Raw genomic sequence first — 57,671 nt, 5'->3', positions numbered from 1 at the left:
CATTGATGCCGAAGAACGGGATCGCAGCCGTGCTGGCAGCGGGGCGCGGATCGGCAGACTGCACCCAATTGTTGTTCTGCCAGACCCACCAGTTGTTGCCGGTGTTTTGCGCATACATTTTTCCGGCATACCAGAGCAGCAGCTTGACGTTTGCCGTCGACCCAACTGTCTGGCCCGCCCGATAGACCACGCCCTTCTTCACCGACCAGACTGCACCCGATGAATCGTTGAGCGAGGCGGAAGGCGGAATCGCGGCGCCACTGACCGACGCCGGGTTCATGGCGACATTGACCACCGCCACCGGGTCGGAGGCAGCGTTGGCAACACTCGCTGCATCACTTCCGCCGCCGCAGGCAGCAAAAATTGGTAGTACTAAATAGGTTGAATGATTACGTAAGATTTGAAGTTTCATGAGAGCCACAATTGAATGTGTAACGCACCGTCGACGAGTTGGTCACCCGGACCGGACTTTTTGTTACCGGACGCCGCTTTTCACTTCGTCGGCGTCGTCGCTGTTTTCACCGCTTTCCTCATCAATCCATCGCCGCGCCCATTCGAGCGCATATTGCTGTGCTGTCTCGCAGCGTTGGAAGCTCGGACCGATTAGCCCCGAACGGGCGACTCGCCGTTCGTCCCGTACGATCTCGGCCCATCCGCGGAACTGGGCGTTTGCCAGCCGATCGGCGGCAACGTAGATGACATAGCCGTGCGGGTCGGATCCGGTTTGGCCTTTCGACGCGAGGCCCATCAACGGCGAGGCAGTCCGATGAATTTGATGGGGTGTCACCCGGGTGCGGAATTCGACGCACTCAGGTATGGCATGCGCAGAATTTCGGGGTTGCAGCGCGATTTTCCTGGACTGCCATGCGTCACGCGGTGTCTGCCAGGATGCCTGGTCTCTCCAGATCACCTGGCGTAAATCTTCAGACCGAGTCTGACGGTCACTGGTGCGCGAGGGGACATGGCGGTGTTCCAGCAACAGTTGCGGGCCACAACGAAAGTTGCGTCCGGTGTTCGAAAGAAGCCGGCACATCTCCGCAAGGGCGCCGCTGGAACGCCACGTCTCGAAGCGGTGCCGGCACGTCGGCGCCGACGGATAGTGGTTCGGGAGCATAGACCAGGATTCGCCGGTCGTCAGTACCCACAGCACGGCATTGGCCACGACGCGAACCTGCGCGCGCGGCCGGCCACGCTGCCGTTGAGGAATGGGGGTGTCCGCCAGGACGGGCGCGATCAGCAGCCACTCTTCGTCACTGATTTCGTTGAAATGCACGCTGTCCTCCACATACCCATTGCATTGCGCGGGCCCGGGTATCTCCGCTCGCGCTACCAGCCGCTCATCACCCACGTTGACGGGGACGACGGAGCAAGCAGTTCCTCGACACAATCCGATAGCTCGCAGACTTCCTGAAACGAGGCATCGTTGGAATTGTGCACATGTTGCCGTCTGAGGTCGCGTAGTGCGGTTCCAAGACGCCCGAGAGTCTCGGGATCGCTGTTCATCAGCGGCCAAGCTCTTAATAGATACGTCAGCGGCACGACGCTTCTCGTTTTGCACCACAAATTGAAGAGGTGTAAGCACATTGCGTTGATATGCTCGATCGAATTTTCTCTCTCAGACAGATGGGGAACCATGGCAACGCTCAGATAAAGGACGAACGACGTGCATTCATCGTATGCGACCAGTTTTCGTGTTGCTGTCAGGAGATGAAGAAAATAAGCGGGAGCCGTGCTGAATTTCCGGTAAGGGAATCCTTATGGGGGTAGTCGCACTCTTCGTAGTATTGTCGACTTGTTGAAGGGCGCGCAGGCGAAAGCGCTTAACATAAGGGTCATAATTTATGCGGCAGTGCGATCAAGGGCGTTGTCACGTTACCGTGGCGGTCGCGTAAGATGTCGCGATGAAAAAGACGAACTTGCTCTATCACGGTCACCGCTTTCCCGCCGCAGTCATCAGCTGCGCGGTGCGTTGGTATTTCCGCTTCCAACTGAGCCTGCGCGATATCGAGGAATTGCTGTTCGAACGCGGCGTGGTGGTGAGCTACGAGACGATCCGCCGATGGTGCGACAAGTTCGGCGTGGGCTTCGCGCATCGCGTCAAGGTTGCGCGCCGCAAACCGGGCAGCACCTGGCATCTCGATGAGATGTTCGTGACGCTGCGCGGTGAGCCATACCTGCTGTGGCGGGCCGTCGATGAGCATGGTGCCGAACTCGAGATCCTGTTGCAGAAGCGGCGTGACAAGGCTGCAGCCAAACGTTTCTTCAACCGCATACTTCGCTCATGCCCTGTGCCGCGCAAGATCGTGACCGACCAGTTGCGCAGCTACCCGGCCGCAAAGACCGACATTCCCGAATTGACGAACGTCAAACACGTGTTCGTTAAAGCCGCGGCGCGCGTGAACAATCGAGTGGAGAACACCCACCAACCTACCCGCGAACGCGAGCGTCGCATGCGGGGATTTCGCGACTGCAAGCGCACGCAGGCATTCCTCTCGTCTTTCGGTCCGATACGGCAGCATTTCGCGCTCAAGCGGCATCTGCTGCGTGCTTCGCTCTATCGCAAACACCTCGCGGCCCGATTCGCTGCGTGGCACGAATTCATCGACCTCACCCAGAATCCGTCGAATGCTTGCTGAGCAATGATGACCTCTGCCACCATTTCGTCTCGCTACCGGCAAGTTGACAAAGCCATGAAAACGAGTGGACCCCTGCTAGCAGCATTGAAGCGCCAATTGCCTTGCGTTCAATTGTCCGGGTGGGCGGACGCGAAAGCAGTGAACGCACTGTAAGGCTGGCTGATTGGCGAGCCGTTGTTCACGATGCCGTAGGTGTTGTCGCCACTGTCGAGCACGTAATACATCACCGACTGGATGTTATGCGATTTGCGCGCCGCATAGAACTCGCTCAGTTGCGACGTGATGTAGCTCGCGCGGGAGGTCTCGGTCTCCGAAGGACCCGTGTTCCATTCAGTGATCATGAACGGCACGCCATAGCGGGCCTTGCAATACGTTGGCAGGTCGAACGTCGGACCCTTACCGTCGCTACCAATGGCGAAGATGTCGCCGTAGGCGGCGTAGTTGTGCCACGTGGTAATGTCCCAGCGCAACGGCTGATGGCCGCTGGTGCCGTCGGGTTGCATGCCTTCCCACAGCGCGTCCGCCGCCCCAATGTCCGCCACGCAGAAATTGATACCGCATTTGGCCGATGGCTGAACCGACTTGACGCCGTCCATCATGCCGCGCATCGCACCGCGCATGATCGGCCAGTTGGTGTTGTTGAAGTCCACGGCCAACGCACCTGCGTACGAGAAATCGATGACAGTGGCGTTCTGGCGCGTTAGTTCGTTGCCGCATTCGTACATCGTCACGCCATACGGCGCCAATGCTGCGGCAATCTTCTTCGCACCCGCCATGTTGTCTTGATAGGCTGCGACTTCGTTCGGGTAGAGCTGGCCGCTGGCATTTGTAACGCCCTGATTAATCAGAACGAGCAGCTTGAGGCCAGCACTCTGGAAAGCCTGCGCGATCTTGACCACAGCGTTGATCTGATTCTGATCTCTCGTGCACCCCACGCGATACGACGTGCAGCCCATGCCCTTGAGGAGCGATACGAGCTGAGTTGGTGTGTAGGTGTAATCATAGTGTCCGTTGACACCGTAGAACATGCCAGCAGCAGGCGCCGCTGCGATGCGCGGGTCGGATGCGGGCAGCCATTGCGCTGCCACGCTGCGCACGTCCACGTTCACATAGAACTGGCCGCCCGTGCCGCGAAGCCAGACTTTGCCGCCGTACCAGAGGACTAAGGACACGTTATACGTGTTGCCCACAGTCGCGCCGTTGCGGTAAACCACGCCATTCACGAGCGTCCAGACCGTGTTCAGCCTGTCGATAATGTAGGGCGAAGCGGGCAGCGTGGTACCTTCCGCCGATGTGCCTCCCATACGCGGGTCGAGGCACGCTATCCACCCCGAACCGTTCCACGAATAGAACTGGCCGCCGCTGCCCTTGCAATAAACGGTGGTGCCGTAATAAATGATGAGTGTTACGTTGGAGGTATTCCCGGCTTTCGCGCCGTTTCTGTATACCGCGCCACCCGATAGCGTCCAGACAGCGCCGGCGCTGTCGGTGATCGAGCTTGCCGAAGGGATGGTGGTACCGCTTGCGGAAGCGGCGGCATGTGCTTTGGCGTCGGCAACGGCCGATCCAGTGCTGTTGCCGCTATCGTCCCCGCCACCGCCGCCGCACGCGCTCAACAGGTAGCTTCCTCCAATAGCCGCAAGGCCGCTGATGAATTGACGTCGTTTTTTTAGCATGGCAAATAATTCCACTGTCGAGAAAATTCTCGATAAAGAAACCCCAAAAATCTATTTATGGCGCTTCGAGTAAGTAGATACGCGCGCCAATCCGGCCGCGGGCTAATTAGTAGTGCTGATAAACGAGCAATTATTTTTGCTTCGTCTACATACCGCAGTGCTGTAAATCACATGAAATAATCGTGTGGTAAAGCAAATTCTTTTTGACAGGCATACATCCCCGGACTAATGGAGCACTCGTTTGTGCGCCATTATTTTGTTTATCACCCACAAAAAGAAGATGATCGGAGGACCGCTGAACTTCGCGCGTCGCAGGCACAGTAAACGTTTCACCGCATGCCCGAGCAACCCGTTTGATTCGGTAACTTCTGCAAGGATTCGTTGCTGCTGCTGTCTTCCAGCCCCACTCCGCATCCGCCAATAAGATGGCTTCCACCCAGAGGCCTTAGACGATCCACAGGTGGATGTCTTTTTTTCACCGAGAATAGTGCTGTCGAGAAATCCCACAATAAAAGCCCAAATGTCAGTTCTATGGCGCTGTTAATAATTAAAGCCGCAGACGCGGGGACGAATCGACTAGGACTCCTCAGCAGCGTGTTTCGGCCCATCCTGCACGGCGTTGATACGTGCACTGCAAATCCAGCATCATGCGACGCCAAGGTCTATGAATCTGCCCGGTCAGGCTTGCTACTCCATGAACCAAGCCATGTTTCAACGCCGCTTGCGGAGACCGCCGCAAACGTTTCACCGAAGAAACGTACACGTCAGCGGCACGACGCTTCTCGTTTTGCACCACAAATTGAAGAGGTGTAAGCACGTTGCGTTGATATGCTCGATCGAATTTTCTCTCTCAGACAGATGGGGAACCATGGCAACGCTCAGATAAAGGACGAACGACGTGCATTCATCGTATGCGACCAGTTTTCGTGTTGCTGTCAGGAGATGAAGAAAATAAGCGGGATCCGTGCTGAATTTCCGGTAAGGGAATCCTTATGGGGGTAGTCGCACTCTTCGTAGTATTGTCGACTTGTTGAAGGGCGCGCAGGCGAAAGCGCTTAAGGCTAAGTTGAACAAGCCATTAAATCGGCGACGTGTCAGCGATTTGAACTTCGCCAGGTTATGAGACCGGGCTTAAGCCGTTGCTTTTCGGCCCTCGCGGGCTTGTTGGGCGGGCACTTTGCCCGCCTTTCGCCCACTATGGGCGTACCGGTGCCATCAGTTTCCTGCGCGACAGGTAGACGTTCGCCAGCGCGAGTGCGACGAACGCCCGGTTGGCGTTCTTTGCCAGCCCGCGATAGCGCACCTTGGTAAATCCCCACAGTCGCTTCACGACGGCGAAGACATGCTCCACCCGGGCGCGAATCTTCGACTTGTTGCGATTCTTGCCGCGCTGCACCTCGTCGACTTCGCCCCCCGCACGGCGCGTGCGCTGATTGGTAAAGTCGCGCGCCCTGGGCGCCTTGTTGTGGATCAGTTCCTTCTGGCTCGCATAGGCGCTGTCGCCGTAGACGCGCCGCTCCTGGCCGTGCAGCAATCGCGGTAGTGGATGCTTGTCGTGCACATTGGCCGGCGTGAGCACTGCGCTGTGCGCCAGGCCGCTCTGGCTGTCCACACCGATGTGCAGCTTTGCACCGAAGTACCATTGCTTGCCCTTGCGGGTCTGGTGCATCTCGGGGTCGCGCGCCTTCTGTTCATTCTTTGTCGAACTCGGCGCGCCGATGATCGTGGCGTCCACAATAGTGCCGCTCTTGAGCTTCAGGCCGCTGGCCTGCAGCATCCGGCCGACCTCGGCGAATAACTGTTCGCCCAGTTTGTGCGTCTCCAGCAGGCGCCGGGGTATTGTCAAGGTGGCGCCGGGGTCGACGAATATAATGGGGCATGAAGAAAGCTTCCGTTTCCGTTTTGCTGTCGGCCGAGGCGCCGATTTCGTTCAAGGGCTATCGATTTCCGCCGGACATCATCAGGTACGCGGTGTGGCTGTACTACCGGTTCCCGCTCAGCCTGCGCATGGTTGAGGAGATGCTGGCGGCACGGGGAATCGAGCTTACGTACGAAACGGTGCGGTGCTGGGCGACGAAGTTCGGTCTGGCGGTCGCGAAGCGTATCCGTTCGACAGCCCCGGGTCGCGGCGACAAGTGGCACCTGGATGAGGTGGTCGTGACGATCCACGGCAGGAAGCATTGGCTGTGGCGGGCTGTCGATCAGCACGGCGCAGTGCTCGATGTGCTGGTGCAGAGCCGCCGCGACAAGGCGGCGGCCAAACGGCTGATGCGCAAGCTGCTCAGGCGCCACGGCTGCCCACGCGTGATCGTCACGGACAAGCTGCGCAGCTACGCGGCGGCGAACAACGAACTGGGCCTGAACGTCGAGCATCGGCAACACAAAGGACTGAACAACCGGGCGGAGAATTCCCACCAGCCCACACGCGTGCGCGAGAAGGTGATGCGCCGCTTCAAGTCGGCGCGCCATCTACAACGATTCACGTCGGTCCATGCTCAGGTAAGCAACCTGTTCATGCACTGCCGCTACAGCGCGAACGCGCAACAGAAACGGCAGGCCCGCAAGCATGCGTTCAAGGCGTGGGAAACCGTAACGGGCAATCCGATGCTGGATCGCATTGCCGCATAACTTAGTGGTCCTTATGTGAAGTGATTTCGCCTGCGCGCCCTTCAACAAGTTGACAATACCCACGCTGACGTTGGTCGTGCTTGCGCATGGTGGATGATGATGCGTCGCGATCCGGTGCCGCGCGCGGCATCGTCGGGTATTGGGTATTCACGAGCTTGAACAACAAGTGAGAAAAAGAGGTATACCGCTGTGGGTATGGGCGGTTGCGGCTCTGCTGCACGCGCAAGCCGGTTGTCGAGCGAGTTGCGGTGTCGCTCAACGAAGCCGTGGCACACGCGCGGTTCATTTACGACGCGCGGATCCGCAACGAGCCGTGCAGCTCGACATGAAGATTCCGCCCGGCACGTTCGTATGCGCAGAGGCGAGTCAGTTGCAGCAGGTCATCGTCAACCTGCTCGGCAATGCGCTCGATGCCGTTCGCAACGAAGAGAATCGGACCATTACGCTGGAGGCAGTCGACTCCGAAGCGAACGGCCGCGTGCTTTTCTCGATCGCCGACAGCGGCACCGGCATCGCGCACGAGGTACTCCACCACCTGTTCGATCCGTTCATCACGACGAAACCGCGAGGCCATGGCCAGGGGCTCGGTCTTGCGATCACCTCGCGCATTGTCGAAGCTTTCGGCGCGAAGATATCCGCAACCAACCGCGACGAAGGCGGCGCGCGATTCAACATTGACTTTGCGTCAGCGAAGGGAGTAGTCGATGGGAGGTGAAATTCGGGTTCTCGTCGTCGAGGACGCTGAGAACGTGCGCTTCGGTGTGCAGCAGGCCGTTGCGCTCGCGGGGTTGCGCGTATCCGCGTATGCCGCTGCGGCGGACGCGCTTGCCGAAGGCGCGCCCGGCGTGCCGCTCGTGATCGTATCGGACGTGAGGATGCCGGGTATCGACGGCTTGCAGCTGCTCGAAAAAGTGATGGCGATCGACTCGCAGATTCCCGTCGTTCTGATCAGCGGAGGCGGTTACCGATCGATCATCGGCTATCTGCCAGTTGACTTTGCGCGGGTTTGAACAGACTGATCTCGCAACCGACGTCCGCGTCGTGGAACTCCAGCGTCATGCCGTGCATGCCGGCCACGGCGGCGACAAGGCTGAGCCCCAGGCCGCTGCCGGGCGTACGACGGCTCGCTTCGCCGCGATAGAAGCGGCGTAGGACGGCATCGCGCTCGGTCGGTGCGATGCCTGGTCCATTGTCGCGTACGGTCACGCCGGCCCCTCGTCCGTCGTGCCACAGCGTCATGTGCACGGCTCCGCCATGCGGTGCGAACTTGACGGCATTCTCCACCAGATTCGCCAGCGCCTCGAATAGCAGGTTCGGATCGCCCCGGATTTCCAGCGGCCCGGACACCGTGCGCTGCAGTCGGAAGCCAATCTGCTTGTCTTCGGCGGTCGGCTCGTAGAATTCGAACACGTCGTCGGCCACCGCGGCCAGATCGACGCTGGTGAAGCCGGCGCGGCGCACGCCGCTTTCGATTTCCGAAATGCGCAGCAGGGCGTTGAAAGTACGTAGCAAGCCGCTGGTTTCCACGATGGTTTCATCAATGGCCGCGCGATACTCCGCCTCGGTTCTGGCGCGCCGTTGCGCACGTTCGAGTCCGCCGAGCACCCGCGTGAGCGGCGTGCGCAGATCGTGCGCAATCGCATCGCACACGCCTTTGACCTCGTTCATCAGGCGTTCGATTTCGTCGAGCATGCCGTTCACGACGACCACCAGCCGGTCTATGTCGTCGCGTTTCGCATGCACCGGCAAACGCCTGCTGAGATTGCCAGCGACGATTTCCTCGATCGACGCGGTCACCGCATCGAGCCGCCGCATCGCCGAAACGCCAATCAGGGTCGCCCCGATCAGGCCGATAACGAGCGTGATCATCGCAGTGGAGAGCAGCGCATGCAGCAGTTCGTCGTCGAAGTGGTCGAGTTCGAGGGTGTTCTGGCATTGTAAAGCGATGCGGTTATCGGGCGCGTGCGCGGCGATGCATCGGCCAGGCGGGTGGCCCGGCAGATTTGCGAGTGGCATCGAAAACGGCTTGCCAAAGACGGGGATGGCCGGCAGATCGCCCGCATAGCCGCCGGCAAGGTGTTTGCCGCTGGCTTCGAACAGGCCGAACGGGCGCTGGCGGCGCGGATCGAACTGGTTCTGATGTTCGAACCGCGCGACCAGTTCATCCGGCGCTTCGCGTTTCAACTCTGCGTGCTCGCGAAGCAGCCAGTCGTCGATGCGTTCCTGTTCGAAGCCGGTGATCTCGCGGTACAGGTAACCGAACAGCAGCAGCGCGATCACGCCGAACAGCACCAGAAACAGCGTGGCGAGGCGAAAGCCGGTGGTGCGGTGCAGTTCAGTCAGGCGCATGTAGCATGTACCCGGAACCGCGCACGGTATCGATCATCGGAGCCGTGCCGTCCGGGTCGAGCTTCTTCCTGAGACGGCTGATGTGCACGTCGATCACGTTGGTCCGCTCGTCGAGCCGGTAGTCCCATACCGCTTCGAACAGCATGGTGCGGCTCACTACCTGGCCCTGGTGCTGCATCAGATATTCGAGCAGCCGGTACTCGCGCGGCAGCAGCAGTACCGGGCGGCCGGCGCAGGTCACTTCGCGTTTGAGCGGGTCCAGACGCAACGGGCCGACCTGGTACTCCTGCACAGCGGGCGCCGCCTCCCGACGGCGCATCAACGCATCGAGCCGCGCGGTCAGTTCGATGAACTCGAACGGCTTGGTCAGATAGTCGTCGCCGCCGGCGCGCAAACCGCGCACACGTTCGTCGACCGCGGACAGCGCGCTCAGGATCAGCACCGGCGTGGGCACGCCGGCGCTGCGCAACGCCGACAGCATGCCGAGCCCTTCGAGGCCGCCCGGCAACATGCGATCGAGCACGATAGCGTCATAACTGTTGGCGACCGCGAACATCAAACCGTCGCGGCCGGTGCTCGCGGTTTCGACCTTGCAGCCGTGATCGGTGAGCGCTTCAACGATCTCTGCGAGAGTCTGCTCGTCGTCCTCGACGACCAATACGTTCAACATGCCTTTTTCCAGAAATGCGCGAGCGTCGAACCTGCGCTGGCCGGCCGATTTACACTAGGCTCGTACCTACGACGTGGGTAGTATGCCGTGTGAAGCCGTGCAGGCGTTTCGCGCCAACATGAAAAAATTTTGATGTAAGCCATTTTAATGTAAGCCCCTTAACGTAAGCCCCAGCGCATGCGAATCCTGCTGATCGAAGACGATATGCGCGCCAGCCAGTTCCTGGCGCGTGGCCTGAGCGAGAGCGGTCTGATTGTCGACTCGGTGGCCGACGGCGCGACCGGGCTCGCCTATGCGCGTGAGGGCATCTACGACGTGATTGTGACTGATCGGCGCTTGCCGGCGCTCGACGGCCTGGCTCTCGTCCAGCAGTTGCGCGCCGGCGGGGACACGACGCCGGTGCTGATGCTGTCGGCGGTCGGCGGCCTGAACGAACGCGTGGAGGCGATTCGCGCAGGTTGCGACGACTATCTCGTGAAGCCGTATGCGTTCGTCGAAGCGCTGGCCAGAATCGAGGCGCTCGCGCGGCGCGCCGATCGCAGCAGGATGAGCGAGCGGCTCGAATGCGCGGATCTGGTACTCGACACGCGGGCGCGGACCGCAAACCGCGGCGGTCGTGATCTGCGCCTGCAGCACCGCGAATTCCTTTTGCTCGAATGTTTGGTGCGCCGCGAGGGGCAGGTCGTGACGCGCAGCATGCTGCTCGAGGCCGCGTGGAATTACGATTTCGAGCCGCGCGGCAACATCATCGATATGCACATGCATCGTCTGCGGGCGAAGGTGGACCGCGACTTCCCGCGGGCGCTGATTCATACGGTGGTCGGCGCGGGATACGTGTTGAACCCGGCGCCCTGACACGCAGAAAGCCTTGTAAGCCCCGGCTCAGGCGCGCCGACGCGGCATGTTGCGCCGCATTAAATTTTTTTAATTAATGGGCGAAAGCGCCGACAGGACCCGCTGGCTAATCTGGCGACACTTCTAGTTGCCGGAGCGTTCTCCAATGTCAGGACTGTCCCGTTGGGAGCCGCTTTCGCGCGCCGTCAGTCCACCTGCGCGCGTATGGTGTCTGCGCGCCGCCTTATGTGCGCTCGGCCTCGCGTTGCTGGCCGGGTGTTCGCTTGTGCCTGCCTATCAACGGCCGGGCGCGCCGCTGGCGCAATCGTTCGATGGGGCGGCCGGTGGGTCGCTCGCCGCTACCGTGCCCGTCAGAAGCGGCTGGTGGCGCGAGTATCACGATCCCGCGCTCGACGCGCTGGTCGATCGCAGCCTGCGCAACAACTTCACGCTGGCGTCCGCGATTGCGAGCGTCGAACAGGCGCGCGGCAACGCCGAGAGAGCCGGTGCGCCGCAGTATCCGTCGCTATCGCTCGGCGCCACCTTCTATCGCAGCCATCAGGGACGTGGTTCGACCACGAAGACCCAGAGCCTGTTCGCCGAAGCCAGTTACGAGGTGGACTTCTGGGGCTTCAACGCCGCCAACGCCAGCGCCGCCGACCTGCTCGCGCGCGCCTCCGGGTTCGATCGCGATACGGTGGCGCTGACGCTGACCGCATCGGTCACCGACACCTATTTTCAGGTGCAGAGTCTGCGCCGCCGGCTCGCGATTGCGCGTTCCATTTCCGACGATGCCGCGCGCATTCTGCAACTGCTGCTCGCGCAACAGCAGGCGGGCGTCGCGACCGAATTGCAGGTGCAGCAGCAGCGCAACGCGCTCGCCACCTTCCAGGCGGCCGTGCCGGCGCTGCAACAGCAGCTCGATACCAACATCCATGCGCTTGCGGTGCTGGCGGGCACCGCGCCTGAACACTTCACCGTCAGCGACGCCACGCTTGCCGACATCCCGATTCCCCGGCCGCGCCCGAATCTGCCCGCGAGCCTGCTGGAAACGCGCCCCGACATCCGTTCGAAGGAAGCGCAGTTGCAGTCGGCGAATCAGAGCGTCGGCGCGGCGCGCGCGGCCTTTCTGCCAAACCTCGTACTGACCGCGGACGGCGGGCTGAGCAGCAAGTCGCTGTCGCATTTCCTGTCGAGCCCGTTCGCCAGTCTCGCCACCTCGCTGGCGGCGCCAATCTTCGACGGCGGCGCGTTGCGTGGCCAGTTGCACGCGAGCCAGGCGGCCGAAGCGAAGGGCGTCGCGGATTACCGGCAAGCCGTCATAACCGCGCTGCAGGACGTGGAGGACTCGCTCACGGCGGCGCAACAGCAGCAGCTCGCGGAAGCCGCTGACCAGGACGCTGCCGACGCCGCCCGCAAAGCCGCCGCGCTCGCGCAAACCCAGTACAAGCTCGGCACCGTCGACTTTCTGACCGTGCTCGACGCGCAACGCACGCTGTATCAGTCCGAAGACACGCTGGTGCAGGCGCGGCTCGCGCGCCTGCAAGCGTCCGTGAGCCTGTTTCGCGCGTTCGGCGGCGGCTTCGGCGTGACCGACGATAGTGATAGCAGCACCGCCTCCACCTCTACGTCATCCCGCTCATGAAATCTGCAGACCTTCCGAACCACGAGGCGCCCTGCGGACGCGGCCGCGCGCCGCTCATCCTGGCGTTCGCCGTCCTTGTCGCGATGTTGGCGGTGTGGTTCTGGCCGCGGCACCCGGCGGTCAAGGCGGCGACCGCCGTGCCGGTCAACGCCGGCCATCCCGTGAGCCGCGACTTTCCGATTCGCGTCGCCGCGGTGGGCACGGTGCTCGCGCTCAATACCGTGGACGTCAAAGTACGTGTCGACGGGCAATTGCAGCGCGTCGCATTCACCGAAGGACAGGACGTGAAAGCCGGCCAGTTGCTCGCACAACTCGATCAGGGACCGCTCACCGCCCAGTTGCATCAGGCGGAAGCGGCGCAGCGCAAAGACCAGGCATCGCTCAATAACGCGCGCCTCGATCTCGCGCGCTACTCGAAGCTGGTCGGCATCGGCGCGGCGACGACTCAGGCGGTGGACACCGCGAAGGCGCAAGTCGAAGCGCTCTCCGCGACCGTCGCTGCGGACGCCGCGCTGGTGCAAAGCGACCGGCTGCAATTGAGCTTCACCACGTTGAGCGCGCCGTTCACCGGACGCGTCGGCGCGCGCGAGGCCGATATCGGCGCGATCGTCCATCCGGCCGACACCACCGGCATCGTCACCGTCACGCAGATGGAGCCGATCACCGTGCTGTTCTCCGTGCCGCAGGACGTGCTGCCCGAACTGCTCGCGAATCAGGCGAAAGCGCCGCTGGCGGTGAACGTGACCACGCGTTCCGGCAGCACGCCGCTCGCCGACGGCACGCTGGTGTTCATTGACAGCACGGTCGATCCTACGACCGGCCAGATCAGGCTCAAGGCTTCGTTCACCAACCAGGACCGCAAGCTGTGGCCCGGCGAGCTGGTGAATGCGCGCGTGCTGGTGCGCACCGATACGCAGCGGCTCGCGGTGCCGAGCCGCGCGGTGGTGAACTCGCAGAACGGCACGCAGCTCTATGTGATCGCCGCGAACGGCACGGCGCAGATGCGCCCGGTGCAAAGCGGGGTCACCGTCGATGGCATGACGGAGATACGCAGCGGCATCGCGCCCGCGGATCTCGTCGTGTTCGATGGCCAAAGCCGCTTGAACCCGGGCGTGCATGTGACGGCGACCACGGTTCCCGCCAGTGCCGAAGCGCCGCCCAACGCGAATCTGGCAGGCAGCCAGACTAATGAGGACAATCCGTCATGAGCCTCATGGAATTGTTCATCAAGCGGCGCATCGCGACCAGTTTTCTGGCGATCGCAGTGCTGCTGGTCGGCGCGGTGGCGTATTTTCTGCTGCCGGTCGCGCCGCTGCCGCAGGTCGATTTTCCGACCATCCAGATCGTTGCGAAATTGCCCGGCGCGAGCGCGGAAACCATGGCGACTTCGGTGGCGACGCCACTGGAGCGGCAACTTTCGCTGATTGCGGGCGTGACGCAGATGACGTCGTCGAGCTCGCTTGGCAACACCAGCATTGCCGTGCAATTCGATCTCTCGCGCGACATCGATGGCGCGGCGCAGGATGTGCAGACAGCGATCAATGCAGCCGGCGGCACGTTGCCGAAGAACCTGCCGAACCCGCCGACCTATCAGAAGGTCAACCCGGCCGACTTCACGTTGCTGTCACTGGCGCTGACGTCGCCCTCGCTGACGCTCACGCAGCTCGACAGCTACGCCGAAGACTATCTCGCGCAACAGATCTCGCAGATGCCCGGCGTCGGTCTCGTTGATTTCCACGGCCAGCAGCGGCCCGCCGTGCGTATTCAGCTCGACCCCGACAAGCTCACCGCGCGCGGCCTGACGCTGGAAGATGTGCGCTCGATCGTCGGCGTGCAGACGGTCAATGCACCGAAGGGCAGCCTGAACGGCCCGGATCGCTCGGTGATCTTCAACGCGACCGACCAGATCACGACCGCCTCGCAGTATCGCGATCTGGTGGTCGCGTACAAGAACGGCGCGCCGATTCGCGTGTCCGATCTCGGCACCGTGCTGAACGCCGCCGAGGACAACCAGCAGGCCGCATGGCTTCAGCACGAACGCGCGATCATCCTCGATGTTCACAAGCAGCCCGGCTATAACGTCGTGCAGACGATCGCCAACATCAAGGCGAAGCTGCCCGCGCTCGAAGCGATGCTGCCCGCGGCCGCGCATCTGCATGTGGTGGGCGATCGCACGCAAACCATCAATGCGTCGGTGCACGACGTGCAGTTCACGCTGATGCTGACGATCGCACTTGTCGTGATGGTCATCTTCTCGTTTCTGCGCAACCTCTGGGCGACGGTAATTCCGAGCCTGACGATTCCGCTGTCGCTGGTCGCCACGTTCGGCGTCATGTATCTGCTCGGCTATAGCCTCGACAATCTATCGCTGATGGGCTTGACCATCGCGGTAGGCTTCGTGGTGGACGATGCGATCGTCGTGATCGAAAACGTCATGCGGCATATCGAAGACGGCGTGCCGAGAATGAAGGCCGCCTTGCTTGGCGCAATGGAAGTGCGCTTCACGATCATTTCGATGACCATCTCGCTGATCGCCGTGTTCATCCCGATCCTGTTGATGGGCGGCATCGTCGGGCGGCTGTTCCGCGAATTCGCAATGACGGTGAGCGCCGCGATAGTGATGTCGGCGCTGGTATCGCTGACCGTTACGCCGATGCTTTGTGGCTGGCTGATCCGTTTGCCCGAGCCGGGTGGCGGCGGCCGGATGCGCAGGCTCGAAGCCTGGCTTGAGGCCGTGTTTAGCGCAGTAGAGCGGCGCTACGAGCAGGGCCTCGATTGGGTGCTGGACCGCCAGAAGCTGATGCTGGCTGTCACGGTGGCGACGATCCTCGCGACCGGCGCGTTGTTCGTCGCGATCCCCAAGGGATTTTTCCCGCAGGAGGACTCCGGTCTGATCATGGGCGTTGCCCAAGCCGCGCCGGACATTTCGCCCCGCTCGATGTCGCAGAAGATGCAGCAGGTGGGCCATATCATCGAGGCCGACCCCGCCGTCGACAACGTTTACTACTGGATGGGTGCTAACCCGACCGTGAGCCAGGGGCGCGTCATGATCAACCTGAAACCGTTCGCTCAGCGCAAGGACAGTGCTGTGCAGGTGCTCAATCGTTTAAAGCCGCAGTTGGCGAAGGTCATGGGCATCTCGTTGTCGATGCAGGTCCGGCAGGATATTCAGGTGGGTGGCCGTATCAGCGCCGCGCAGTATCAGTACACGTTGCAGGATCCTGACATCAACGAGTTGGATCACTGGGCGGGCGTACTGACCGATCGCCTGTCGAAGCTGCCGCAACTGGCCGACGTCACGTCCGACCAGCAGGCCGCCGCTACCAGCGCAACACTCGTGATCGATCGCAGCACCGCTTCGCGTTTCGGCATCACGGCGCAAGCCATCGACGACACGCTTTACGACGCATTCGGCCAGCGGCAGATTGCGACGCTGTTCACGCAGTTGAATCAGTACCACGTCGTCGAAGAAGTCGATCCGCGCTTTCAATTGACGACGGATGCACTAGCGCATCTCTACGTGCGCTCGCCGCTCACGAACGAACTCGTGCCGCTCGATACGCTTGCCAGGATCGAAAACAACGTGTCGCCGATCTCGGTGAATCACCAGGGCTTGTTCCCGGCCGTGACGATCTCGTTCAATCTGGCGGCGGGTCAGTCGCTTGGCAACGCGGTGGCGGCGATTCGCCAGGCCGAAGTCGCGGCGGGCAAGCCAGATAGTTTGACGGGCTCGTTTCAGGGCACTGCGCAGGCGTTCCAGGCGTCGCTCGCGAGTGAGCCGTATCTGATCGCCGCGGCGCTTGTGGTGGTGTATCTGATTCTCGGCATCCTGTACGAAAGCGCGATTCACCCGCTCACCATCATTTCGACGCTGCCCTCGGCGGGCGTGGGCGCTTTGCTTGCGTTGATGCTGTGTGGTCAGGATCTGTCGATCATGGGAATGATCGGCATCATCTTGCTGATTGGCATCGTCAAGAAGAACGCGATCATGATGATCGACTTCGCGTTGGTGGCCGAGCGCGAGCAAGGTTTGTCGCCGCGCGATGCGATCCGGCAGGCCTGTGTGCTGCGCTTCCGCCCGATCATGATGACGACGCTCGCCGCGCTGTTCGGCGCGCTGCCGCTTGCGCTCGGACATGGCGCGGGCGCCGAATTGCGCGTGCCGCTCGGCATAGCGATTGTCGGCGGACTGATTGTTTCGCAAATGCTGACTTTGTTCACGACGCCGGTCGTGCACCTGTGGTTTGACCGTCTGTCGCATTGGCACGCTGATCGGCGCGCGACACGCAGTGTTGTCGAGCGGGAGGCGGTCGGTTGACTGGCTTCTGCGTGCCTGGGGGCGCTTCTTCCTGTAGCCATGGGCGCCGCTGATTCCGCGCGGCGGCCGTGCGCTGAAATCGGGCTGCAGACGTTACCGCTGACCTTGGGACAGCCTCCGATCAAGAATAGGTGAACGGGTGACGCTATCGGACAGACGAACGATCGTGCCTGGATCGAGCGGGCAATTAAAGCCAACGAGTTCCGGGATGAACGGCTGAGAAAACGTTTCGGGGTACTTTTGGAACAGCCTTAGATGGCATGGGCCAAAGCGTTCGGTTCGCTTGCCAGGAATAGGCATCAACCAAGGTTGACCGCAAATCCATTGCAACACGCCGTGAAAAGCGGGCACGGTTAAAAGCAGTTTCATTTTCCCGACGCCGTTCTGGTAGGTCGCCTCGGCTAGGCTAATGCCATCCCGCTACATTGTTCGCGGGACGACTCGAACCTTCTCGTGGATGGAATGAAAATGAGGCTTACAACGAAAACCTTTGCCACCGCCCTTCTTCTGATCGGCAGCGCGTCGGCGATGGCCTCGCCGGGACTGACACAACAGCAATGCGACGACTACCCATTCGCACAGTTGAAAGGCGAAGTGACACACCAGCAATTGATGGGGGAGTTGAACGAGCTGGAAGCGGCCGGTTACAAACCCGACGACGCCAACACCTACCCTGACGATCTGGAACAGGCGCAACAGAAGTTGCAAGCCGAGTATCGCGCGGACTGTGTCCCCGCTGCAGCGCACCTCTCCCCCAGCGCCCCGCAAACCTCAGCCGGTGTAGCGCCCGCGCAAGCGGCGCATCAGCCGGCCGGTTGACGCGGGTCAGCGTCAATGTACCAGGGGTAAGCAATTCGATTTAACAAAGCAGCGCGCACAACGTCATGCGTCTTGAGCGCTTCGCTGCGCGGGCTCACGCTCGGTAATTCAACAATGTGATGGAGTGGACTATGAAGACCGTATCCGGCAGTATTGGGGTGTCGATGTTGGCGCTCGTGGCGGCGCTGATGCTCGGTTCGGCGGGCGTTGCCTACGCTCAGCAGCCAGGCGACACCGGGGGCAGCATGAGCGGTGCGGGCGCCGCTCCGGGAACGAGTCTGGGCACCGGGGCCGGCCCCAGCCCAATTCCGGGCGCGGGAACCTCGCTTGCCACCACAAGAGGCATCGGCTCGGGGCCGGCGCTTAACAACATGCGGGCAAACGGCACGAGCCTGTATATGAACCCCGACCCACGCGCGCCAAATGTGACCGGCAGGGCCGCGCCGCCTCGATAGGCTCGGCTTGGCTTGGGGATGCAGTTGGGTGGGGGGGTATAGAACTCGCGGAACGAATAACTGAAGATTGCACGCGAAAGTAAACAGAGATTCCACGGAAAAAAGAACTGGAATTCCGCGGCAAAATGAATGCCGATTCCACGGCAAAGCAATGCTGATCAAACCGCGTGGCGCGCGATCAACTGGTGACATTGATCGCGCAGTTGCCGGCGCGCCTCATCGACATGGAAACGTGCTCCGGCGCACATCATTGGGCTCGCGTGTTCCAGCAGCAGGGCCATACGGCCAAACTCATGGAGCCCAACCGTGTGGCGCCTTGTAGCATGTCCAGCAAGCGCGGCAAGAACGACGCGGCGGATGCTGCTGCGATCTGCGAAGCAGCGACCTACAACCGGTTGCGAGGCCTGTCCTTGGGTAAATTCGGCGTGGTGCTAAAAAAAGCTTGGAAAAGTTGCGCAGGCACATCACAGAACGCAAACGCCTCCGTGATGCGAGCGCAAAACCTCAGCCTCCCGGCTCCCGGTTTCGCAAACGCTACGTTGGCGACCATGCGCAAACAGCAGCGAAGTCGAGCATCCGGATCGTTCCTGCCGAGCGTCAGGTTTCCTTAAGGTAAGGTCGCTAGCATCGATCGGATTTTTGCGGTACTTTTTTCGGGCTAAATTCGCAGGCAGTGCGCCTCATCAATCCATCAATTCCCGACAACGTGAGGAGCAGGAATGGCTAAGGCCTACGCAATGACGCGCCCGGCATACGATGCAGTCGCGCGCACGCTGCACTGGCTGACCGTCCTGTTGGTCGCTATGCAGTTTGCGATCGGCTGGACGATGCCGGATGTCCACAAGGACACGCAGCCCGTTAATCTCATCGCCTGGCATCTTGGCGTGGGCGCGACGCTCGTCGCCGTGATGGTACTTCGGGTGTTCTGGCGATTGACGCATTGGCCCACGCCGGACGAGCTGCCGCTGCCACTCAGCGTCGTCTCGCGCATAACGCATGTTCTGCTCTACGTCGCCCTGGTGCTCGTCCCGCTGCTCGGCTGGATCAACGCGTCCTCGCGCGGCTGGACGGTCCGCTTGCTGGGCGTCGTGCCGTATCCGGCACTGAGCGAACCGGGCTCGGCTTTCGGTCACGAGATGGGGGACGTACACGGCATCCTCGCATGGGTGCTCTTCGCATTGATTGGCCTGCATGTCGTCGCAGCGTTGTTTCACCACTTTGTTCTGAAAGACCACGTGCTGCAGCGGATGCTGCCCCACGCAGGGCCACCGCGCGATCAGGTTCGAGACCGCTAAGGTCTGCCGATGCCCAAGGCTCACAAAGAACCGCATCGCATCAAGGCGATTGGCTGGCTCCGCGCTGCGGTGCTTGGCGCAAACGACGGCATCGTTTCGACGGCAAGTTTGATAATCGGCGTCGCGTCCGCGCACGCCGAGCACCGCCATCTGGTGCTGACCGGCCTCGCGGGATTGGTAGCCGGCGCGATGTCGATGGCGACGGGCGAATACGTATCGGTCTCGTCGCAGGCGGACACAGAAACAGCGGCGCTCGCCGAAGAGCAAGCGGAGCTCGATGCGGATGACGCGCGCGAGCATCGGGAGTTGGCGGCGATTTACGTGCGACGTGGTCTCGACATGGCGCTTGCCAAACAGGTTGCGCAGGCTCTAATGGCTCACGACGCACTCGGCGCACATGCCCGCGACGAATTGGGTATCTCGGAAACGACCGCGGCAAATCCATTGCAGGCCGCACTGGCGTCGGCCAGCAGTTTTTCGGTGGGAGCCGCTTTGCCGCTCATCGTCACGGCGCTCGCCCCGCAGCAAGGCGTGGCCGTGAGTATCGCGGTGACGGCGCTGGCTTCACTGGCGATACTTGGTGGACTCGCCGCGCGCGTCGGGGGAGCGAAAGTGGGTCCTGGCGTATTGCGGGTTACCTTCTGGAGCGCGCTGTCGATGGGTATGGCATCCGCGGTCGGTGCTATATTCGGCGCGACTTGAGCCGTGACATTTTTTCCGCGACACAGTCACTCGCCGACGGCGCGGCGATCTCCCGATGGTTAAAGCCCCTTTCGAAACGCAGGCGCAGTACTTCACGAATTTTACGCGTGGGCAATTTGGGTATCCTATGTGGCTCCCGACAAAGCGTCGAGAGTGCTACGGTTGACCCGCGTCGCTATCTCATGCGGCTACTGTCCAGCTTCGCGTGATATGCCGTCCAGCTGCCGCGAAATCGCTGTGCAGCCAGGTCTGAAATACGCATTTTTGCGTCATGCATCACGCTGCTCGGGTAAAACAACAAGGCAGGGTAGTTTCCGTCATAGCTTCCGCGACCGTTCAGCTTTTTTCAGGCCCTGTCCAGCGCCTTGATCGCAAGCGCAGCGCCAGCCGCGCGCGTCTCGACGTGCAGCTTACGGAACAGATGCTCGAGGTGCTTGTTCACCGTGCGCGGCGCCATGCCGAGAATGTCGCCGATATCGCGATTCGTCTTGCCGCGAGAGACCCAGAGCAGCACTTCGGCCTCACGCGCCGTCAAATTGAAGCGCGCCGCGAGTGCGCTGCTGTGCACAGTGTCATCGGTCTCCTTGAGGATGAGGATCCACTCTCCAGGATCGGGAGCGGAGGTTGCGCTCGCAGAACGCCGCACGTGTCCTGCGGTGAATTCGAGGACGGCGCCGGTCGGACTCCCGCGCCCGAGCCAGTCCGCAAACCAGTCGCGTAACAGCGGCGGCAACATGGGGTGCGCAACCGCTTGCACGAGGTCGTCGGCGTGGCTGGCCCGGTAGGCAGAAATTTGCCGTGCCGCTTGCGGACTCTGCCAGCGGATCGCGCCATCGGCATTGACGATCAGCGCCGCACGCGCATCGAGCGACAGTGCAGCGTGCGCATAGAGTTGCGCGCGCGAGCGCTGCACGTGGGCGCCAATGCGCGCACAAACCTCCTCGGGCCGCACGGGTTTCGTCACATAGTCGATGCCGCCGACGCGAAATGCGCGCACCACATGCTCGCTTTCCGTCAATGCAGTCATGAAGATCACGGGCAGATGTTCGTGGCGAACGTCCTGCTTCAGGCAGCTGCAGGTCTCGAAGCCATCCATGCCAGGCATCAGCGCGTCGAGCAACACGACGTCGGGCGTCACGCGTGCGAGGCGCTTGAGCGCATCTTCGCCCGAGAGCGCGACCAGCACCGCGTAACCATGTGCCTGAAGCGTATCGGAGAGAAATGCGAGGTTGTCCGGCGTGTCGTCGACAATCAACACGACGGGGCGGTCGCGCAGCCACTCGGGCGACGCATCGGTGGAGTTCACCGCGCGCGCGTCAAACGTCCGCGGCGCGGGACAGTCGGTCGAGTTCATGCTCAAGCTCCCTTAGCTGAAAGCGTTCCGCCAGAACGCGCAACCGGTCGATCTGCTCCTGAAGCGCGGGCCATGCCGCGCGAGCGGAGTCGAGTTGTTCGACCACGCCTTGCAGGTAGCCGACTTCGAGGTGTGCGCGCAGGCGTTCGAGCACCGCTTTCGGCCACGCGACATCCAGTGAAGCGCGCGTGACGAGCGGCGCGGTGTGCGCGGACGTGGACGGCTCGGATGCGATCCAGTCGAGGACGAGTAACTGCGCGAGCTTGTCGAGCAACAGGTTGATCTGGAGCGGCTTCACGAGATATCCGGCGCATCCGGTCGCGCTCGCGCGCTCCCGATCATCGGCAAATGCGTTAGCCGAAAGCAGCACGATCGGGGCGTTCGACAACTGGTTTTCGCGGATCAGCCGGCTGGCCTCGTAACCGTCCATCAGCGGCATTGAGATGTCCATGATGACAGCGTCGACGCTGTGCGTCGCCAGCCAGCGCAACGCGTCGGGGCCGCTCTCCGCCTCGGCGACGTCGAAGCCGAGCGGCGTCAGCAGTTGCCCGACGATGCCGCGCTGATCCGCCAGATCGTCGACGACGAGAATTGCGCGCTTCGGCCCGGTATAGCCGCGGATCGCCGCGAGTTCAGTGCGCGCGTCGGCTGCGCCGTTCACTGCTGGCGCGAACAGTCGCACGATGAAGCGAGTGCCGCGCCCGACCTCGCTGTCCACTTCGAGACTGCCACCGAGCGCCTGTGTGAGAAGCCGGCAGATCGTGAGTCCCAGTCCCGCGCCATGATCGTGCGCATGCGCCGCTTCGCCTCGCTCGAACGGCAGGAACAGGCGCTCCATCTCGGCCGGAGGAATTCCGGGGCCGGTGTCGACTACTTCGAACTTCAACGTGTCGAGCACGTGGCTCACGCGCAGCGTCACAGTACCCGTGGACGTGAAGCGAATCGCGTTGCCGATCAGATTGGTCAGAATCTGACCCATGCATTTCTGGTCGGTACGCACGGTGGCGGGCAGGCGGCCTACGGTCTGCACGTCGAAAGCGAGCGCTTTCTCGAGCGCCTGCGGGCGCAGCATTGAGGTGACGTGCGCGACGAAATCCGCCAGTGACACGCGTGCGATGTTCAGTTCCAGCTTGCCCGCCTCGATACGCGCGACGTCGAGCAGCCCATCGACGAGCGCAAGCAGATGTTCGCCGCTGCGCTGAATCGTTCGCACGGCGCTGTAGCGCGTCGGCGAAAACTCCTCTTTCGCCTGCAAAAGCAACTGTGCGTAGCCGAGAATGCTGTTCAGCGGTGTGCGCAACTCGTGGCTCAAACCGGACACGTAGCGGCTTTTCGCCTGATTCGCCGATTCGGCGGCAGCCGTCGCGCGTTTAAGCGCGGCGTCTGTTTTCTGGTGAGCGTCGATTTCCTGCATCAGCAATTCGTTTTGCCGTTGCGATTCTTCCTGCGTGACGCGACGGCTTTCGCGCTCCAGCACGAACCACCACGCCGCTATGCAACCGACGAGCGAAAGCGAGAAGAAGATCTTCAGAAAGCTGTGCCCAATCGCGCTGTCGATCGACGATCCGTCGGCGGCGAGCGAGGTCACGCTCTGTGACCAGATCAGATAGAGCACGCTCGCGAGCACCGCGAACATTGCGCACACGAGGCTTGCATAGTGCATGAGCCGCAGCGCAGCCGGGCCGAGCCGCACGCGCGGAAACACGCGATGGAGAGCGCGATCGGCTTGCGAGGCGAAGCGCGCATGCGGCTTGCAGCGATCGTGGCAGCGCGAGTCGAGCGAACAGCACAGCGAGCAGATCGTGCCGCCGTAGGCGGGGCAGAAGGCCGTGTCTTCGGGTTCGAAGGTGTTCTCACAGATCGCGCAGCGAAGCGAAGTGGCGTCGCCCGTGGGCTGCGCGGCGCGCGCGATGTAGTAACGTCCGCGCGTGACGATCGCGAGCACGGGCGCACAGGCGACCGCCACGCCGAACGCGATGAACGACGACATGGCTTGTGCCAGCAAGCCGAACATGCCGCTCTGCGCGAGCATCGCTGCTGCGGCGGCGATCAGCATCGCGCCTACGCCGACGGGATTCACGTCGTACAGATGCGCGCGTTTGAATTCGATATGACGCGGGCTAAGCCCAAGCGGCTTGTTGATGACGAGATCGGCGAACAGTGCGCCGATCCACGCGATCGCGATGTTTGCGTAGAGCGACAGCACCTTGGCGATCGCCTCGAATACCCCCATTTCCACGAGCAGCAGTGCGATCATCACATTGAACACGAGCCACACCACCCGCCCCGGATGGCTGTGCGTCAGACGCGCAAAAAAATTCGACCACGCGAGCGAGCCCGCGTACGCATTCGTCACGTTGATCTTCAATTGCGAAACGATCACGAACAGCGTCATCGCGGGCAGCGCCCAGCTCGCGAGCCCAAACGGATCGAGCAGTAGGTGATAGGCGACGAGGTACATTTGGGTGGGCTGCGTGGCCTCCGCCGGACTGACTTCGTACTGGATCGCGACGAAGGCGAGGAATGCGCCCCCGAGCATCTTGAGCGCGCCGGGCACGATCCAGCCTGGTCCCGCCGACAGCAGCGCGAGCCACCAGCGCGCGTGGTTCTTCGCAGTCAGCGGCGGCAGGAAGCGCAAGTAATCCACCTGCTCGCCGACCTGCACGATCAATGCAAACACCATGGTCGAGGCCTGCCCGAACGCTATCACGCTGAACGCGCGGCCTTGCGGAGCGAAGCCGGCAAAGGTCGTCCACTCGTGCACCAGGCCCGGATGGTGCCACAGCACAGCCGCATAGGGCAGCGCGAACAGTATCAGCCACAGCGGCTGAGTCCAGCTTTGCAGCCGATTGATCAGCGTGATGCCGAACATCACGATCGGAATCACGATGAGCGAACTCAGCACATAGGCGATCGCCAGCGAGATATGAAAGTAGAGTTGCAACGCGAGCGACATGATGGCCGCTTCGAGCGCGAAGAAAATAAACGTGAAGATGGCATAGAGCAGTGAGGTGAGCGTCGAGCCAATATAGCCGAAGCCCGCGCCGCGCGTAAGCAGATCCATGTCGACGCCATGGCGCGCGGCGTAATAGCTGATCGGCAGACTGGTCAGCCAGATGAGCACCGATACGACCGCAATCGCCCAGACCGCGTTCGTAAAGCCATAGTTGACGACGAGGCTGCCGCCGATTGCTTCGAGCACCAAAAAAGACACGGCGCCGATTGCCGTGTTGGCGACGCGCAGTTCCGACCAGCGTCGAAACGAACGCGGCGTGAAGCGCAACGCGTAATCCTCGAGCGTTTCGTCTCCGACCCATGCATTGTAGTCGCGCCGCACCTTGACGATGCGTTGGGTACTGGGCGTGCCCACTGACGGGTGACTCTGGGGCATGGGGATGATCTGGATTGGTGCGGAAACGATCGGATCGATGTCTGATGCAAATTACATTCCAGTACGACTGCGGGGAATACGTCAATCGACGTATTCCGGTTGCCAATTTGGCTTTCTACATTGCGTCCAACCTCGAACCAGCTCTCGCAAGAAGCGCAGGGCGACCGATAAGGAGAATGTGATGTCCGCAGACGATCGAATCGATGATGATGCCCGCACGCCGTCGCCGTTGCGCCGGAAACTGATCGGCGGCCTCGCCGCTGCGCCGTTGATGGCGCTGGGGCTGCCGCGTACTTCATTTGCGCAAACGCCGCCCACCGCGAAGGTGAACACCACCGGACTGGCGGTGACAGATACCACGGTGACAGTCGGCCAGTTGCATTCGGCGACCGGCACGATGGCGATCTCCGAAACCGGTTCGATCCAGGCCGAACGCCTTGCGATCGAGCAGATCAACGCAATGGGCGGCGTGCTCGGGCGCAAGATCCAGATCATTCAGGAAGACGGCGCCTCCGACTGGCCGACTTTCGCGGAGAAGTCGAAGAAGCTGCTCGAGAACGACCACGTCGCGGCCGTGTTCGGCTGCTGGACCTCTGCCTCGCGCAAGGCAGTGCTGCCGGTGTTCGAGAAAGACAACGGGCTGCTCTATTACCCGACCTTCTACGAAGGCCTCGAACAATCGAAGAACGTGTTCTACACGGGCCAGGAAGCGACCCAGCAGATTCTCTGGGCGCTCGACTGGGCTTCGAACACGAAGAAGGCCAAGACGTTTTTCCTGATCGGTTCCGACTATATCTGGCCGCGTACGTCGAACAAGATCGCGCGTCGTCATATCGAGCAGCATCTGCACGCGAAGGTCGTCGGCGAGGAGTATTACCCGCTCGGCACGACCGAGTTTGCGTCGCTGATGAACAAGATCAAGCTCGCCCGGCCGGACTGCATTTTCGCGAGCGTGGTGGGCGGCTCGAACGTCGCGTTCTACAAGCAACTCAAGGCGGCCGGTATCACTCCGCAGAAGCAGTTCCTGCTGACGCTGTCGGTAACCGAGGACGAAGTGCTCGGCATCGGCGGCGACAACTTCGCGGGCTTCTATTCGTCGATGAAATACTTCGAGTCACTCGATAACGAGAACAACAAGAAGTTCGTCGCTGCGTTCAAGGCGCGCTACGGCCAGAAGTCCGTGATCGGCGACGTGACCCAGGCCGCGTATCTCGGCCCATGGATCTGGAAGGCCGCCTGCGAGCGAGCGGGCAGCTTCGACGTGAACAAGGTGGTGGCGTCGTCGGCGGGCATCGACGTGGCCAATGCGCCGCAGGGCTATGCGAAGGTCGATGCGAATCACCACCTGTGGAGCCGCTCGCTGATCGGGCAGGGCCAGGCAGACGGCCAATTCAAGGTCGTCGCGCAGTCCGACCAGCCGATCCAGCCGAATCCGTTCCCGAAGGGCTACATGTAATTCGTCAACCGCAGCTGCGCGGCGACGTAACATGCCGCCGCGCGAGGAGCGCTCGATGTCCGCTACCGACATTTTCAACATCACGCTGATGCAGGGCTTCGCCGGTCTGAGCCTGTTCAGCGTTCTGCTCCTGATGGGGCTTGGGCTCGCCGTGATCTTCGGCCAGATGGGCGCGATCAACATGGCGCACGGTGAGTTCATGACGATCGGCGCTTATACCGTCTACATGTTTTCGTGGTTCTCGCAGAACGTCTGGCATGCGTTCACGCCGGTGTACTTCTTCTTCGCGATCATCGCGGCGTTCGGCCTTGCGTTCGCGGCGGGCTGGCTCGCCGAATGGGCATTGATCCGCCATCTATACCGCCGTCCGCTCGACACGCTGCTCGCTACCTGGGGTCTGAGCCTCGGCATGCAGCAGGTGTTCCGCTCGACGTTCGGGCCGCAGGAAGTGAGTCCTGCGCTGCCCGACTGGCTGATGGGCTCGTGGGAGCCAGCGCCGGGCCTGGATATTCCAGTCAGCGGCATGTTCGTGATGGGACTCGCGCTGGTCATGACGGGCGGGTTACTGCTCGCGCTCTACCGCTCGCGCTGGGGCCTGCGCGTGCGTGCCACGGTTGCCAACCGGCCCATGGCCAACGCTGCCGGCATCAACACGCGGCGCACTGACCGGATGACCTTCGCGATCGGCTGCGGTATTGCGGGGGTGGCGGGCGCGGCGTTCACAGCGATTGGCTCGACCGGACCCACCAGCGGTTCTCTCTATATCGTCGATTCGTTTCTTGTCGTCACCTTTGGCGGCGCGGCGAGCCTGCTCGGCACAGTGGCCTCGGCGTTCGGCATCGCGCAGATGCAGTCGATCAGCGAGTTTTTCCTATCGGGTTCAATTGCACGCGTTCTTACGCTGCTGACGGTCGTCGTGATCCTGATGCTGCGTCCGCAGGGACTCTTCGCGTCGAAGGTGCGGCGCGTGTGAGCGCGGGGCGCCGTGCACGGCTCATTCACTGATTAATTCGTATGGAGATGGACATGGAACCCATCCAATCCGTAGCGGGGAACATTTCCCCGCGATCCGGTCCCGGCGCGCCGGGAGGCTGGCGCGCGCTCGCGATGCGGCTCGACGCGTCGGGTTACGTGGGCATCGCGATACTCGCGGTGCTGATCGTCGTCGTGTTTCCGCTGGTGCTGGATACGTTTCGCCTGAACCTGATGGGCAAGTACCTCACCTACGCTTTCGTGGCGATGGGCCTCGTGATCGCGTGGGGCTACGGCGGCGTGCTCAGCCTCGGACAAGGCGTGTTCTTCGGCCTCGGCGGTTACGCGATGGCGATGTTCCTCAAGCTTGAGGCGTCCGACCCGGCCGCCACCCACACGCAGACCACGCCCGGCATTCCCGATTTCATGGACTGGAATCAGCTCACCGCGCTGCCTACGTGGTGGAGACCGTTTCATTCTCTACCGTTCTCGATCCTCGCCGTGCTGGTCGTGCCTACAGCTCTCGCGTTCGTCGTCGGTTATGCGATGTTCAAGCGGCGGGTGGGGGGCGTGTACTTCGCGATCATCACGCAGGCGGTCGCATTGATTCTTTCGGTGCTGATCATCGGCCAGCAAGGTTATACGGGTGGCGTGAACGGGATCACCGATCTGCGCACGCTGCTCGGCTGGGACATCCGCACCGACCACGCGAAGCTGGTTCTTTACTTCGTCAATGCAGTGCTGCTGATCGGCGCGCTGCTGGCCTGTCGCTGGGTCCAGCGCAGCAAGCTCGGCACGCTGTTGCTCGCGATGCGCGACAAGGAGGACCGTGTGCGCTTCTCCGGTTACGACGTCGCGATGTTCAAGGTGTTCGCGTTCTGCCTCGCGGCGCTGCTCGCGGCTGTCGGTGGCGCGATGTTCACGTTGCAGGTGGGTTTCATGTCACCGTCGTTCGTCGGCATCGTACCGTCGATCGAGATGGTGATCTATGCCGCAGTCGGCGGGCGCATGTCGCTGGTGGGCGCGGTGTATGGCGCGATTCTCGTCAACCTCGGCAAAAGCTGGTTCTCGGAGAGCCTGCCTAATCTCTGGCTCTATCTGATGGCGGCGATGTTCATCGGCGTGGTGATGGCGTTTCCAAATGGGCTCGCGGGCCTCTACGAAGAGCATGCCCGGCCGCGTATCCGGCGGTGGCTCGGCGCAGCGAACAAGGAGGGATGACGCATGAGCAACACTGACTTTCTGCTTGCGATCGAAGATCTGAGCGTGTCGTTCGACGGTTTCAAGGCGATCGATTCGTTGAACCTCTATCTCGAGCGTGGCGAATTGCGCGTCGTGATCGGCCCGAACGGTGCGGGCAAGACGACGCTGCTCGATCTGATTTGCGGCAAGACCAGGGAAACCGCCGGCAGCATCAAGTTCCGCAACGAGGAAATCACGAATATCGCCGAGTACCGGCGCGTGCGCAAAGGCATCGGCCGCAAGTTTCAGACGCCGTCGATCTACGAAAACCTGAGCGTCGCGCAAAACCTCGAAGTGTCGTTTCCGCGCGGACGCAGCGTGTTCGGCGCGCTCGCCTATCGGGAGGATGCCGAAGTGGCCGACCGGGTGCGTGCGGTAGCCGATGAGATCGGTCTTGCCGCTTCGCTCGATCTCGAAGCCGGGCTGCTGTCGCACGGCCAGAAGCAGTGGCTGGAAATCGGCATGTTGTTGATGCAGGACCCCGAGCTCCTGATGCTGGATGAGCCGATTGCAGGCATGAGCGCGCGCGAACGCGAAGTCACCGCGGAACTGCTCGATCGCATTTGCCGCAATCGCTCGATGATCGTGATCGAGCACGACATGGCCTTCGTCGAGCGGATCGCGCACAAGGTCACGGTCATGCATCAAGGCAAGATCCTCGCGGAAGGGCCGATGGCGCAGGTGCAATCCGATCCTCGCGTGATCGACGTCTATCTCGGCCACTGAATCTACACGGAGAACACATCATGCTGGAAGTCGACGATCTCGTGGTCAGCTACGGCCAGAGCGAAGTGCTACACGGCATCGGCTTTTCCGTGGCGAGCGGCGAAAGCGTCGCGGTGATGGGCCGCAATGGCATGGGCAAGACGACGCTTTTCAAGGCGCTCATCGGCATGCTGCCCGCCAATCGCGGCACCGTGCGGGTGGGCGGCGCCGACGTGTCCAAAGACGAAAGCTACCGGCGCGTAGCGAAAGGCATCGGCTACGTGCCGCAAGGCCGGCAGATCTTCGCGTCGCTGAGCGTCGAGGAGAACATCCAGACGGGCCTCGAAAACGCGCGCAGCCCGCTCGTACCCGACGACCTCTATGCGCTCTTTCCCGTGCTGTTCGACATGCGACGGCGCAAGGGCGGCAACCTCTCGGGCGGCCAGCAACAGCAGCTCGCGATTGCGCGCGCGCTCGCGACCGACCCGAAGGTGTTGCTGCTCGACGAGCCCACCGAAGGCATTCAGCCGTCCGTCATCAAGGACATCGCGAAGGCGCTCAACCAGATTCGCAGAAGCCACAACATCGCCATCGTGGTGTCCGAGCAGGTGTTGAGCTTCGCGCTCGACGTCGCCGACCGGCTCTTCGTGATCGAAGGCGGCCGCTTCGTACATCAAAGCACCCGCGATGCAGGCGACACCGACCGCATTCGCGAATACCTCTCGGTATGAGTGCGGCGCACCGCATTTACTGAACCTCGAACCAAGGAGCGAACGCAATGCCCGAAACTCTCATCAAGGTAGATCTGGACCAGTCGGCCTACGAAAACACGCAGGTGCACAACCGCTGGCACCCGGATATTCCGATGGCTTGCTGGGTCAAGCCTGGCGACGACTTCGTTCTCGAAACCTACGACTGGACCGGCGGCTTCATCAAGAACGACGACAGCGCCGACGACGTGCGCGATATCGATCTGTCGATCGTCCATTTTCTGTCCGGCCCGGTCGGCGTGCATGGCGCGGAACCCGGCGACCTGCTGGTGGTGGACCTGCTCGACATCGGTGCGAAGTCCGAGAGCCAATGGGGCTTCAACGGCTTTTTCTCGAAGTCCAATGGCGGCGGCTTTCTCACCGACCAATTCCCCAATGCGCAGAAGTCGATCTGGGATTTTCACGGCGTCTATACGAACTCGCGCCACATTCCAGGCGTGAACTTCGCGGGTCTGATTCACCCCGGCCTGATCGGATGCCTGCCTGATCCGAAACTGCTGGAAACGTGGAATGCACGCGAAACCGGACTGATCGCGACCGCGCCGGAGCGCGTGCCGCCACTGGCGAATCCGCCGTTCGCAGCGACCGCGCATATGGGGCAACTCACCGGCGACGCGCGTGACAAGGCGGCGGCGCAAGGGGCGCGCACCGTGCCGCCGCGCGAGCACGGCGGTAATTGCGACATCAAGGATCTGTCGCGCGGCTCGAAGGTGTTCTTCCCCGTCTACGTGGATGGCGCGGGACTTTCCGTCGGCGATCTGCACTTCAGCCAGGGCGACGGCGAGATCACGTTTTGCGGCGCGATCGAGATGGCGGGCTGGGTACACATGCGCGTGAATCTGATCAAGGGTGGCATGGCGAAATACGGAATTCGCAATCCGGTATTCCAGCCGAGTCCTATCACGCCGAATTACAACGACTACCTCATTTTCGAAGGCATTTCGGTCGACGAGCAGGGCGCTCAACATTATCTCGACGTGACGGTCGCGTATCGGCAAGCGTGCCTGAATGCGATCGAGTATCTGAAGAAGTTCGGCTATTCGGGCGCGCAGGCGTATTCGTTGCTCGGTTGTGCGCCGGTGCAAGGGCATATCAGCGGCGTGGTCGATATTCCCAATGCGTGCGCGACCTTGTGGCTGCCGACACAGATTTTCGACTTCGACATTCGCCCAAATGCCGATGGGCCCATCCAGCACATCAAGGGCGGTGTGGATTTGCCATGCTCGCCGGATCTGGCGAACGTCTGAGCCAACGCTACCAGGAGAGCTTGTCATGCCGATCTACGACTTCGAATGCGTGAGTTGCGGTCCCTTTTCCGTGATGCGGCGCATGGCGGACCGCGAAAAGCCTTGCCGCTGTCCCGAGTGCGGAGGGGAGAGTGGCCGGGTGATCAGCGCGCCGTCGCTAGCCTTGATGGCGCACACACGGCGCTCCGCGTACGCAACGAACGAGCGAGCGGCGCAAGCGCCGCGCCAGTCCGGTGACGGGGCGCCGTTGCGTCATCGGGCGGGATGCAGTTGCTGCTCGGGTGGTAGCGCGAAGCTCGCGGGATCGGCTTCGGACGGACTCAAACGACCGGCAGGACGACCATGGATGATTAGCCACTAGATGCTATGTGGGAGGGCAGCGAGAGGAAGCCCGACTGGAGTAAAACGGGACTTGCAGACTCGTTTTCTCCGAAGGAGCACGCAAATGGATGCGCCTGATGATGGTCGAGCTCGCCTGGAGCTGGCTGCGCCTGCAGCCCGGCAGCCAGCTCAGGCACTGGTTCAACGAGCGCTTTGCCGGTACCGGCAAGCGGATGCGGCGCATTGGTATCGTCGCGCTCGCACGCCGTCTGGCGATCGCCCTGTGGCGTTATATCGAGTACGGCGAGATCCCCGTCGGCGCGACACTCAAGCCGCGCGACGTCAACACCGTGAGGGCATGAATGATTGAATGACATCGGATGCAGCAACAGGATGTAAAGGTCAACGCGCCCGAAACACGCTCGGGCTACCCACTGCGGGTGGCCGTTTCCCTAGATGGGGTGCGTCGGTAACAGGGTAGCTCCAGCGCTTCGCGCATGCGGCATAAGGTGACCGGCCTGTCAGGTCGGCACGGATAGAAGGTCGACCCGGCACTGACCGGTCAACAGATACCCTGACCTGAATGACATTGACATGCCAGGCTGCAACAAGGTTTGCGTGATGAGCGTCGGTACTGTCCTTTACGCAGCGGTCTCTACTGCCAGCTTGCGTCTGGTCATGGTAAGTGACCGCGCAGGCTGGCGGTAGAGACCGGGCAAGGAGAAGGATTACTTCGCATAACAGAATGTTTGTCGTGAACCGGGCTTGAATTAGAGCTTGACACATGAATGCGCACGACTGTATTGTACGCAAATACGTACGACTGTATTCCTATAATGAGCAAACCATCATTTCGTGAAGACATTCTCGCTGCCGGCCTCCAGGTGATGCTTCGGTCGGGATACGAGGGGGCGAGTGTGCGCGATATCTGCGCAGCGGCAGGTGCTCCGCACGGGTCTTTCACCAATCACTTCCGCTCCAAGGAGGCTTTTGCGGAGGAAGTGCTGGACCGCTATTTTGCTCACACCAAGGGGTTAGTCAAAGAGGCTTTGAACGACAAGTCACTTACTCCCCGGCAGCGACTGAAGCGGTATCTGGACATCGTCAGCCGCGTACTGGCAGACGACAAATGGAATCGCGGTTGCCTGATCGGCGATTTCAGTCTTGAGACCGCCTCTCAAAGCGAGCTCTTGCGCGAAAGGCTCGAGGCGATATTCCAAGAATGGCGCGCTCCATTTGCCTCGTGCATCGCCGAGGCTCAAGCCGCCGGTGAAATCGATTCAACGTTCGATCCGGCGGATCTTGCCGAATTTCTCCTGGCTTCCTGGGAAGGCGCAATTCTTCGCATGAAGGTGGAACGCGGCCCTGCCGCCCTCGATCGCTTCAAGAACATCGTTTTCCAAACCATATTCAAGGAGCAGAAATGACCGTCCTTTCTGACGTTGTATTGCCGCGAGTGAATGTGCTGGGTTCCACCATGGCCTATCGGGAAGCGGGAAATCCCGAAGCACCGGTCGCGCTTTTTCTGCACGGAAACCCAACGTCGTCGTACACATGGCGGAACATCATTCCCTTGGTCTCACCCGTGGCGCACTGCATCGCGCCGGATCTCATCGGGTTTGGTCAATCGGGAAAACCGGACATTGCGTATCGGTTTGCGGATCATGTTCGATACCTGGATGCGTTCCTCGATAACGCTGGAATTTCGTCAACATTTGTTATAGCGCAGGACTGGGGAACCGCACTGGCATTTCACCTGGCTGCCCGACGGCCGGAGTTTATCCGTGGGCTTGCTTTTATGGAGTTCACCTGGCCAATGCCTACCTGGGAGGATTTTCACGCGAATGCACGCGAAACCTTTCAGAAGTTCAGGACACCTCACGTTGGTGAAAAGATGATTCTTGAAGGAAATGCATTCGTAGAGGAGGTTCTTCCCGCTGCAACCGTACGAAAACTGACGGATGAGGAAATGTCGGTTTACAGAGCACCATTTCCAACTCCCGAGTCGCGTCGACCAACTTGGCGTTTCCCGAATGAACTGCCGATCGCCGGAGAACCGGCGGATGTGCACTTAACCTTGGAGAACGCACATCGTGCTCTAGCACAGTCGTCTTATCCGAAGCTGCTTTTCACTGCAAATCCAGGCGCTCTGGTCTCGCCGACCGTCGCCGAGAGTTTTTCGAATAAACTTAAGAACTGCAGAGTAGTTAAGCTTGGCGCTGGAATTCACTACTTGCAGGAGGATCATCCTGAGGTCATCGGCGCCACTATCAATGAGTGGCTAGTCGGACTGGGAGTAAGCTCCAGCCCAAAGCAAAGGCTGACATTATAGGAATTCCTCTGATGCACGGGCCGGAATGAAAAGCGTGCTGAGTACGATGCCTGCTTACGCCGAAACGGCTGGATGGACGGGCAGCGATTACTCCGAGATCAAGGCAGGCACGCCGGCATGTAATCGCGCGCGGTTAACACACGGCTTGAGTGCGCTGCCGGAGTCGGTAGGCCAAACACCGGCTGGGTTTAAGGTCTGTCTTGGTCGAGAAGAAGTTAGGACTCTCATTGCGCGCCTGTCCGGAACAATCAGGCAATGAATCAAGAGGATCTGACTAACACCCCCTTCCTGCATATGCCATCATAAACGGAGCACTTTTCGATGGAGGAGCAGCATGCTTAAGACTCGGAAGCTTGGACGTGAAGGACTTGCGGTGTCGGAGATCGCGCTGGGCTGCATGGGCATGTCCTTTGCATACGGCACGCCGGACGACGAGGAATCGGTCGCAACGATCCATCGGGCGATCGAACTGGGTTGCACGTTTCTCGATACTGCGGAAATCTATGGCCCGTTCACCAACGAAGAACTGCTCGGCCGTGCGTTGAAGGGGCGCCGGCACGAGGTCACGATCGCGACCAAGTTCGGTTTTGCCTTTGAAAATGGTGTTCGCGGCCTCAATAGCCGCCCCGAGCACATCAAGGGAGTGATTGATGCTTCGCTAAAGCGCTTGCAGACTGATCACATCGATTTACTGTATCAGCATCGGGTAGATCCCGATGTGCCGATCGAAGATGTTGCGGGCACGGTGAAGGATGCGATCGCGGCCGGCAAGGTGCGCTTTTTTGGCTTGTCCGAAGCGAGCGTCGATACCATCCGGCGTGCGCACGCGGTGCAACCGGTTTCCGCCCTGCAGAGTGAATATTCGCTGTTCGAGCGCGGTGTCGAAGACAAGGTCTTGCCGGCGCTTCGTGAACTCGGCATTGGTTTTGTGCCATATAGTCCGCTTGGCCGCGGGTTTCTGACCGGCACGGCGAAGCGGGCGGAAGAGTTGCCCGCCGATGACTGGCGTGCTGCCAACGATCCGCGCATTCAGGGCAGCAATTTCGACGCGAACATCAAGCTCGCCGACTTCGTCAAGGCGCTGGCGAAGGACAAATCCGTGACGCCGGGCCAGATTGCCCTCGCATGGCTGCTTCATCAAGGCAACGATCTGGTGCCGATCCCGGGCACCAAGCGGCGCAAATACCTCGAGGAAAACCTGGGGGCGGCTTCAGTGACGCTCACGGCAGCCGATCTGGAAAGCATTCGCGCTTTCCTCTCGCAGCACAAGACGGCGGGTGCGCGCTACCTGCCGGCGATGCTATCGAATCTCGATCGGTAGCGCAGCACGGACGATCAGGCGAGCTCCGCGAGGCAAGCCTCGAGGGTGGCGATCAGGCGGCCGACGTCAGTCGTAGAGGTTTGGTTTGTTTTTATTGAGCGCGTTGTAGTACCTTCGGCAGTTCCACATTCTGATGCATTGGCGCTGGATGATCGTCAGGTCATCCAGCCGCTCCTGACGAGCGACAACGCAAATAGCAGCCTTGGCCAGCGTGCTTGACTCGTACAGCGTGAACGTCTGCTCTGCCTCGGGAAGAGCCGTAGATGGCTCGCCATGTCGAACGTCGGTTCAGGGTCGAGAAGACTCATTCGGCCGTAACGAAAGCCGACATTCGCCGACACGCACCCCCGAATGTCGGCAACGCGACATGGAACGGGCGCACATTCCTGTGTCGGCCACGGTCCGCAATGGCCGATATCGAGTCAATCGGTTTGCCAGTTCAACGGCGGGATTTGCCCCCTAGCCGCCCACGCTACAGGCACACGCGAGCAGGCCGCCGGTCGTAGTGAGTACGCTCCGTGCCGCGCTCTACGCGCTGAAGGCGGCAAAGAGTCCGAATGTTTTCAACGCCATGAAAGTTTAAAGCCTCACGCTTGCAAGGTCTCTTGTGCATTGGCACGCACCCATTTTGATTGTTCGATTCCGGAGATCGAAGTTGGAGCTGCTTGCGGCCTCGAGTGTGTGTTTTCGTCATGGTGTTTGGATACGCGACGATCGAATGTGATGGGACAAGAGGCGCCCCGATTCCAAGACCTAACGTGTGCAAAGTGTGATGGCGATATCACTGCGTTTCATCTAACGTAGAGTTGTTGCCGTCCGCACACGCTGGTGCATCGCGAGTTAGTTGTGATGTGCGACAGTAGCGAGGAAATTGCGGAGCAAAGAAGGCGGCGCTGATCGAGCCTCGGTCGCGGCTTGTGGGAGGGCCAAAGATTTCTGGAATTATTGCAATGGTGAATTTCCATGGTCGGCCCTACGCGAAAGCGGCTGAGATCTGAAACATTAAAAACAGCTTTCATTTTTCAAGATCTATTACACGGCCATCCAACGGCGTTTCCGAGTCTATTACTCATTTTTCTGGGTCTATTGCGCAGCAACAGCCGCTTGCTGTTTCTTACGAAAACCCGGCCTTGAATTGTTGAACAGTTAGTCATAATATCGAGCCCATGAAGCAATCGGGCCATCTCAAGCAATCCGCAAAAAAAGGCGGTGACGTGTGTGCGCGCGGCCGGCCGCGCGAGTTCGACACGGACACCGTGCTGAAGAGCGCGAGCCAGGTATTCTGGAACCACGGCTACCACGCGACGTCGATCGACGACCTCTGTAAAGCCACGGGCCTGTTGCGCGGCAGTCTGTACGGCGTGTTCGGCGACAAGCACGGCATCATGCTCGCCGCGCTGGATCACTACGCGGAAGGGTCGGTCGCACGGCTTGCCGAGCGGCTGAACGCGCCGGTGCCGGCGGCAGAGGCGCTGCGCAACGCGTTGCTGCACTACGCGCGGGTCGCGTGCGCGCTGACGGGCGAGCGCAGCTGCTTCATCACCAACACCACCCTGGAAATGCAGCCGGGCGACGAGCAACTGCGCACCCGCGTCGCGGCGATCCAGCGCCGCATGGCGACGCTACTGGCGGCGTCCGTGATTCGCGGCCAGGCGAGCGGCGCATTCAATTCGACGCTCGATGAAAAAGCCGTCGGCGATTTTCTGCTTTGCGTGATGCAAGGTCTGCGCGTGTTAGGGCGAGTCGCGCACAAGGAAGATGCGCTCATTGGAATAGTGGACGTCGCGATGCGCGCGCTCGTCTAAATTTTTGCTTAATTTTTGAACGATCAGTCATGAATAGAGATGCGATCAAGTCCGCTCCGGCGGCACTCGCCGGATGCGCGAGCGGCGGTGCGGGCGTCGTGACGTGCCCCGGCGCGGTGGCGGCCGGGATCGCGACGTCGGCGGCGGCGCCCGCTGCATCGGTATCGGCGCCGGCGTCGGCCGCGGAAAAGGCCGCGCCGCGCTTCGAGCGCCAGGGCCTCGCGCTGGCCGTGCTGTTCGTCGGCGCTTTCCTTGCGCCACTCGACTATTTCATTGTCAACCTCGCGCTGCCGTCGATTCACACAGGCCTGAACGCCAGCGACGCGCAATTGCAGCTGGTAGTGTCCGCCTACGCCTCCGCGTACGCGGTGCTGCTGATCACCGGCGGCCGCCTCGGCGATCTGTACGGGCGCCGCCGCATGTTCATGACGGGCATGGCGGCATTCGTGGTCGCTTCGGCACTGTGCGGCTTTGCGACCAGCGGCCATATGCTGGTGATCGCGCGGATCGTGCAGGGCATCGCGGCAGCGGTCATGGCGCCGCAAGTGCTTGCGACCATCCGCGCGGTCGTGCCGCTGCATCAGCAGACCAAGGTGATGAGTCTGTATGGCTTCGTATTCGGGCTGTCGTCGATCGTCGGGCAACTGGGCGGTGGGGCGCTGATCACGTATCACCCGTTCGGGCTCGACTGGCGCATCATCTTCCTGATCAATATTCCGATCGGCATCGCGGCGTTTCTCGGCACGTGGAAGTTCGTGCCGGAGAATCAGCCGGCCACGCGCACCGGCATCGACGTGAAAGGTGTCGCGCTGTTGTCCGCGGTGCTGCTGCTGGTCATCTACCCGATGACCCATGGCCGCGAAGCCGGTTGGCCCGCGTGGACGTTCGCGATGTTCGCGCTCGCGGTCCCCGCGTTCGCGCTGTTCGTGGCGACCGAGCGCCGCGTGGAGCGCGGCGGCGGCCATCCGCTGGTGGATCTGCAACTGTTCCGCAATCCGGCGTTCGCGCTGGGTCTGGTGCTCGCGTTCCTGTTTTACTGCAATAGCGCGTTCTTCCTCACCTACGGCATTTTCCTGCAGACGGGTTTGCACTGGACGCCGCTCGCCTCCGGCATGGCGATCATGCCGTTCGCACTCGGCTTCGTCGTCGGGCCGCTGACGTCGCCGGCCGTGGTCAAGCGCATCGGCGGCCATGTGCTGACGCTCGGTTTTTCGATGATGACGATCGGCTTCACGGTCACCGGCTGGTCGGCCACTCAATCGGCCACGCCGGATCTGCTGTTCTACTGCGGGCTGGTGTGCGCCGGCGTCGGTCACGGGTTGCTGTTGCCGTCGATCATGCGCATCGTCCTGCTCGAAGTCGTGCCGGAGAAGGCGGGGCTGGCCTCAGGCGTGGTGTCGTCGACGCTGCAGATCGGTTCGGCGTTCGGCACGGCGGCCATCAGCGGCGCGTTCTTCGGCGCGGTCGGCGGCCGCGCGGCGCCCGCGGCGTACGCCCACGGGTTTCAGATCAGCCTCGCGATCAACGCGCTGCTGATGTTTGTCTGCATCGGTTTGAGCGTGCTTTTGGTGCGCCATCAGCAACTGGCGCTGCGCCGTTCGGTGCAACCGGTTTGAAAATCCGCTGCCGGTAATCGTTTTCAGCGGGTGATTTGCCGGCATTATTATGCACGTTTAAACAAAAACATAAGTAGAAGGCTCGCTATTTACCGGTGAGTTTCCTGTTCACAGGTAACTTTTATTTAGTTAAAACCGGTGCGACGTTCTGCGGCGGTTCATGTATGAAGAATGCATCAGGCATTTTCTACTCCGTCCGGTTTCGCCCGCAGTAAATGGTGCCATGGTGCACTGCCGTATGGGTCGGGGGTTACGGCGATGTTCAGGGATTTTCCTGGTTTCAAATCGTGCAGGTCAGGATGGCAAGGACATTCCAGGGATGCTGAAAACGGTATTTCTAAAAAAAACTTGCCGCAGTTAATTTCGATTGTTAATCTTGGCGCTCTTTAGAGACTTCCCTCAGTAGGTCTAATGTCGAGAATCCCGGCGCAATGACTTAATCACGCTCATCCGCTCCGTAGGGGAAACAAAATGCTAACCGCTACCATTGACGCACTCCAGACACCGCCCACCGCGAGTTTCAGCGTTGGCGACGTCGTGACGTTGAAGGACGGGGGTCCACGCATGACCGTGACCTATTCGGGTCCGGTCGCGCTGAATCCCGGCGACTGGCTCATCTGCGAGTGGTTCGACGAATACGGCGAACTGCGTCGTGAGATGTTCGCGCCCGCGAACGTCCGTGCCGAACCTCGCTCGATTCCGGCCGGCTCCGTGCGCTGGCAACAGATTGGCCGCGCGGCTTGAATCCAACTGAATGAAGCAGGCGGCGGCCGTCATCCGGCCGCAGGCGGCTATTCACTCTGGCAGGCTGGGCACGTCCAAAGAATCACTTCTTTGCATCGTCTCGCACCGAGGCGCGCTTGTGCACGCGCAGCATCAGCGCTGACGAGAACGCTCGCATCCGCGTGATTTTGCGCGTCTGCATCACTTCGCCCGCGAGGTTTTTCGCCGGGTTCGGCTGCAACGACCAGTAAAGCGCAAGCACCCAGCCCAGCACGGTCCAGCCGAGACAGGCGTTGAATAGCGCCAGCGTCAGGGCGTCATGACGCTTGCGCCGGTCCGCGAGAACCGCCGGCAGAAAATACAACGCCAGCGCGAACACCGCGGCGATGATCTGGACGAGCACGTTGCCAGCCATGAGCAACTCCGATGCGCGATGCATGCAACGATTGTCGCGCGAATGTTTCGTTTGCGCAGCGAGGTCATTCGGCAAGTGCTGCGCGGGACGCCGTGAGGTCGCCAAGGGGTTCAGCCGGTCGTGCATCGGGATTATCATGATCGTTTCGACTGAACGGAACCGCCAGGACCGCCATCATGATCTCCGACGATACGACCCAGCAGGCTCAACGCATCAATCCCGACACGCTGCGCGAATTCGTAGACCGCAAGTGGAACGACGAGATCGTCCCCGCGTTGACGGACTACATCGCGGTGCCGGCCAAGAGCCCGGCCTTCGATCCTGATTGGGCCGAACACGGTTATCTGGAGCGCGTGATCACCGACGCCGCGCAATGGGCCGAGCAGCAACCGGTGCGCGGTCTGAAGTTCGAGGTGATCCGCTTGCCCGGCCGCACGCCGGTGATCTTCTTCGAATCCGCCGCGACCCGCTCGGGCAGCGAAGAAACCATCGTGCTGTACGGCCACCTCGACAAGCAGCCCGAGTTCGATGGCTGGCGCAACGACCTCGGCCCCTGGACGCCGAAGCTCGAGAACGGCAAGCTCTACGGCCGCGGCGGTGCCGACGACGGCTACGCGATCTACGCAAGCATCACGGCGCTCGCCGCCCTCGACGCGCAAGGCATCGAGCGTCCGCGTTGCGTCGGTCTGATCGAAACCTGCGAGGAATCGGGCAGCTACGATCTGCTGCCGTACGTCGACGCGCTGCGTGAGCGGCTCGGCAAGGTCGGTCTCGTCGTGTGTCTGGACTCGGGCGCGGGCAACTACGATCAACTCTGGCTCACCACGTCGCTGCGAGGCCTCGTTGCCGGCGACCTCGAAGTGCAGGTGCTCGACGAAGGCATTCACTCGGGCGGTTACGGCGGCATCGCGCCGTCGAGCTTTCGCATCATGCGGCAACTGTTCGACCGGCTCGAAGATGCCGCCAATGGCACGCTGCTGCCGAAGGGTTTCCATAGCCCGATCCCCGCGGACCGTCTGCGTGAAGCGGAAGCCACCGCGCAGATTCTCGGCGACGACGTCTGGAAGAAACTGCCATGGGCGTGCGGCCAGGACGGCCGCCAGGTGCTGCCCACCACCACCGATCCGCAAGAGGCCTTGCTCAATTCGACGTGGTGTCCTTCGCTGTCGGTGACGGGCGCGGCCGGCTTGCCCGCGCTCGCCGACGCGGGCAATGTGCTGCGTCCGCGCACTGCGTTCAAACTGTCGCTGCGTCTGCCGCCGCTGATCGAAGCGGAAAAGGCCGTCGCCGAATTGAAGGCGCTGCTCGAACTCGACCCGCCGTACAACGCGAAAGTGACGTTCAAGCCCGACGCCGGCGCGGCGAGCGGCTGGAACGCGCCGGACCTCGCGCCGTGGCTCGCCACGGCGCTCAACGACGCATCGCGCCGCCACTACGGCGCGGACGTCGCGTACATGGGGCAGGGCGGCACCATCCCGCTGATGAACGTGCTGAAGGCGGGTTTCCCCAAGTCGCAGTTCATGGTGTGCGGCGTGCTTGGGCCGAAGTCGAACGCGCACGGCCCGAACGAGTTCCTGCACGTGCCGTACGGCAAGAAACTCACGGCCGCGGTGGCGGAAGTGATTGCCGCTGCGTCCTGAGCGCGGTCGCGCTGCTCAGTCCGGCCGCTTGCTCCGCTCGTCGAAAGAGAGCGAGCGGCACCCCAGCGCTTGTGATTTTCCTGAACCGACTCGTTGAATGACCGATAACCAGACTGCCCGTCCCGCCACCCTCCGGATTCCGGCCGATCAACTGCATGCCTATGTAACCGCGATCTGGGTGCAGGCGGGCAGCACGCCGCGCGAAGCGGCGCTCGTCGCGGATCATCTGGTGGCGGCGAATCTGACCGGACACGACTCGCATGGCGTCGGCATGATTCCGCGCTATGTCGCGTCGCTCGCCGACGCGCAACTGCAACTGAACCTGCATGCCGAAGTGGTGAAGGATGCGGGCGCGGTGCTGACCGTCGAAGGGGGCAAGGGCTTCGGCCAGGTCGTCGCGTTCGAAGCGATGGAGCGAGGCATCGAGCGCGCCAGGCGTCTCGGTATCTGCGCGGTCGGCTTGCGCGGCGCGCATCACATCGGCCGCATCGGTCATTGGGCCGAACAGTGCGCGCGCGCGGGACTCGTGTCGTTCCACTTCGTCAACGTCGCGGGCGATCCGCTCGTCGCACCGTTCGGCGGCGCGGACCGGCGCATCGGCACGAATCCGTTCTGCGCGGCTTATCCTCGGCCCGGCAAGCCGCCGCTCGTGCTCGACTTCGCGACGAGCACGGTGGCCTACGGCAAGACGCGCGTCGCGTACAACCAGGGCAAGCACGTGCCGCCCGGCGCGTTGATCGATTACGCAGGGTTTCCCACGCTCGAACCGAAGGTCATGCACGAAGAACCGTTCGGTTCGCTGACGCCGTTCGGCGGTCACAAGGGCTTTGGGCTCGCGGCGATGTGCGAGATTTTCGGCGGCGCGCTGTCAGGCGGCTTCACGACGCACACGCAGACGCTTGGCACGACCAACGCGATCATCAACTGCATGCTGTCGGTGATCATCGATCCCGCTGCCTTCGACGCCCCCGACGCGCAAGCCGAAGCCGATGCGTTCATCGAGTGGGTGAAGGCCTCGCCGCTCGCGGCGGGCACCGATCGTATCTACGAACCGGGTGAGCCCGAGCGCGTGACACGCGCACAACGCGAAGCCGAAGGCATCCCCGTCGACCCCGCTACGTGGACGCAGATTCATGAGGCGGCGCTGGCGGTCGGTATGAGCGAAGACGAGACGCGGCGGTGGTCTGCGTACTTGCGGTAAAGGGGAAGCGGCATGTGCCGACCCGGCATCGTCCGCATAGGGCGGGCAATGGCTCTTTTGCACTGGGCGTCGATATCTGCAATTCAGGTTTGAATATGCATATTGGCTATAAAAGCCGATATGCAAGAATAATAAAAAGCAAACATTGCAGAATTCTATTTCGAATACATTTTCAAATCGGCCGGCATTTCTTTTTATTGGGCTCGATTCAGCAAAAAATGCCGATTTGTTCGCTCGCTAATTAACTGGCCCAGTGCGCGGATCTTCGCGCATTGTTTGCCCATTTGCGGTGCGCAAGCGTTTGCGCCTGTATGTATTCCACAACCTCGCTCTCCCCGTCGTCGAGTGCCTGCCGGCGCGGCGTCCAAGCCGGTTTGCGTTCATCTGTTCGTTACCCCGCTCCCATCCGATTCCGGTCTGTTTTAGGCTCGCATTGCAATGCCAGTGTTTAACCTTAAAGGACCGATCAAAATGAATCTGCATAACCACCACGCCTGCCGTCCGTTCCTCGAAGCGGGCAATCTTTCGCAAATCTCCGCTTACTACGAAGAAGGCCGCAACGTCATGTGGATGATGCTGCGCGCACAACCCCGACCCTGTTTCAATCTCGATCTGGTGCACGATATTCTGGGGCTCGCGCAGGCGGCGCGGGACTCCGGTTTGCCGATCGATTTCTGGGTCACCGGTTCGTTGATTCCGACCATGTACAACGTCGGCGGCGATCTCGACTTCTTCGCCAGCACAATCCGCGCCGGCAAGCGCCAGGCGCTGATGGCCTATGCGCGCTCCTGCGTCGATTGCGTGCACGCGGCGGCGAGAGGTTTCGATACCGGGGCGATTTCGATTGCGATGGTGGAGGGCACGGCGCTCGGCGGGGGCTTCGAGGCCGCGCTCGCGCATCATTTCCTGCTCGCGCAGAAAGACGCGCGCATGGGCTTTCCGGAGATCGCGTTCAATCTGTTTCCGGGCATGGGCGGTTATTCGCTGGTCGCGCGCAAGGCAGGCATGCGTCTCGCCGAGGAACTGATCGGCGTCGGCGAATCGCATACGGCGGAATGGCACTTCGGCAAGGGTCTCGTCGACCATTTATTCGAGCCGGGCGAAGCCTATCTGGCCACGCGCACCTTCATCGACACCTTGAAGCCGAAGATGAACGGCATCCGCGCGATGCTGCGGGCGCGTCAGCGCGTGCTGCAACTTTCGCGTGCCGAGCTGATGGAAATTACCGAGGATTGGGTCGACGCCGCCTTCACGATCGACGAGAAGGATCTCGCCTTCATGGAGCGGCTGGTGATGCTGCAGAACCGCCGTACATCGAATCTCCATCAGGCGGCGCCGAGCGCGGCCAATTTCGCCTGAGCCGACGCGGAAGCTCAGGCGATCAGTCTGAGCTTCTGCCTGTCCTGCAACCAGCGCTCGAATTCGGCGGCGGGCATGGCCTGCCCATACAGGAAACCCTGGACGTAATCGACGCCCAGCCCCTTCATGAACATTTCTTCCGATTCGGTCTCGATGCCTTCGGCGACCACCTTGAAGTCCAGCTCCTGCGCGACCGCCACCATCGAGCGCACCAGCGCCTGCGCTTTGGTGTCGGCGTTGATCGAGCGCACGAAGCTGCGGTCGAGCTTGATGACGTCGAGCGGAATGCGGCCCAGTTGCGACAACGACGAATAGCCGGTGCCGAAGTCGTCCAGATGCACCTGCGCGCCGAGCTGGCGGAACTGCTTGATCAGATCGATCGCGGCCGCCTCGTCCTCGATCAGGCAGCTCTCGGTAAGTTCGAGGTCGATCAGGCAGGGGTCGAGGTTCGCATGCTGCAACGCCTCGGTGAAATGCCGCACCACGGCCGTGTCGACCAGTTGCCGCGCCGACACGTTGATCGCGATGCGCAGGTTGTAGCCAGCCGCTTTCCAGCGGGCGGCCTGTTTCGCGGCAGTTTCCATGACCCAGCGGCCCAGCACGCCGATCAACCCGGACTCTTCAGCATAACGGATGAATTCGGCCGGCATGATCTGCCCGCGCTCCGGCGAATTCCAGCGCACCAGTGCCTCGGCGCCCTGCACGGTGCCGGTGGCGAGCGACAGCTTGGGCTGGTAATGCAGCGTCAGCTGGCCTTCGTCGAGTCCACGCCGCAGGTTGGTGTCGAGCCACATGTACTCGGCGACCCGGCGGTTCATGTCCGCCGAGAACACGCGATGGGTGCGCTTGCCTTCGTCCTTGGCGACGTACATCGCGGTGTCGGCCGAACGGATCAGCGACTCGAGACTGTCGCCGTGTTCCGGATAGCGCGCGATGCCGATCGAGCAGCCGGTGTATACCTCGACGAGCCCGACCGCGAAGGGCGTGCGCATGCGTTCGAGAATGCGTTGCGCGGTGGCTTCGAGCCCGTGCGCGGTGCCTTTGGCGGCGAGCACGATGAATTCGTCGCCGCCCAGGCGCGCGAGCGCGTCGCCTTCGTTCAGGCAGGTGCTGATGGCCGCCGATACATCGGTGATCAGGCGGTCGCCGAACACATGGCCGTAGTGATCGTTGACCTTCTTGAAGTTGTCGAGGTCGAGGAACAGCACGCCGACCGCTTCGTTCGGGCCGGCTTCTTCGATGGCCGCGCGGATCTTGTCCTGGATTGCGTTGCGATTGGCGAGCCCGGTGAGCGAGTCGGTATTGGCGAGTTCGGTGAGCCGGTCCTGCGCGAGCCGTTGCTCGGTGATATCCGTGCCCGAGCAGATCAGGAACTGTTCTTCGACGCCGCTGCCGCTCTGGACGAATTTATTGCGGAACAGAAACAGCCGTTCGCCATGCACCGTTTTAATGCGCCGCTCGACTTCATACGACACGCCGCGATTGAAAAAGCCCGCGATGTTCTGACTGGACGCCACGCCGTCTTCGGACGACATGAACAGCGCCCACACGTTACGGCCGATGATGTTCTCTTCCTTGACCCCGGTAAGCTCTTCGGCGAGGCGGTTAAAGCGCTGTATCCGGCCATGCCGGTCGACGATGACCACGACCGAATTGACTTCGGAAACCACCTTTTCGGCGAACGAGAGGCCGTGAACCAGGTCGCGGGCGACGGATTCGGTGTCGTCGTAGGCCGAGGCGGTGCCGGCCCACGTGTTGCTGCTGAGTTTCTTGCCGACGAGATGCAGACGCAACGGTTCGCCGAACATGCGCACGTCGACGACGATGTGCGAGGTCGCGCCGGTGAGGCAGCGGATTTGCGACGCCTGTTGAGGATTCAGTGGAATGGCGACGTTCGCAGGCGCATCGCCGTTGACGGGCGTGAGTTCGAGTGCGTTGCTGTCGGCCGACAGACGCCAGCAAGGGCTGCTCGTGCCGAACTGGGCATAAAGCACCTGGTCGTGTTGGTCGTCGTTCATGAGATCCCCGGGCGATGTCTGCCGGTGGTCCCCGTCAAGGCGCGAGGCGGCAGACAGTCTTTAACGTGCTGAAGACTGGCCACATTGTAGCGAAGCGGCGGAATTCGGGCTTATAAACATTAACGGTCGGGTGGTCGAGAGCTTTAGGATTGCTTTGGCGTCATGGCGGGCGGTGGTGGAGATATTCGTGTTGAACGACGACCGCTACACGCACCCGCCCGCAGTCACGCCCGTTCGAGCCTGCTAGAACCGGCGCGTGAGCAGTCCGCGGGCCTGCTCCCGGCCTGCGGGATGCGCTTCCAGCGAGGCGTCAAACCAGAATTTCCCGGCAACCAGGGTGGCCACTACCACGCCGTCGCGGTACAACAGCCGATTGCCCGCCACCGCGGGCACGCGCTCGCCGGTGAGCAGGGTTCCCGCGAGATTCAACGGATCGGTGCCGGCGACGCACACAAAAGCACCGTCGTTCGCATGGCGTCGAACTTCGCGCAGCACGGGAATCGCTTCGGGCAAGGCAAACTGCTCGCCGGCGAGACCATTGACGAAGCGCCCGCCGCGAATCACGCCGCGCGCTTCGAGCCGTTGAAACACGCGCAGCAGATCGCGCCACGGCGGCAGCCATTCGGCCTCGCGTTCGAGCAGGCGCCAGAACACCACGCCATAGCGGCGCAGCAAGGTCATCGCGACGTGTTCCAGCACCTCGGGTGGCAACCGGCGGCGGCCGGGCGCCTCCGTGTCCGTGGCAAGCGGGCGGCGGCTCACGAGCGCCCAGCGCCCCGCGTCGTCCATCCCGCCGATCAGCGCGCTGGCGCGCGCGCGCCGGTTGCCGGAAAACGCATTGCGTTTGGCGATCGGCTTGAGGAGGGCGCGCAGCCCCGCAAAGCTGTCGGAGTTCGCGAGGCCGGCGGCGACCAGCTCGCCGAGCGCGTTTTCCAGTTCCATCCGCAGCACGCGGACGTCGGCGAGCAACTCGTCGAAGAACATGGCGCCATGCTGCGAGAGCGTGTCGTAGACACTCTGTGCGAGCGCGGATAGCTCCACTTGCCTTGCCGGATCGAGCAACGCGCTCCATGTGCGCACGTGGGCGCGCGGCAGCAGCACGATCGGCGTGCTGCGGATCGGGCCGGCCGCGCCGCGCGCACGGTCGGTGAGCCGGGTCCAGACGATCTTGCCGGCGCGGCATAGTTCGTCGAGCGAAGTATTCGCGTAGGCTCTCACGCGTGCGGGCAGGATGTCTTCCTCCCATGCACCCGCCGCGGCCTGGAAGCCTTCGAGCTGGTCGAGCACGCCGGCCAGCGCGTCGCGGCCTTCGCTGCGCGTGTCCGGCGTCAAATGCTGCCACTCGAACAGAAAACGCATGAAGTCGTGCCGTTCCACCGGCTCGATCTCGCGGCGCAGGCGTTTCACCGTGTAGCGATGAATCCGCGCGAGCAGGTGGCGCTCGCACCATTCTTCCTCGGCGGTCTGCGGCGTGAAGCGGCCGCGCATCAGATAGCCTTGCGCCTCGAGACGCGTCAAGGCCTGTTCGACCGTCGCCGCCGGCAAGCTCAGCGGCCGTGCAATCGCGCTGACCGGCAGCGGGCCGAAGCCGGTCAGGCGCGCGCGCAATACGTCGAGCAGCGCGTCGTCGGCACTCCAACTGTCCGTGTAGCCTTTGGGCGCGGTGAGTTGCGGCGTATAGCGCGTGCGCGGCAGGTCGGAGTAGAGCGCCTGAAAAGCGGTGAGGCGCTCGGCGGGCAGCCACACGGCGGCATCGTCGGCGATCTGCAGGCGGGTGGCGCGGCCGGACTCGGCCAGCGATGCGAGCCATGCCGGCCAGCCGTCGTGGGCGTGCGCCTCGGCGTCGGTGATGCAGGAGAGACCCGTCAGCGCTTCGTGCATCTCGTCGACGTTGCGCGCCTGCGGCCACGCTTCGTCGCGCACGCTGTCGATCGCGTCGGCGTCGAGCGCGCCGAGATCGTCCGTGCCGGCCGGGTCGGTCCAGCGGCGATTCAGCACGGCTTGGGTGCGACGTTCCTCGATCGGCGCGTCGTCGAGGTAGGCATAGGGCTTCGCGTTGAGGATTTCGGCGGCAAGCGGCGAGGGCGCGGGCAGATCGCGCGCGACCAGCCGCACCTCGCCCTGTTCGATCCGGCGCAGCAGCGCGAGCCAGCGTTCGCTGTCCATCGCGTCGTGCAAACAGTCGTCGACGGTCTGCTCGACTAACGGATGACGCGGCAGCTCACGTTCGCCGACCACGTTCTCCAGACACGCGGCCTGCTCGGGAAACACGCTCGCAAGCAGGTCTTCGCTGCGCATGCGCTGCAGTTGCGGCGCGGTTTTGCGCCCGCCGGTATAGCGCGGCAGGCCGAGCGCGGTCGTCGCGTTCCAGCGCCAGCGGACACCGAACAGCGGCGCGTCGAGCAGTGCCTGAATCAGCAGATGCTCGGCGCTGTTCGAATGCAGGTAGCGCCAGACGTCGTCGAGTACGAACGAGTGGCTGCCAGTCAATGACAGCACGATCGCATCCTCGGTGGCGGCCGCTTGCAGTTCGAAGTTGAAGGTGCGGCAGAAGCGCTTGCGCAACGCGAGCCCCCACGCGCGGTTCACGCGGCTGCCGAAGGGCGCGTGGATGACGAGCTGCGTGCCGCCGGATTCGTCGAAGAAGCGTTCCATCACCAGCGTATTCTGCGTGGGCAGCACACCGAGCGCCGCGCGGGCCCGCGCGAGGTAGTCGACGATCTGGCGCGCGGCGGGTTCGTCGAGATCCAGCGTGTCGATTAGCCAGTCGACGGCGTGGTCGATGCGGGCGGAGATGGACTCGGCGGTCGGCGCTGGGTTTTGCGGGGCGAGGCGTGTAGGCGAGGTTGTCGTCGCGCGCCCGGTTAGGGTGCTGGGCCCGGGGGCTGCTTCTGCGTTGGCTTGTGCACGTGCTTCGGCTGTGCTTTTCGCTTTGGCTTTTGCTCGCGTCGCCGCGCCTGTGCTCGCTTGCGCCGCGCGCACTTTTGCCCTTGCCGCCGCGTCAACATCCTCCCCCTCGAGCCGACGCCCGATCTCCGCGCGCAAGCGCGCCACCGCGAACGACAGCTCATCGCTGCGCCCCGGCGCCTCGCCGAGCCAGAACGGAATATTCGGCGGCTGTCCGTGCGCGTCCTCGACCCGCACGCGCCCGCTCTCGATGCGCAGAATCCGGTACGACGCATTGCCAAGCTGGAACACGTCGCCCGCGAGACTCTCGACCGCGAAATCCTCGTTGACAGTGCCGATGTTGATCGCCTGTGGTTCGAGCACCACCGCGTAGTCGGCGTTCTCGGGAATCGTGCCGCCCGACGTGACCGCGACCAGCTTGCCGCCGCGCCGGCCGCGCAGCGTGCCGCTCACCACGTCGCGATGCACGTAGGCGCCGCGCGGACCATTGCGGCTCGTGTAGCCCTCGGCGAGCATGCGCAGCACCGCGTCGTACCGGTCACGTTCGAGGTCTGCGTACGGCGCCGCGCGCCGCAGCATCGCGAACAACGCGTCCTCGCTCCACTCGGCGCTCGACACTTCGGCGACGATCTGTTGCGCGAGCACATCGAGCGGCGCGCGCGGAATGCGCAGCGCGTCGAGTTCGCCGCGCCGCACGCAGTCGAGCAGCGCCGCGCATTCGATCAGATCGTCGCGCGAGGTGGGAAAGAGCCGCCCTTTGGGCATGCCGCCCACGTGATGCCCCGAGCGTCCGACGCGTTGCAGGAACGGCGCGATCGCGCGTGGCGAACCCATCTGGCAGACGAGATCGACGTCGCCGATATCGATGCCGAGTTCCAGCGAAGCGGTGGCGATCAGCACGCGCAGCTCACCGCGTTTCAGGCGCTGCTCGGCGTCGAAGCGATGTTCCTTCGCGAGGCTGCCGTGATGCGCGGCGACCATTTCCTTGCCGAGCCGCTCGGTCAGATGACGCGCAACGCGCTCGGCCATGCGCCGCGTGTTGACGAATACCAGCGTGGTTCGGTGCATCGCGACGAGTTCGGCGAGGCGGTCGTAGACGCGTTCCCACACTTCGTTAGGCATTACCGCTTCGAGCGGTACCGGTGGAATGTCGAGCGCGAGATCGCGCGCGCGAACGTGGCCCACGTCGACGATCGCGCAATCGGCGGGGATGCCGCTATCGATACTCGCGCCGCCCACGAGAAAACGCGCGACCGCGCTCACCGGCTTTTGCGTCGCCGAGAGGCCGATGCGAGGCAAACTCCGCTGACACAGCGCGTCCAGGCGTTCAAGGCTGAGCGCGAGGTGGCTGCCGCGCTTGCTGCCGGCGAGTGCATGGATCTCGTCGACGATCACCGTGCGCACCGTCGCGAGCATGCGCCGGCCCGAGTCCGAACCGAGCAGCACGTACAGCGATTCCGGCGTGGTCACGAGAATATGCGGCGCGCGTTTTTTCAGCGCGTTGCGTTCCTGCTGCGTGGTGTCGCCGGTACGCACGGCTGTGCGGATATCGAGGGGCGGCAGCCCGCGCGCGTCGAGTTCGGCGGCGATGCCTTGCAGTGGCAGTTGCAGGTTCAGGCGGATGTCGTTGGAGAGCGCCTTCAGCGGCGATACGTAGACCACCAGCGTTTCATCGGGCAATGCGCCGCCGTTGGCGAGGCCTTGCTGGACCAGATCGTCGAGTGCGGAGAGGAATGCGGTGAGCGTTTTGCCCGAGCCGGTCGGCGCGGCCACGAGCGTCGAGCGGCCCCGGCGAATCTGCGGCCATGCGGCGGCTTGCGCGTCGGTCGGGGCGGGAAAGGTCCTGAGGAACCATGCGGCGACTGCCGGGTGGAAGTCGTCCAGCGCGCGGTGCGTCAAGGGAGGCGAAGCCTGATCCGCGGCGCAATGCACCGCCGTGGAACCGGAAGCCGCGTCCAGCGCGGCGGAAGTCGTGGCCGAAGTCATGCTTGCGTAGATGGGGGCGTGGCGTGCCATATCCAGAGGGCGTCGAAAACGGCGACCGGTTGCGAAGCGCAGTAGTCAGTCTCGCAGGTTTTGACGGGCTTTGCCGGGGAATGGGTGCCGATAGCCGGGCCGGAGTCAGCAAGCGTATGTGCCGGCAAATTCTGCTGCGCGGTTGTCGCGTGTTTGCCGTTTGGACCGGTTGCAAGGCACGAATCGAGCGGGGGCTCAGGCGCGTCATGTTTAACGCATCATCGATGCCTGAAGCTCATGAGACTACTTCTCCATCACCCCGTGCGAATCGTAAGCCGTTTGAAAAAAGAGGCCTGCGTGTGGCCCATAAACGTCCGCCGCGCGCTCTGCTCGATCGCGGCAATTGCAGTACTCTCTACGCCTCCCCTTCACGAACACAAAGATGGAGTTTCGATGATGCGATACAACCAGCTAGGCCGTACCGGTGTGTTTGTTTCAGAACTGTGTCTGGGCACGATGACCTTCGGCGGCGGCGACGGCATCTGGAAACAGATCGGCGATCTGCAGCAAGGCGACGCGGAACGGCTGGTCGGCCGGGCGCTCGACGCGGGCATCAATTTCATCGACACGGCCGACGTCTACGCGGACGGCCTGTCCGAACAGATCACGGGCCAGGCGTTGAAGAACCTCAAGGTGCCGCGCGACAAGGTCGTGGTGGCGACCAAAGTCTTCGGCCCGACCGGCGAGTTTCCGAACGCACGGGGCGCATCGCGTTACCACATCATCGACGGCGTGAAGGCGAGCTTGAAGCGGTTGCAACTCGATCACGTGGATCTGTATCAGATCCACGGCTTCGACCCGGCCACGCCGATCGAAGAGACCGTGCGCGCGCTCGATACGCTGGTGCAGCACGGTCACGTGCGTTATGTGGGCGTGTCGAACTGGGCCGCGTGGCAGATCGTGAAAGCGCTCGGCATCGCGGAGCGCTTCGGGCTCGCCCGCTTCGAAACGCTGCAGGCGTATTACACGCTCGCGGGCCGGGATCTCGAACGCGAACTCGTGCCGATGCTCCAGAGCGAGGGCCTTGGGCTGATGGTATGGAGTCCGCTCGCGGGCGGACTGCTGAGCGGCAAATATGGACGCGAGCAGCAGGGCGAGGCGGGCAGCCGGCGCACGAGTTTCGATTTTCCGCCGGTCAATCGCGAGCGGGCGTATGACTGTATCGACGCGATGCGCGAGATCGCGACGGCGAAGCAGGTGTCGGTGGCGCAGATCGCGCTCGCGTGGCTGCTGCACCAGCGCGTGGTGAGTTCGGTGATCGTCGGCGCGAAGCGGGTCGAGCAACTCGATGACAACATCGCGGCCACGAAGGTGACGCTCAGCGCAGAAGAACTGGCGAAGCTCGATCAGGTCAGCGTGCTGCCCGCGGAGTATCCGGGGTGGATGCTGGCGCGTCAGGGGGAAGGGCGTCGTACGCAATTGGCGCAGACGCGGCAGGCGGGGTGATTGCAGCGCCAGTGTCAAGGCGCGCGGCCGAATCTGTTGTCGCGCCGTGCGCCGCCTGACGTCACGCGAGCATAGCCTGCCTCGACACGACACGACACGACGCGACGCGCGCCGCGCTGACCGCAACACTCTGCGGCCAGCGCGGCGCGGCTCGCGACACGTACCGCCGCTCATCAACCCGCCGCGTCATTTCCCTTATTCGCGTCAGCCGTGTATGCAGCCACGGCGTCCATCGTCCGAGCCGAATACACCATCGTCGCGCCCGCGTTCATCGCGACCGCCACGCCGAGCGCTTCGGCGATTTCCTCGCGGGTCGCACCGTGCTTCAACGCTTCAGCCGTGTGCACGGTAATACAACCGTCACAACGCAGGCTGACCGCCACCGCGAGCGAAATCAGCTCGCGCGTTTTGGCGCCGAGCAGGTCGGCTTTCTGACCGGCGCTCGACATCGTCTGATACGCTCTCACGGTATCCGGCGACAGTTTCGCAATCTCGCCGATGCGGCCGAACAGTGCTTTGCGGTAATCGATCCAGTTCAACATGGCAGTGCTCCTTTGTGTGCTGCGCGTCGGCGGGCGCCGGCGTCGTGGGACACAGTATTGCGCTGCGCCGCGATATCCTGAATACTCGTCGGGCTCAACTTTTAGCGCGCACGTCTCATGGACACGCTCAGCCGACTGATCGACCTTGCGAGGCCGCAAGCCAGCCTCGATCTGCGCTGCCTGCTCTCGGGCGCGTTCGACGTCGATCATGCTCCGATGGAAGCGGGCATCGCGCCGTTTCATCTGGTGCTTGGCGGCGCATGCCTGATCGAGACCGCCGAGGGCGCGCAAGTGCCATTGCAGGCCGGCGATTTCATGCTGTTCCCGCGCGGGGCCGCGCATCGCGTGCGCGATGTGCAGCGCTCGGACGGCGGCGCGCCGCTGACGATGGGTCACGACGGCATGTTGCCTTTGCGCCGTAACGACGGCCGCGGCACTGCGGGCGATAGCGAAAACAGCAGCGAGCCCGATAAAAACCGGCGCACGCGCGATGGCAACAAGCCCCCCGTCAGCGAACCCGACGCCAGCCGCCAGGGTCGCCGAACCAGCGCGGACCAATCCATCGAAACCCCCGGCGTCGATCTGCTCTGCGGCCGCTTCGTCTATGCGCCCGGTTCATCCGCGTTGCTGCTGAACGCGCTGCCCGACCCGTTTCATGTGTCGCTAGGCGGCGCGCCGACCCTTGGTGCATTGCAGGCCGTGATCGGCGTGATGCGCGATGAAGCGTCGCGTCGTCAGCCGGGCGCGCTCGCGATCGTGACTGCCCTGAGCCAGGCGCTGTTCGCGATGGCGCTGCGCGTGTATGGCGAGCGCAACGCGGCCAACGCCGGCGTGCTGGCGCTGCTTGGCGACGCGCGCCTCGGGGCATCGGTACAGGGCATGTTGAGCGCGCCCGAACGGGCATGGACGATCGCCGAACTCGGCGAGCTCGCGGCGATGTCCCGCGCCACCTTCGCGCGCCGCTTCAACGACCGCGCGGGCGTGACCGTGATGGACTTCCTCACGCAGATTCGCATGACCATCGCGTGCAATTTGCTGCGGCGCACCCAACGCAGCGCGGCGGAGATCGGCGAAGCGGTCGGCTATCAGTCCGAGGCCGCGTTCGGCAAGGCGTTTGCGCAGAGTGTCGGCGTGACGCCGGGCCGTTACCGGCGTCAGCCGCGCGAGCCGCAGGGCGACCGGCAGGAAGGCTAGCGCGGCGCGTCGGGATTGCCGAGCCAGCGCTGCTCGATGCGGGCCATCAGCCAGGCGACCAGCAGGGCGCAGATCGTGCCGATCGTCACTTCGCCGAGCCGCAGCAACGCGGTGTCCCACGCGGACCCCATGCCCGGCACCAGCAGCATGATGGTCGCGGTGATGCCGCCCAGCCGCGCCGCGCTGCCTACATTCACGATCCAGCAGATCACGATCGCCGCCGCCACCGTGGCTGCATAGGCGGCGAAGTGTCCCTGCCCGAGCAATGCGCCGGAGAGACCGCAGATGCCGCCGACCATCGCGCCGATAAATTGATCGCGCGACAGCTTGCGGGTGTCGATATAACTATGCTGGCTCACCGCGATTGCGGTAATCGCGGCCCAGAACGCCTGTTCGGTATGCAGCGCGCGGCCAATCCCGAACGCGAGGCTTGCGCCCGCGACAGCCTGCACGGCCATGAAGCCGCCTTCGATCAGCCGGTCGCCGAGCGGCAGCGTCTTGAGGAAAGCGAACAGCGAGTTGGCCGCGCTTGCCCGTGCGGTGCGTCGTGAGTCGTCGGGTGGAGTCATCGAAGGGGAGCGTCTCGCCGTGGCATGAAGGTCCCGTATTCTAGCGACTCCAGTTCCACGGCGAGCGGATCGCGCCGCGCCATCAAACCCATCGCTTCCATGATCACTTCTCGCTGCTGCGCAACCGGCGATACCAGTTCATCAACGGCGTCGCCGACACGCCGTGGATCACCACCGACGCCGTGATCACCGCGAGCGTGAGCGGCATCAGCGGCATGACGTCGTCGGCCGAGCCGTGTTCGAGCGCGAACGCAAGGTAGTAGAACGAACCGATGCCGCGTATGCCGAACCAGCTCATCAGACGCCGCTGCGCGGGCGTCGCGCTCGAGCCGAGCAAGGACAGCTCCACCGACACCGGCCGCACGATCACGAACAGCGCGACGCACAACGCGGCCGTCTGCCAGGTGAACAGCGCTGGGTGCAGAGTTGCGAGCACGTTGCCGACCATCGCCATCACGGCCACCTCGGCGATGCTTTCGAGTTCGATCGTGAAGCCGAGCACCGACTCCGTAATATATGCGTGCGCTTTGCTCGGATTGGCCGCGGTCGCGTCGACGTCTTCGGCATCGACCGTGCCGAGCCTTTGACGCGGCGACTGACCACCGCTCGCGCGATGTTCGACGCGGCGCATCGCGACGCCCGCGGCGAATACCGCGAGAAAGCCATAGGTGTGCGCGAGTTGCGCGGCGCCGAACGACAGCTCGATCAGACCGAGCGCGAAAAAGCCTTCGAGACCGAGCGCCTGTGCATGACGTGTGCGCAGCCAGGCCACCGCGTGCGTGGTCGCCCAGCCGAGTGCGCCGCCGATCGCGATCGCTCCCGCCACGCCCCACACCATGCCGGCCGCGAGCTTCAGGTTCAGCAGCTCGGCGCCCTGACCGGCGGGCGCCGCGCAGAGCGCGAGGCCGAGCATCGCGAAGGGCAGCGCGATGCCGTCGTTCAGACCGCCTTCGCCGGACAGCGCAAAGCGCAGCAGGTCATGATCGCCGGGATTGTGGACCTGCACGTCGTGCGCGAGCACCGGATCGGTGGGCGCGAGAATCGACGCGAGCAGCAGCGCGGGGCCCCAGTCGAGATGCAGAACGTACACGCCGAACAGCGTGAGCAGGGGAATGGTCGCCAGCATCGCAAGGAAGCCGAGGCGCAGCGGCACGGTCCACAGCCTTTCCAGTACGCCGAGGCGCAGACGCAAGCCGATCGCGAACAGCGAGACCAGCAGCGCGACTTCGGTGATGGTGCGCAGCAGATGCGCGTCGGCGGCCATATCGAGGCGCAATAGCGCGATGCCGGGCAGCCCGAGCACGTAGCCGATCGCCAGGTAGAACATCGCGGCGCTGACCGGCAGGCGCCGCAGGGTCGTTGCCGCCAGGCCCATGAACACGAGCACGGCGCCGACGATGAGAAACCACGAAGTTTCGCGCATGAGCTTCCGTGTGCGCCGGCAGGCGTGTTCCGCGCGATGTCGGAGGCAGGCTGCCGGCCGGTTGAAAAGAGGCGTGCGTGCGGATGCGCTATGTCAAGGCGCGCGGCCGAACGCTTCGCGCAGTTTGCGCTTGGCCTGCTGCAACGTCGCGCGGCGTGTTTTTGGGAGATTCTTGCCGGCGCGATTGATGTAGAAGTTGAGCATCGACATCGCCGATTGATATGGCGTGCCCTTGCGCCGCCGGCTGTGCGTCGACGAACGCTTGAGCGACTGCGCGATCGACTCGGCGCTGCCGCTTTTGAAAATGTCGTGTTCGATATCCATCGCGTCGCTGGTCTCCATCACATGATGAGACCACTTGCGCGAGTTGTGTGCGCCTGACTTCGCAGCCTTCGCGCGATGCGCGGCATGCGCCTGGGCATGCCGCTGACGGGGCGGGCGTCCCGACCTGCCGCGCGTGACCGGGCGTTTCGTTTTACTGGTGGCTTTGCGGGCGGCCATGAGCTTTGCCTCTGTGGGGACGGTTTGAGTACCTGGATCGCGGCGTCGTACGCGTGCGCGTCTTCGCCCGATCCGCAGCGTATGCAGTGAATCGCGCCGGCAGCCATGCTCGCGGCATGCCGGCGCCGTGAGACGAGGCGGGCGCGTGCAACGCCGGGCGCATGGCACCCGATTGCACGCGCGCCGCACGAGCCCGCGCTTACAGCTTCAGGCCGCCGGCTTCCGGCGCGTCCGACGAAGCCGGAGGAATCTCGCCGGCGCCAAGATCGTCGCGAAGCTCGTAACGATCGCGGCTCCAGTACGGCTCGCTGCCGTAGTACTGATGCACGGACGTGGCCCAGGTCTGATCCGCCATCGACGGCCAGTGATCCTTGTCGAAGCCCGGGGCGTTTCGCACGCCTTCGGCGGTCATGCTCAGCACGAAGCACTTCTGGTCGGTGTCGAGCGTCAATGCCCGCCATGGAATGGCCAGCAGTTTGTCGCCGATGCCGAGGAAGCCGCCGCTCGACAGCACCGCATAAGCGACGCGCCCCGAGCCGACGTCGAGCATGATGTCCTTGATCTTGCCGATATCCTCGCCATCGCTGCTGATCACCTTGTTGCCGTCGAGCGTGGCCGCTGCCATCACGTCCGGGCCGGGGCCTTCTGCGGTTGAGCGGCCCTTGCCGACGATGCCGGCGCCCTGGGTTTGGGATTGGTCTTGCATGATGTGACTCCTCTAATGGTGGATGCATTGAGGATGAGCAACGCGCGTTCCTTCGATTCGCGCAAGATCGAAACGGGCGCGTGCAGCCCGCACGTAAAGGTTGCGCGCGCGGTTGAAATAATTTCGACGGTGGATAGACCGGCAGAGAAAAGCAGGAATGTGTTGGGCGGCTGCAAGTTCGCGCCTTCCTTGTTCCTGTCTTTCGACGGTGGCGCATCAAAACGCACGATCCTCAGCGAGCCGCCCGCTTCGCTTCGCGCGCATCGTCCGCAGGCTGCATGCTCGCAGTCCGACGCGCGGGGTGTGCCCCGGACTTCACCTTCACCTTCTCAGCCGCTTCCTTGCGCACCACGCGCGACTTTTTCAACAAACTCGTGAGCGAGCCATCGATGCTGTCGGCCACCGCCGATCCACGCAGCTTGCGGCCGTTCGCTCCAGCCTGACGCGCCAGC

Annotated in this window: 45 protein-coding genes and 5 pseudogenes (2 of these 50 only partly in view); 32 read left to right on the top strand and 18 right to left on the bottom strand. The window is 62.7% G+C overall.

Annotated elements, in window-relative coordinates; all coding sequences use genetic code 11:
- Positions 1 to 412, bottom strand: the start of a protein-coding gene (locus tag B0G69_RS27155; RefSeq protein ID WP_241991480.1) for a glycosyl hydrolase. The gene continues 914 nt to the left of window position 1, outside the view; the window shows 412 of its 1,326 coding nt (coding positions 1–412); the start codon lies at positions 410 to 412; the stop codon falls past the left edge of the window.
- A 63-nt stretch (positions 413 to 475) separates the two neighbouring features.
- Positions 476 to 1,273, bottom strand: coding sequence for a transposase (locus B0G69_RS27150; protein WP_121323914.1), 798 nt, complete (start codon positions 1,271 to 1,273; stop codon positions 476 to 478).
- Between the two features lie 628 nt (positions 1,274 to 1,901).
- Here B0G69_RS27150 and B0G69_RS27140 point away from each other — a divergent pair.
- A complete protein-coding gene (locus B0G69_RS27140) occupies positions 1,902 to 2,636 on the top strand; it encodes an IS6 family transposase (RefSeq protein WP_121322690.1) in 735 nt (244 codons plus the stop codon).
- Between the two features lie 107 nt (positions 2,637 to 2,743).
- Here the strand turns inward: B0G69_RS27140 and B0G69_RS27135 are convergent, their stop codons facing one another.
- Together B0G69_RS27135 and B0G69_RS27130 are read right to left on the bottom strand one after the other, a co-directional pair.
- Entirely contained in the window at positions 2,744 to 4,312 is a 1,569-nt protein-coding gene (locus B0G69_RS27135) for a hypothetical protein (RefSeq protein ID WP_121322688.1), read from the bottom strand.
- A gap of 1,195 nt (positions 4,313 to 5,507) precedes the next feature.
- Positions 5,508 to 6,161 (bottom strand): annotated as a pseudogene (locus B0G69_RS27130) (IS5 family transposase); the annotation flags it as partial.
- A 29-nt stretch (positions 6,162 to 6,190) separates the two neighbouring features.
- Here B0G69_RS27130 and B0G69_RS27125 point away from each other — a divergent pair.
- The 3 genes and pseudogenes from B0G69_RS27125 to B0G69_RS27115 all read left to right on the top strand — a co-directional run.
- Positions 6,191 to 6,940: an IS6 family transposase gene (locus tag B0G69_RS27125; protein ID WP_121322686.1), complete on the top strand. Its 750-nt coding sequence runs from the start codon at positions 6,191 to 6,193 to the stop codon at positions 6,938 to 6,940.
- 221 nt (positions 6,941 to 7,161) lie between these two features.
- Positions 7,162 to 7,655, top strand: a pseudogene (locus B0G69_RS27120) (ATP-binding protein); the annotation flags it as partial.
- A pseudogene (locus B0G69_RS27115) lies at positions 7,645 to 7,924 on the top strand (response regulator); the annotation flags it as partial. The pseudogenes B0G69_RS27120 and B0G69_RS27115, both read left to right, overlap by 11 nt.
- On the opposite strand, the gene B0G69_RS27110 reads toward B0G69_RS27115, so the two are convergent.
- Together B0G69_RS27110 and B0G69_RS27105 are read right to left on the bottom strand one after the other, a co-directional pair.
- Positions 7,913 to 9,289, bottom strand: a complete 1,377-nt coding sequence (locus tag B0G69_RS27110; RefSeq protein WP_121322684.1) for an ATP-binding protein — start codon at positions 9,287 to 9,289, stop codon at positions 7,913 to 7,915. The pseudogene B0G69_RS27115 and the gene B0G69_RS27110 sit on opposite strands and share 12 nt — an antisense overlap.
- The gene (locus B0G69_RS27105; RefSeq protein ID WP_121323913.1) at positions 9,276 to 9,959 is read right to left on the bottom strand and encodes a response regulator transcription factor; all 684 of its coding nucleotides are present in this window, start codon (positions 9,957 to 9,959) and stop codon (positions 9,276 to 9,278) included. Before B0G69_RS27105 ends, B0G69_RS27110 begins: the two co-directional genes overlap by 14 nt.
- Before the next feature lie 177 nt (positions 9,960 to 10,136).
- Between B0G69_RS27105 and B0G69_RS27100 the strand changes: the two genes are divergently transcribed.
- From B0G69_RS27100 to B0G69_RS27085, 4 genes are all read left to right on the top strand, one after another.
- Positions 10,137 to 10,814 (top strand): response regulator transcription factor, encoded by a 678-nt coding sequence (locus tag B0G69_RS27100; RefSeq protein ID WP_121322682.1) that lies wholly within the window; start codon positions 10,137 to 10,139, stop codon positions 10,812 to 10,814.
- A 145-nt stretch (positions 10,815 to 10,959) separates the two neighbouring features.
- Positions 10,960 to 12,438: an efflux transporter outer membrane subunit gene (locus B0G69_RS27095; protein ID WP_121322680.1), complete on the top strand. Its 1,479-nt coding sequence runs from the start codon at positions 10,960 to 10,962 to the stop codon at positions 12,436 to 12,438.
- Complete coding sequence (locus B0G69_RS27090) at positions 12,435 to 13,646, top strand: efflux RND transporter periplasmic adaptor subunit (RefSeq protein ID WP_121322678.1); 1,212 nt, start codon at positions 12,435 to 12,437, stop codon at positions 13,644 to 13,646. Before B0G69_RS27095 ends, B0G69_RS27090 begins: the two co-directional genes overlap by 4 nt.
- Complete coding sequence (locus B0G69_RS27085; protein ID WP_121322676.1) at positions 13,643 to 16,756, top strand: efflux RND transporter permease subunit; 3,114 nt, start codon at positions 13,643 to 13,645, stop codon at positions 16,754 to 16,756. Before B0G69_RS27090 ends, B0G69_RS27085 begins: the two co-directional genes overlap by 4 nt.
- Positions 16,757 to 16,849: 93 nt before the next feature.
- On the opposite strand, the gene B0G69_RS40740 is transcribed toward B0G69_RS27085, so the two are convergent.
- Positions 16,850 to 17,125, bottom strand: coding sequence for a hypothetical protein (locus B0G69_RS40740; protein ID WP_147440777.1), 276 nt, complete (start codon positions 17,123 to 17,125; stop codon positions 16,850 to 16,852).
- Between the two features lie 93 nt (positions 17,126 to 17,218).
- Here B0G69_RS40740 and B0G69_RS27080 point away from each other — a divergent pair, with 93 nt between their 5' ends.
- The 5 genes and pseudogenes from B0G69_RS27080 (at position 17,219) to B0G69_RS27060 (ending at position 20,027) form a co-directional block, all read left to right on the top strand.
- Positions 17,219 to 17,575, top strand: a complete 357-nt coding sequence (locus B0G69_RS27080) for a DUF4148 domain-containing protein (protein WP_241991557.1) — start codon at positions 17,219 to 17,221, stop codon at positions 17,573 to 17,575.
- A gap of 131 nt (positions 17,576 to 17,706) precedes the next feature.
- Entirely contained in the window at positions 17,707 to 18,030 is a 324-nt protein-coding gene (locus tag B0G69_RS27075) for a hypothetical protein (RefSeq protein WP_121322672.1), read from the top strand.
- 142 nt (positions 18,031 to 18,172) lie between these two features.
- Positions 18,173 to 18,502: pseudogene (locus tag B0G69_RS27070) on the top strand (IS110 family transposase); the annotation flags it as partial.
- Between the two features lie 247 nt (positions 18,503 to 18,749).
- Positions 18,750 to 19,325: a cytochrome b gene (locus B0G69_RS27065; protein ID WP_121322669.1), complete on the top strand. Its 576-nt coding sequence runs from the start codon at positions 18,750 to 18,752 to the stop codon at positions 19,323 to 19,325.
- A 9-nt stretch (positions 19,326 to 19,334) separates the two neighbouring features.
- A complete protein-coding gene (locus B0G69_RS27060; protein WP_121322667.1) occupies positions 19,335 to 20,027 on the top strand; it encodes a VIT family protein in 693 nt (230 codons plus the stop codon).
- Positions 20,028 to 20,373: 346 nt separating this feature from the next.
- Here the strand turns inward: B0G69_RS27060 and B0G69_RS27055 are convergent, their stop codons facing one another.
- Together B0G69_RS27055 and B0G69_RS27050 are read right to left on the bottom strand one after the other, a co-directional pair.
- Entirely contained in the window at positions 20,374 to 21,381 is a 1,008-nt protein-coding gene (locus tag B0G69_RS27055) for a response regulator transcription factor (protein WP_121322665.1), read from the bottom strand.
- Positions 21,344 to 24,772 carry an ATP-binding protein gene (locus tag B0G69_RS27050; protein ID WP_121322663.1) on the bottom strand — a complete coding sequence of 1,143 codons (3,429 nt, stop codon included), beginning with the start codon at positions 24,770 to 24,772 and terminating at the stop codon, positions 21,344 to 21,346. The genes B0G69_RS27055 and B0G69_RS27050 overlap by 38 nt, the downstream gene beginning before the upstream one ends.
- A gap of 181 nt (positions 24,773 to 24,953) precedes the next feature.
- Between B0G69_RS27050 and urtA the strand changes: the two genes are divergently transcribed.
- From urtA to B0G69_RS26980, 14 genes and pseudogenes are all read left to right on the top strand, one after another.
- Positions 24,954 to 26,228, top strand: coding sequence for an urea ABC transporter substrate-binding protein (gene urtA / locus B0G69_RS27045; RefSeq protein ID WP_121322661.1), 1,275 nt, complete (start codon positions 24,954 to 24,956; stop codon positions 26,226 to 26,228).
- Between the two features lie 55 nt (positions 26,229 to 26,283).
- The gene (gene urtB / locus B0G69_RS27040; protein WP_121323912.1) at positions 26,284 to 27,201 is read left to right on the top strand and encodes an urea ABC transporter permease subunit UrtB; all 918 of its coding nucleotides are present in this window, start codon (positions 26,284 to 26,286) and stop codon (positions 27,199 to 27,201) included.
- 53 nt (positions 27,202 to 27,254) lie between these two features.
- Entirely contained in the window at positions 27,255 to 28,421 is a 1,167-nt protein-coding gene (gene urtC / locus B0G69_RS27035; protein ID WP_121322659.1) for an urea ABC transporter permease subunit UrtC, read from the top strand.
- Between the two features lie 3 nt (positions 28,422 to 28,424).
- Entirely contained in the window at positions 28,425 to 29,168 is a 744-nt protein-coding gene (urtD, locus tag B0G69_RS27030) for an urea ABC transporter ATP-binding protein UrtD (protein ID WP_121322657.1), read from the top strand.
- A gap of 20 nt (positions 29,169 to 29,188) precedes the next feature.
- Positions 29,189 to 29,878, top strand: coding sequence for an urea ABC transporter ATP-binding subunit UrtE (urtE, locus tag B0G69_RS27025; RefSeq protein WP_121322655.1), 690 nt, complete (start codon positions 29,189 to 29,191; stop codon positions 29,876 to 29,878).
- Between the two features lie 47 nt (positions 29,879 to 29,925).
- Complete coding sequence (gene fmdA / locus B0G69_RS27020) at positions 29,926 to 31,164, top strand: formamidase (RefSeq protein WP_121322653.1); 1,239 nt, start codon at positions 29,926 to 29,928, stop codon at positions 31,162 to 31,164.
- 25 nt (positions 31,165 to 31,189) lie between these two features.
- Positions 31,190 to 31,525, top strand: coding sequence for a zinc ribbon domain-containing protein (locus tag B0G69_RS27015; RefSeq protein ID WP_121322651.1), 336 nt, complete (start codon positions 31,190 to 31,192; stop codon positions 31,523 to 31,525).
- Positions 31,526 to 31,625: 100 nt separating this feature from the next.
- Positions 31,626 to 31,847: pseudogene (locus B0G69_RS27010) on the top strand (IS110 family transposase); the annotation flags it as partial.
- 474 nt (positions 31,848 to 32,321) lie between these two features.
- On the top strand, positions 32,322 to 32,912 hold the full coding sequence (locus B0G69_RS27005) for a TetR/AcrR family transcriptional regulator (protein WP_121323911.1): 591 nt from the start codon (positions 32,322 to 32,324) through the stop codon (positions 32,910 to 32,912).
- Positions 32,909 to 33,817 carry a haloalkane dehalogenase gene (locus B0G69_RS27000; RefSeq protein WP_121322649.1) on the top strand — a complete coding sequence of 303 codons (909 nt, stop codon included), beginning with the start codon at positions 32,909 to 32,911 and terminating at the stop codon, positions 33,815 to 33,817. The genes B0G69_RS27005 and B0G69_RS27000 overlap by 4 nt, the downstream gene beginning before the upstream one ends.
- 334 nt (positions 33,818 to 34,151) lie before the next feature.
- Positions 34,152 to 35,138 carry an aldo/keto reductase gene (locus B0G69_RS26995; RefSeq protein WP_121322647.1) on the top strand — a complete coding sequence of 329 codons (987 nt, stop codon included), beginning with the start codon at positions 34,152 to 34,154 and terminating at the stop codon, positions 35,136 to 35,138.
- 1,166 nt (positions 35,139 to 36,304) lie between these two features.
- Positions 36,305 to 36,943 carry a TetR/AcrR family transcriptional regulator gene (locus B0G69_RS26990; RefSeq protein ID WP_121322645.1) on the top strand — a complete coding sequence of 213 codons (639 nt, stop codon included), beginning with the start codon at positions 36,305 to 36,307 and terminating at the stop codon, positions 36,941 to 36,943.
- Between the two features lie 29 nt (positions 36,944 to 36,972).
- Positions 36,973 to 38,559 carry an MFS transporter gene (locus B0G69_RS26985; RefSeq protein ID WP_121322643.1) on the top strand — a complete coding sequence of 529 codons (1,587 nt, stop codon included), beginning with the start codon at positions 36,973 to 36,975 and terminating at the stop codon, positions 38,557 to 38,559.
- Between the two features lie 471 nt (positions 38,560 to 39,030).
- Complete coding sequence (locus B0G69_RS26980; protein ID WP_121322641.1) at positions 39,031 to 39,303, top strand: YodC family protein; 273 nt, start codon at positions 39,031 to 39,033, stop codon at positions 39,301 to 39,303.
- 82 nt (positions 39,304 to 39,385) lie between these two features.
- Here B0G69_RS26980 and B0G69_RS26975 read toward each other — a convergent pair whose 3' ends face one another.
- Positions 39,386 to 39,697, bottom strand: coding sequence for a superinfection immunity protein (locus tag B0G69_RS26975; RefSeq protein ID WP_121323910.1), 312 nt, complete (start codon positions 39,695 to 39,697; stop codon positions 39,386 to 39,388).
- 176 nt (positions 39,698 to 39,873) lie between these two features.
- On the opposite strand from B0G69_RS26975, the gene B0G69_RS26970 reads away from it, so the two are divergent.
- The 3 genes from B0G69_RS26970 to B0G69_RS26960 all read left to right on the top strand — a co-directional run bounded on the left by B0G69_RS26970 (position 39,874) and on the right by B0G69_RS26960 (position 43,897).
- A complete protein-coding gene (locus B0G69_RS26970; protein WP_121322639.1) occupies positions 39,874 to 41,337 on the top strand; it encodes a M20 family metallopeptidase in 1,464 nt (487 codons plus the stop codon).
- A gap of 97 nt (positions 41,338 to 41,434) precedes the next feature.
- Complete coding sequence (locus tag B0G69_RS26965) at positions 41,435 to 42,538, top strand: malate/lactate/ureidoglycolate dehydrogenase (RefSeq protein WP_121322637.1); 1,104 nt, start codon at positions 41,435 to 41,437, stop codon at positions 42,536 to 42,538.
- Between the two features lie 471 nt (positions 42,539 to 43,009).
- The gene (locus B0G69_RS26960) at positions 43,010 to 43,897 is read left to right on the top strand and encodes a crotonase/enoyl-CoA hydratase family protein (protein ID WP_121322635.1); all 888 of its coding nucleotides are present in this window, start codon (positions 43,010 to 43,012) and stop codon (positions 43,895 to 43,897) included.
- 14 nt (positions 43,898 to 43,911) lie between these two features.
- Here B0G69_RS26960 and pdeR read toward each other — a convergent pair whose 3' ends face one another.
- Positions 43,912 to 45,915, bottom strand: coding sequence for a cyclic di-GMP phosphodiesterase (gene pdeR / locus B0G69_RS26955; protein WP_121322633.1), 2,004 nt, complete (start codon positions 45,913 to 45,915; stop codon positions 43,912 to 43,914).
- A 243-nt stretch (positions 45,916 to 46,158) separates the two neighbouring features.
- Positions 46,159 to 50,808 carry a DEAD/DEAH box helicase gene (locus tag B0G69_RS26950; RefSeq protein ID WP_121322631.1) on the bottom strand — a complete coding sequence of 1,550 codons (4,650 nt, stop codon included), beginning with the start codon at positions 50,806 to 50,808 and terminating at the stop codon, positions 46,159 to 46,161.
- A gap of 426 nt (positions 50,809 to 51,234) precedes the next feature.
- Here B0G69_RS26950 and B0G69_RS26945 point away from each other — a divergent pair, with 426 nt between their 5' ends.
- On the top strand, positions 51,235 to 52,284 hold the full coding sequence (locus tag B0G69_RS26945; RefSeq protein WP_121323909.1) for an aldo/keto reductase: 1,050 nt from the start codon (positions 51,235 to 51,237) through the stop codon (positions 52,282 to 52,284).
- 173 nt (positions 52,285 to 52,457) lie between these two features.
- Here B0G69_RS26945 and B0G69_RS26940 read toward each other — a convergent pair whose 3' ends face one another.
- On the bottom strand, positions 52,458 to 52,826 hold the full coding sequence (locus B0G69_RS26940; protein ID WP_121322629.1) for a carboxymuconolactone decarboxylase family protein: 369 nt from the start codon (positions 52,824 to 52,826) through the stop codon (positions 52,458 to 52,460).
- A 117-nt stretch (positions 52,827 to 52,943) separates the two neighbouring features.
- On the opposite strand from B0G69_RS26940, the gene B0G69_RS26935 reads away from it, so the two are divergent.
- Complete coding sequence (locus tag B0G69_RS26935; protein WP_121322627.1) at positions 52,944 to 54,020, top strand: cupin domain-containing protein; 1,077 nt, start codon at positions 52,944 to 52,946, stop codon at positions 54,018 to 54,020.
- Here B0G69_RS26935 and B0G69_RS26930 read toward each other — a convergent pair.
- The 5 genes from B0G69_RS26930 to B0G69_RS26910 all read right to left on the bottom strand — a co-directional run.
- Entirely contained in the window at positions 54,017 to 54,589 is a 573-nt protein-coding gene (locus B0G69_RS26930) for an FUSC family protein (protein ID WP_121322625.1), read from the bottom strand. The genes B0G69_RS26935 and B0G69_RS26930 overlap by 4 nt on opposite strands.
- A 103-nt stretch (positions 54,590 to 54,692) precedes the next feature.
- Positions 54,693 to 56,012 (bottom strand): cation:proton antiporter, encoded by a 1,320-nt coding sequence (locus B0G69_RS26925; protein ID WP_121322623.1) that lies wholly within the window; start codon positions 56,010 to 56,012, stop codon positions 54,693 to 54,695.
- 93 nt (positions 56,013 to 56,105) lie between these two features.
- On the bottom strand, positions 56,106 to 56,513 hold the full coding sequence (locus tag B0G69_RS26920; RefSeq protein ID WP_121322622.1) for a DUF3175 domain-containing protein: 408 nt from the start codon (positions 56,511 to 56,513) through the stop codon (positions 56,106 to 56,108).
- 199 nt (positions 56,514 to 56,712) lie between these two features.
- The gene (locus tag B0G69_RS26915) at positions 56,713 to 57,219 is read right to left on the bottom strand and encodes a PRC-barrel domain-containing protein (protein WP_121322620.1); all 507 of its coding nucleotides are present in this window, start codon (positions 57,217 to 57,219) and stop codon (positions 56,713 to 56,715) included.
- Positions 57,220 to 57,451: 232 nt separating this feature from the next.
- Positions 57,452 to 57,671, bottom strand: the final stretch of a protein-coding gene (locus tag B0G69_RS26910; RefSeq protein ID WP_241991479.1) for a DNA topoisomerase IB. The gene runs 1,004 nt beyond the window's last position; only the last 220 of its 1,224 coding nucleotides appear in the window; the start codon falls outside the window, past its right edge — the gene reads right to left on this strand; it ends in the stop codon at positions 57,452 to 57,454.

The organism is Paraburkholderia sp. RAU2J, assembly GCF_003634845.1.
In the GTDB taxonomy this organism is placed as follows: Bacteria; Pseudomonadota; Gammaproteobacteria; order Burkholderiales; family Burkholderiaceae; genus Paraburkholderia; species Paraburkholderia fynbosensis.
Note: the sequence above shows the minus strand (reverse complement) of the source record. Positions and strands in the feature narration are given on the sequence as shown.

Coding starts and splice junctions, on each gene's coding strand:
- B0G69_RS27140 (WP_121322690.1), top strand. CDS start 1,902: ATGAAAAAGACGAACTTGCTCTATCACGGTCACCGCTTTCCCGCCGCA.
- B0G69_RS27135 (WP_121322688.1), bottom strand. CDS start 4,312: ATGCTAAAAAAACGACGTCAATTCATCAGCGGCCTTGCGGCTATTGGA.
- B0G69_RS27125 (WP_121322686.1), top strand. CDS start 6,191: ATGAAGAAAGCTTCCGTTTCCGTTTTGCTGTCGGCCGAGGCGCCGATT.
- B0G69_RS27110 (WP_121322684.1), bottom strand. CDS start 9,289: ATGCGCCTGACTGAACTGCACCGCACCACCGGCTTTCGCCTCGCCACG.
- B0G69_RS27105 (WP_121323913.1), bottom strand. CDS start 9,959: ATGTTGAACGTATTGGTCGTCGAGGACGACGAGCAGACTCTCGCAGAG.
- B0G69_RS27100 (WP_121322682.1), top strand. CDS start 10,137: ATGCGAATCCTGCTGATCGAAGACGATATGCGCGCCAGCCAGTTCCTG.
- B0G69_RS27095 (WP_121322680.1), top strand. CDS start 10,960: ATGTCAGGACTGTCCCGTTGGGAGCCGCTTTCGCGCGCCGTCAGTCCA.
- B0G69_RS27090 (WP_121322678.1), top strand. CDS start 12,435: ATGAAATCTGCAGACCTTCCGAACCACGAGGCGCCCTGCGGACGCGGC.
- B0G69_RS27085 (WP_121322676.1), top strand. CDS start 13,643: ATGAGCCTCATGGAATTGTTCATCAAGCGGCGCATCGCGACCAGTTTT.
- B0G69_RS40740 (WP_147440777.1), bottom strand. CDS start 17,125: ATGAAACTGCTTTTAACCGTGCCCGCTTTTCACGGCGTGTTGCAATGG.
- B0G69_RS27080 (WP_241991557.1), top strand. CDS start 17,219: ATGAAAATGAGGCTTACAACGAAAACCTTTGCCACCGCCCTTCTTCTG.
- B0G69_RS27075 (WP_121322672.1), top strand. CDS start 17,707: ATGAAGACCGTATCCGGCAGTATTGGGGTGTCGATGTTGGCGCTCGTG.
- B0G69_RS27065 (WP_121322669.1), top strand. CDS start 18,750: ATGGCTAAGGCCTACGCAATGACGCGCCCGGCATACGATGCAGTCGCG.
- B0G69_RS27060 (WP_121322667.1), top strand. CDS start 19,335: ATGCCCAAGGCTCACAAAGAACCGCATCGCATCAAGGCGATTGGCTGG.
- B0G69_RS27055 (WP_121322665.1), bottom strand. CDS start 21,381: ATGAACTCGACCGACTGTCCCGCGCCGCGGACGTTTGACGCGCGCGCG.
- B0G69_RS27050 (WP_121322663.1), bottom strand. CDS start 24,772: ATGCCCCAGAGTCACCCGTCAGTGGGCACGCCCAGTACCCAACGCATC.
- urtA (WP_121322661.1), top strand. CDS start 24,954: ATGTCCGCAGACGATCGAATCGATGATGATGCCCGCACGCCGTCGCCG.
- urtB (WP_121323912.1), top strand. CDS start 26,284: ATGTCCGCTACCGACATTTTCAACATCACGCTGATGCAGGGCTTCGCC.
- urtC (WP_121322659.1), top strand. CDS start 27,255: ATGGAACCCATCCAATCCGTAGCGGGGAACATTTCCCCGCGATCCGGT.
- urtD (WP_121322657.1), top strand. CDS start 28,425: ATGAGCAACACTGACTTTCTGCTTGCGATCGAAGATCTGAGCGTGTCG.
- urtE (WP_121322655.1), top strand. CDS start 29,189: ATGCTGGAAGTCGACGATCTCGTGGTCAGCTACGGCCAGAGCGAAGTG.
- fmdA (WP_121322653.1), top strand. CDS start 29,926: ATGCCCGAAACTCTCATCAAGGTAGATCTGGACCAGTCGGCCTACGAA.
- B0G69_RS27015 (WP_121322651.1), top strand. CDS start 31,190: ATGCCGATCTACGACTTCGAATGCGTGAGTTGCGGTCCCTTTTCCGTG.
- B0G69_RS27005 (WP_121323911.1), top strand. CDS start 32,322: ATGAGCAAACCATCATTTCGTGAAGACATTCTCGCTGCCGGCCTCCAG.
- B0G69_RS27000 (WP_121322649.1), top strand. CDS start 32,909: ATGACCGTCCTTTCTGACGTTGTATTGCCGCGAGTGAATGTGCTGGGT.
- B0G69_RS26995 (WP_121322647.1), top strand. CDS start 34,152: ATGCTTAAGACTCGGAAGCTTGGACGTGAAGGACTTGCGGTGTCGGAG.
- B0G69_RS26990 (WP_121322645.1), top strand. CDS start 36,305: ATGAAGCAATCGGGCCATCTCAAGCAATCCGCAAAAAAAGGCGGTGAC.
- B0G69_RS26985 (WP_121322643.1), top strand. CDS start 36,973: ATGAATAGAGATGCGATCAAGTCCGCTCCGGCGGCACTCGCCGGATGC.
- B0G69_RS26980 (WP_121322641.1), top strand. CDS start 39,031: ATGCTAACCGCTACCATTGACGCACTCCAGACACCGCCCACCGCGAGT.
- B0G69_RS26975 (WP_121323910.1), bottom strand. CDS start 39,697: ATGGCTGGCAACGTGCTCGTCCAGATCATCGCCGCGGTGTTCGCGCTG.
- B0G69_RS26970 (WP_121322639.1), top strand. CDS start 39,874: ATGATCTCCGACGATACGACCCAGCAGGCTCAACGCATCAATCCCGAC.
- B0G69_RS26965 (WP_121322637.1), top strand. CDS start 41,435: ATGACCGATAACCAGACTGCCCGTCCCGCCACCCTCCGGATTCCGGCC.
- B0G69_RS26960 (WP_121322635.1), top strand. CDS start 43,010: ATGAATCTGCATAACCACCACGCCTGCCGTCCGTTCCTCGAAGCGGGC.
- pdeR (WP_121322633.1), bottom strand. CDS start 45,915: ATGAACGACGACCAACACGACCAGGTGCTTTATGCCCAGTTCGGCACG.
- B0G69_RS26950 (WP_121322631.1), bottom strand. CDS start 50,808: ATGACTTCGGCCACGACTTCCGCCGCGCTGGACGCGGCTTCCGGTTCC.
- B0G69_RS26945 (WP_121323909.1), top strand. CDS start 51,235: ATGCGATACAACCAGCTAGGCCGTACCGGTGTGTTTGTTTCAGAACTG.
- B0G69_RS26940 (WP_121322629.1), bottom strand. CDS start 52,826: ATGTTGAACTGGATCGATTACCGCAAAGCACTGTTCGGCCGCATCGGC.
- B0G69_RS26935 (WP_121322627.1), top strand. CDS start 52,944: ATGGACACGCTCAGCCGACTGATCGACCTTGCGAGGCCGCAAGCCAGC.
- B0G69_RS26930 (WP_121322625.1), bottom strand. CDS start 54,589: ATGACTCCACCCGACGACTCACGACGCACCGCACGGGCAAGCGCGGCC.
- B0G69_RS26925 (WP_121322623.1), bottom strand. CDS start 56,012: ATGCGCGAAACTTCGTGGTTTCTCATCGTCGGCGCCGTGCTCGTGTTC.
- B0G69_RS26920 (WP_121322622.1), bottom strand. CDS start 56,513: ATGGCCGCCCGCAAAGCCACCAGTAAAACGAAACGCCCGGTCACGCGC.
- B0G69_RS26915 (WP_121322620.1), bottom strand. CDS start 57,219: ATGCAAGACCAATCCCAAACCCAGGGCGCCGGCATCGTCGGCAAGGGC.